Annotated in this window: 51 protein-coding genes and 2 pseudogenes; 36 read left to right on the top strand and 17 right to left on the bottom strand. The window is 67.6% G+C overall.

What is annotated here, in order from left to right; all coding sequences use genetic code 11:
* Positions 1 to 219: 219 nt before the first annotated feature.
* Positions 220 to 1,128 (bottom strand): DMT family transporter, encoded by a 909-nt coding sequence (locus AC3WVS_RS10850; protein WP_492318631.1) that lies wholly within the window; start codon positions 1,126 to 1,128, stop codon positions 220 to 222.
* A 182-nt stretch (positions 1,129 to 1,310) separates the two neighbouring features.
* Positions 1,311 to 2,630: an MFS transporter gene (locus AC3WVS_RS10845; protein ID WP_492318630.1), complete on the bottom strand. Its 1,320-nt coding sequence runs from the start codon at positions 2,628 to 2,630 to the stop codon at positions 1,311 to 1,313.
* 177 nt (positions 2,631 to 2,807) lie between these two features.
* On the opposite strand from AC3WVS_RS10845, the gene cyoA reads away from it, so the two are divergent.
* The 9 genes from cyoA to AC3WVS_RS10800 all read left to right on the top strand — a co-directional run bounded on the left by cyoA (position 2,808) and on the right by AC3WVS_RS10800 (position 12,884).
* Complete coding sequence (cyoA, locus tag AC3WVS_RS10840) at positions 2,808 to 3,857, top strand: ubiquinol oxidase subunit II (protein WP_492318629.1); 1,050 nt, start codon at positions 2,808 to 2,810, stop codon at positions 3,855 to 3,857.
* A gap of 81 nt (positions 3,858 to 3,938) precedes the next feature.
* Positions 3,939 to 5,942, top strand: a complete 2,004-nt coding sequence (gene cyoB / locus AC3WVS_RS10835; RefSeq protein WP_492318628.1) for a cytochrome o ubiquinol oxidase subunit I — start codon at positions 3,939 to 3,941, stop codon at positions 5,940 to 5,942.
* Positions 5,935 to 6,591 carry a cytochrome o ubiquinol oxidase subunit III gene (cyoC, locus tag AC3WVS_RS10830; RefSeq protein ID WP_492318627.1) on the top strand — a complete coding sequence of 219 codons (657 nt, stop codon included), beginning with the start codon at positions 5,935 to 5,937 and terminating at the stop codon, positions 6,589 to 6,591. The genes cyoB and cyoC overlap by 8 nt, the downstream gene beginning before the upstream one ends.
* On the top strand, positions 6,588 to 7,013 hold the full coding sequence (cyoD, locus tag AC3WVS_RS10825; RefSeq protein WP_013952667.1) for a cytochrome o ubiquinol oxidase subunit IV: 426 nt from the start codon (positions 6,588 to 6,590) through the stop codon (positions 7,011 to 7,013). The genes cyoC and cyoD overlap by 4 nt, the downstream gene beginning before the upstream one ends.
* A gap of 59 nt (positions 7,014 to 7,072) precedes the next feature.
* Positions 7,073 to 8,059 carry a hypothetical protein gene (locus AC3WVS_RS10820; RefSeq protein ID WP_492318626.1) on the top strand — a complete coding sequence of 329 codons (987 nt, stop codon included), beginning with the start codon at positions 7,073 to 7,075 and terminating at the stop codon, positions 8,057 to 8,059.
* A 174-nt stretch (positions 8,060 to 8,233) separates the two neighbouring features.
* Positions 8,234 to 9,226, top strand: coding sequence for a Bug family tripartite tricarboxylate transporter substrate binding protein (locus AC3WVS_RS10815; protein ID WP_492318625.1), 993 nt, complete (start codon positions 8,234 to 8,236; stop codon positions 9,224 to 9,226).
* A 289-nt stretch (positions 9,227 to 9,515) separates the two neighbouring features.
* Entirely contained in the window at positions 9,516 to 10,496 is a 981-nt protein-coding gene (locus tag AC3WVS_RS10810; RefSeq protein WP_492318624.1) for a quinone oxidoreductase family protein, read from the top strand.
* 71 nt (positions 10,497 to 10,567) lie between these two features.
* Positions 10,568 to 11,629, top strand: a complete 1,062-nt coding sequence (locus tag AC3WVS_RS10805; protein WP_010809758.1) for a beta-keto acid cleavage family enzyme — start codon at positions 10,568 to 10,570, stop codon at positions 11,627 to 11,629.
* Between the two features lie 259 nt (positions 11,630 to 11,888).
* Positions 11,889 to 12,884, top strand: coding sequence for a Bug family tripartite tricarboxylate transporter substrate binding protein (locus AC3WVS_RS10800; RefSeq protein ID WP_492318623.1), 996 nt, complete (start codon positions 11,889 to 11,891; stop codon positions 12,882 to 12,884).
* Positions 12,885 to 12,959: 75 nt separating this feature from the next.
* Here the strand turns inward: AC3WVS_RS10800 and AC3WVS_RS10795 are convergent, their stop codons facing one another.
* Positions 12,960 to 13,871 carry a TauD/TfdA dioxygenase family protein gene (locus tag AC3WVS_RS10795; RefSeq protein WP_492318622.1) on the bottom strand — a complete coding sequence of 304 codons (912 nt, stop codon included), beginning with the start codon at positions 13,869 to 13,871 and terminating at the stop codon, positions 12,960 to 12,962.
* A 128-nt stretch (positions 13,872 to 13,999) separates the two neighbouring features.
* Here AC3WVS_RS10795 and AC3WVS_RS10790 point away from each other — a divergent pair, with 128 nt between their 5' ends.
* On the top strand, positions 14,000 to 15,025 hold the full coding sequence (locus AC3WVS_RS10790; protein ID WP_492318621.1) for an AraC family transcriptional regulator: 1,026 nt from the start codon (positions 14,000 to 14,002) through the stop codon (positions 15,023 to 15,025).
* Positions 14,965 to 15,978 (top strand): GntR family transcriptional regulator, encoded by a 1,014-nt coding sequence (locus AC3WVS_RS10785; RefSeq protein WP_492318620.1) that lies wholly within the window; start codon positions 14,965 to 14,967, stop codon positions 15,976 to 15,978. Before AC3WVS_RS10790 ends, AC3WVS_RS10785 begins: the two co-directional genes overlap by 61 nt.
* Before the next feature lie 37 nt (positions 15,979 to 16,015).
* On the opposite strand, the gene AC3WVS_RS10780 is transcribed toward AC3WVS_RS10785, so the two are convergent.
* The 3 genes from AC3WVS_RS10780 to AC3WVS_RS10770 all read right to left on the bottom strand — a co-directional run bounded on the left by AC3WVS_RS10780 (position 16,016) and on the right by AC3WVS_RS10770 (position 20,675).
* Positions 16,016 to 16,348: a hypothetical protein gene (locus tag AC3WVS_RS10780; protein WP_492318619.1), complete on the bottom strand. Its 333-nt coding sequence runs from the start codon at positions 16,346 to 16,348 to the stop codon at positions 16,016 to 16,018.
* Between the two features lie 114 nt (positions 16,349 to 16,462).
* Positions 16,463 to 18,007, bottom strand: coding sequence for a methyl-accepting chemotaxis protein (locus tag AC3WVS_RS10775; RefSeq protein ID WP_492297108.1), 1,545 nt, complete (start codon positions 18,005 to 18,007; stop codon positions 16,463 to 16,465).
* 226 nt (positions 18,008 to 18,233) lie between these two features.
* The gene (locus AC3WVS_RS10770) at positions 18,234 to 20,675 is read right to left on the bottom strand and encodes a TonB-dependent receptor (protein ID WP_492318618.1); all 2,442 of its coding nucleotides are present in this window, start codon (positions 20,673 to 20,675) and stop codon (positions 18,234 to 18,236) included.
* A 376-nt stretch (positions 20,676 to 21,051) separates the two neighbouring features.
* Between AC3WVS_RS10770 and AC3WVS_RS10765 the strand changes: the two genes are divergently transcribed.
* The 9 genes from AC3WVS_RS10765 to AC3WVS_RS10725 all read left to right on the top strand — a co-directional run bounded on the left by AC3WVS_RS10765 (position 21,052) and on the right by AC3WVS_RS10725 (position 29,999).
* Positions 21,052 to 22,047, top strand: coding sequence for a tripartite tricarboxylate transporter substrate binding protein (locus AC3WVS_RS10765; protein WP_492318617.1), 996 nt, complete (start codon positions 21,052 to 21,054; stop codon positions 22,045 to 22,047).
* Positions 22,047 to 22,823: an ABC transporter ATP-binding protein gene (locus tag AC3WVS_RS10760; protein WP_492318616.1), complete on the top strand. Its 777-nt coding sequence runs from the start codon at positions 22,047 to 22,049 to the stop codon at positions 22,821 to 22,823. Before AC3WVS_RS10765 ends, AC3WVS_RS10760 begins: the two co-directional genes overlap by 1 nt.
* Positions 22,820 to 23,848, top strand: a complete 1,029-nt coding sequence (locus AC3WVS_RS10755) for a PQQ-dependent catabolism-associated beta-propeller protein (protein WP_492318615.1) — start codon at positions 22,820 to 22,822, stop codon at positions 23,846 to 23,848. Before AC3WVS_RS10760 ends, AC3WVS_RS10755 begins: the two co-directional genes overlap by 4 nt.
* Positions 23,841 to 25,046 (top strand): type 1 periplasmic-binding domain-containing protein, encoded by a 1,206-nt coding sequence (locus AC3WVS_RS10750; protein WP_492318614.1) that lies wholly within the window; start codon positions 23,841 to 23,843, stop codon positions 25,044 to 25,046. The genes AC3WVS_RS10755 and AC3WVS_RS10750 overlap by 8 nt, the downstream gene beginning before the upstream one ends.
* A 7-nt stretch (positions 25,047 to 25,053) precedes the next feature.
* The gene (locus AC3WVS_RS10745) at positions 25,054 to 25,866 is read left to right on the top strand and encodes an ABC transporter permease (protein ID WP_492318613.1); all 813 of its coding nucleotides are present in this window, start codon (positions 25,054 to 25,056) and stop codon (positions 25,864 to 25,866) included.
* A 17-nt stretch (positions 25,867 to 25,883) separates the two neighbouring features.
* Positions 25,884 to 26,663 carry a quinoprotein dehydrogenase-associated SoxYZ-like carrier gene (locus AC3WVS_RS10740; RefSeq protein ID WP_492318612.1) on the top strand — a complete coding sequence of 260 codons (780 nt, stop codon included), beginning with the start codon at positions 25,884 to 25,886 and terminating at the stop codon, positions 26,661 to 26,663.
* Complete coding sequence (locus tag AC3WVS_RS10735; protein ID WP_492318611.1) at positions 26,660 to 27,631, top strand: quinoprotein relay system zinc metallohydrolase 1; 972 nt, start codon at positions 26,660 to 26,662, stop codon at positions 27,629 to 27,631. Before AC3WVS_RS10740 ends, AC3WVS_RS10735 begins: the two co-directional genes overlap by 4 nt.
* Positions 27,632 to 27,832: 201 nt before the next feature.
* Complete coding sequence (locus tag AC3WVS_RS10730) at positions 27,833 to 29,575, top strand: PQQ-dependent methanol/ethanol family dehydrogenase (protein WP_492318610.1); 1,743 nt, start codon at positions 27,833 to 27,835, stop codon at positions 29,573 to 29,575.
* A 100-nt stretch (positions 29,576 to 29,675) separates the two neighbouring features.
* Positions 29,676 to 29,999: a c-type cytochrome gene (locus AC3WVS_RS10725; protein WP_010809773.1), complete on the top strand. Its 324-nt coding sequence runs from the start codon at positions 29,676 to 29,678 to the stop codon at positions 29,997 to 29,999.
* A gap of 80 nt (positions 30,000 to 30,079) precedes the next feature.
* Here AC3WVS_RS10725 and pqqE read toward each other — a convergent pair whose 3' ends face one another.
* The 5 genes from pqqE to pqqA all read right to left on the bottom strand — a co-directional run bounded on the left by pqqE (position 30,080) and on the right by pqqA (position 33,294).
* Positions 30,080 to 31,231, bottom strand: a complete 1,152-nt coding sequence (gene pqqE / locus AC3WVS_RS10720; RefSeq protein WP_492318690.1) for a pyrroloquinoline quinone biosynthesis protein PqqE — start codon at positions 31,229 to 31,231, stop codon at positions 30,080 to 30,082.
* Positions 31,203 to 31,475: a pyrroloquinoline quinone biosynthesis peptide chaperone PqqD gene (gene pqqD, locus AC3WVS_RS10715; RefSeq protein ID WP_010809775.1), complete on the bottom strand. Its 273-nt coding sequence runs from the start codon at positions 31,473 to 31,475 to the stop codon at positions 31,203 to 31,205. Before pqqD ends, pqqE begins: the two co-directional genes overlap by 29 nt.
* Positions 31,472 to 32,173 carry a pyrroloquinoline-quinone synthase PqqC gene (gene pqqC, locus AC3WVS_RS10710; protein WP_492318609.1) on the bottom strand — a complete coding sequence of 234 codons (702 nt, stop codon included), beginning with the start codon at positions 32,171 to 32,173 and terminating at the stop codon, positions 31,472 to 31,474. Before pqqC ends, pqqD begins: the two co-directional genes overlap by 4 nt.
* Positions 32,170 to 33,087 carry a pyrroloquinoline quinone biosynthesis protein PqqB gene (gene pqqB, locus AC3WVS_RS10705; RefSeq protein ID WP_492318608.1) on the bottom strand — a complete coding sequence of 306 codons (918 nt, stop codon included), beginning with the start codon at positions 33,085 to 33,087 and terminating at the stop codon, positions 32,170 to 32,172. Before pqqB ends, pqqC begins: the two co-directional genes overlap by 4 nt.
* Before the next feature lie 132 nt (positions 33,088 to 33,219).
* Positions 33,220 to 33,294, bottom strand: coding sequence for a pyrroloquinoline quinone precursor peptide PqqA (gene pqqA, locus AC3WVS_RS10700; RefSeq protein WP_010809778.1), 75 nt, complete (start codon positions 33,292 to 33,294; stop codon positions 33,220 to 33,222).
* 92 nt (positions 33,295 to 33,386) lie between these two features.
* On the opposite strand from pqqA, the gene AC3WVS_RS10695 reads away from it, so the two are divergent.
* Both AC3WVS_RS10695 and AC3WVS_RS10690 read left to right on the top strand, forming a co-directional pair.
* Entirely contained in the window at positions 33,387 to 34,346 is a 960-nt protein-coding gene (locus AC3WVS_RS10695; RefSeq protein ID WP_492318607.1) for an alpha/beta fold hydrolase, read from the top strand.
* Complete coding sequence (locus AC3WVS_RS10690; RefSeq protein ID WP_492318606.1) at positions 34,346 to 35,308, top strand: MBL fold metallo-hydrolase; 963 nt, start codon at positions 34,346 to 34,348, stop codon at positions 35,306 to 35,308. The genes AC3WVS_RS10695 and AC3WVS_RS10690 overlap by 1 nt, the downstream gene beginning before the upstream one ends.
* A gap of 30 nt (positions 35,309 to 35,338) precedes the next feature.
* Here AC3WVS_RS10690 and AC3WVS_RS10685 read toward each other — a convergent pair whose 3' ends face one another.
* Positions 35,339 to 37,327 carry a sigma-54-dependent Fis family transcriptional regulator gene (locus AC3WVS_RS10685; RefSeq protein ID WP_492318605.1) on the bottom strand — a complete coding sequence of 663 codons (1,989 nt, stop codon included), beginning with the start codon at positions 37,325 to 37,327 and terminating at the stop codon, positions 35,339 to 35,341.
* Between the two features lie 274 nt (positions 37,328 to 37,601).
* On the opposite strand from AC3WVS_RS10685, the gene pedF reads away from it, so the two are divergent.
* Both pedF and AC3WVS_RS10675 read left to right on the top strand, forming a co-directional pair.
* Positions 37,602 to 38,081, top strand: coding sequence for a cytochrome c-550 PedF (gene pedF / locus AC3WVS_RS10680; protein ID WP_492318604.1), 480 nt, complete (start codon positions 37,602 to 37,604; stop codon positions 38,079 to 38,081).
* Positions 38,082 to 38,163: 82 nt separating this feature from the next.
* Positions 38,164 to 39,075, top strand: coding sequence for a substrate-binding periplasmic protein (locus tag AC3WVS_RS10675; RefSeq protein ID WP_492318603.1), 912 nt, complete (start codon positions 38,164 to 38,166; stop codon positions 39,073 to 39,075).
* Positions 39,076 to 39,094: 19 nt separating this feature from the next.
* Here the strand turns inward: AC3WVS_RS10675 and AC3WVS_RS10670 are convergent, their stop codons facing one another.
* Positions 39,095 to 40,414, bottom strand: coding sequence for a type II toxin-antitoxin system HipA family toxin (locus AC3WVS_RS10670; protein ID WP_492318602.1), 1,320 nt, complete (start codon positions 40,412 to 40,414; stop codon positions 39,095 to 39,097).
* Entirely contained in the window at positions 40,411 to 40,671 is a 261-nt protein-coding gene (locus AC3WVS_RS10665; RefSeq protein WP_010809785.1) for a helix-turn-helix domain-containing protein, read from the bottom strand. The genes AC3WVS_RS10670 and AC3WVS_RS10665 overlap by 4 nt, the downstream gene beginning before the upstream one ends.
* Positions 40,672 to 41,043: 372 nt before the next feature.
* Between AC3WVS_RS10665 and imuA the strand changes: the two genes are divergently transcribed.
* The 9 genes and pseudogenes from imuA (at position 41,044) to AC3WVS_RS10620 (ending at position 51,047) form a co-directional block, all read left to right on the top strand.
* Positions 41,044 to 41,913 carry a translesion DNA synthesis-associated protein ImuA gene (gene imuA / locus AC3WVS_RS10660; RefSeq protein ID WP_492318601.1) on the top strand — a complete coding sequence of 290 codons (870 nt, stop codon included), beginning with the start codon at positions 41,044 to 41,046 and terminating at the stop codon, positions 41,911 to 41,913.
* Positions 41,846 to 43,417, top strand: coding sequence for a Y-family DNA polymerase (locus AC3WVS_RS10655; RefSeq protein WP_492318600.1), 1,572 nt, complete (start codon positions 41,846 to 41,848; stop codon positions 43,415 to 43,417). Before imuA ends, AC3WVS_RS10655 begins: the two co-directional genes overlap by 68 nt.
* A complete protein-coding gene (locus tag AC3WVS_RS10650; protein WP_492318599.1) occupies positions 43,414 to 46,824 on the top strand; it encodes an error-prone DNA polymerase in 3,411 nt (1,136 codons plus the stop codon). Before AC3WVS_RS10655 ends, AC3WVS_RS10650 begins: the two co-directional genes overlap by 4 nt.
* A 286-nt stretch (positions 46,825 to 47,110) precedes the next feature.
* Entirely contained in the window at positions 47,111 to 48,064 is a 954-nt protein-coding gene (locus AC3WVS_RS10645) for a 5'/3'-nucleotidase SurE (protein ID WP_492318598.1), read from the top strand.
* A gap of 11 nt (positions 48,065 to 48,075) precedes the next feature.
* Complete coding sequence (locus AC3WVS_RS10640; protein WP_492318597.1) at positions 48,076 to 48,729, top strand: hypothetical protein; 654 nt, start codon at positions 48,076 to 48,078, stop codon at positions 48,727 to 48,729.
* A 352-nt stretch (positions 48,730 to 49,081) separates the two neighbouring features.
* Positions 49,082 to 50,101, top strand: a complete 1,020-nt coding sequence (locus AC3WVS_RS10635; protein WP_492318596.1) for a tripartite tricarboxylate transporter substrate binding protein — start codon at positions 49,082 to 49,084, stop codon at positions 50,099 to 50,101.
* 22 nt (positions 50,102 to 50,123) lie between these two features.
* Positions 50,124 to 50,432 (top strand): annotated as a pseudogene (locus tag AC3WVS_RS10630) (3-oxoacid CoA-transferase subunit A); the annotation flags it as partial.
* Positions 50,433 to 50,435: 3 nt separating this feature from the next.
* Positions 50,436 to 50,895: pseudogene (locus tag AC3WVS_RS10625) on the top strand (CoA-transferase); the annotation flags it as partial.
* Positions 50,895 to 51,047, top strand: a complete 153-nt coding sequence (locus tag AC3WVS_RS10620) for a hypothetical protein (RefSeq protein ID WP_492318595.1) — start codon at positions 50,895 to 50,897, stop codon at positions 51,045 to 51,047. The pseudogene AC3WVS_RS10625 and the gene AC3WVS_RS10620, both read left to right, overlap by 1 nt.
* 18 nt (positions 51,048 to 51,065) lie before the next feature.
* Here AC3WVS_RS10620 and AC3WVS_RS10615 read toward each other — a convergent pair whose 3' ends face one another.
* Entirely contained in the window at positions 51,066 to 51,191 is a 126-nt protein-coding gene (locus AC3WVS_RS10615; protein WP_492318594.1) for a hypothetical protein, read from the bottom strand.
* A gap of 197 nt (positions 51,192 to 51,388) precedes the next feature.
* A complete protein-coding gene (locus AC3WVS_RS10610; RefSeq protein WP_492318593.1) occupies positions 51,389 to 51,619 on the bottom strand; it encodes a hypothetical protein in 231 nt (76 codons plus the stop codon).
* A 7-nt stretch (positions 51,620 to 51,626) separates the two neighbouring features.
* Here AC3WVS_RS10610 and AC3WVS_RS10605 point away from each other — a divergent pair, with 7 nt between their 5' ends.
* The 3 genes from AC3WVS_RS10605 to AC3WVS_RS10595 all read left to right on the top strand — a co-directional run bounded on the left by AC3WVS_RS10605 (position 51,627) and on the right by AC3WVS_RS10595 (position 55,080).
* Positions 51,627 to 52,439 (top strand): MurR/RpiR family transcriptional regulator, encoded by an 813-nt coding sequence (locus tag AC3WVS_RS10605; protein WP_492318592.1) that lies wholly within the window; start codon positions 51,627 to 51,629, stop codon positions 52,437 to 52,439.
* 225 nt (positions 52,440 to 52,664) lie between these two features.
* Entirely contained in the window at positions 52,665 to 52,850 is a 186-nt protein-coding gene (locus tag AC3WVS_RS10600; protein WP_492318591.1) for a hypothetical protein, read from the top strand.
* Positions 52,851 to 52,899: 49 nt separating this feature from the next.
* Entirely contained in the window at positions 52,900 to 55,080 is a 2,181-nt protein-coding gene (locus AC3WVS_RS10595) for a phosphocholine-specific phospholipase C (RefSeq protein ID WP_492318590.1), read from the top strand.
* 209 nt (positions 55,081 to 55,289) lie between these two features.
* Here AC3WVS_RS10595 and AC3WVS_RS10590 read toward each other — a convergent pair whose 3' ends face one another.
* A complete protein-coding gene (locus tag AC3WVS_RS10590) occupies positions 55,290 to 55,439 on the bottom strand; it encodes a DUF1484 family protein (protein ID WP_492318689.1) in 150 nt (49 codons plus the stop codon).
* Positions 55,440 to 55,837: the final 398 nt, after the last annotated feature.

Raw genomic sequence — 55,837 nt, 5'->3', positions numbered from 1 at the left:
GCCTCGCATAGTGCAAGGTCAGCCGACGCATGTCGCCCGCGCGGACTCTGTTCACCCATGATTCCCCCCGGTTTCAGTGGCGTGAGCTCTACTGCGAGGGTAGTGCACCACGGTGCGAGAGCCCATCCTGCAAACAGGCTAGTGCAGACGCGGCAAGACTGATTCAGGATTGAAACGCCCGGGGCGTGCCTGTTCGCTGGCGTGGACCGGCCGCCCCCCTCAACGCCGCTGCGCCAGCCAGATCCCCGCCGCGATCGCGGCCAGTCCCACGGCGTGGTACCAGCGGGGCCAGTCGCCCAGCAGCAGCGTGGACAGCAGGGCGGCGAACACCGGCGTCAGGGTGATAAAGAACACCGGCAACTGCGCGCCCGCGCGGGCGATGGCGCGGTCCCAGGCAAAGTAGGCGAGCAGCGAGGGAATGGTCGCTACATAGAGCAGGATGGCGGCGACCTTGCCGTTCCATTGCAGCGGCTGGTCCAGCGTCATCAGCTCCCATGCCGTCACGGGAGCGCTTGCCAGTACGCCGGTGACGATCTGCGCGAACAGCAGCGCCGGCAGCGGCATGGCGGGGCGCTGCTTGCGCAGCAGCCAGGTATAGCCGCTCCAGGCGATGGTGGCGGCCAGCATGAACAGGTCGCCGGCAACCAGGTCCAGCTGGGCGAGCCGGCCCAGCTCGCCGCGTACCAGGACGAAGGTCACGCCGACCATGCACAGCAGCGCCCCGGCGACATGCCATGGCTTCACCCGTTCGCCAAAACAGATCGCGCCGATCACGATCAGAAACAGCGGCGTGGATGCGCCGATCAGCGTCACGTTGATCGGGGTCGAGGTGGTCAGCGCCAGGTACTGCAGGGCGTTATAGCTGGCGATCGAAAGCACGCCCAGGGCGGTGATCACGCCGGCGTGCCGGCGCAGTGCCGCGCGGTGCTCGATCACGCCGCGCCAGGCAAAGGGTGCCAGCAGCAGCCCTGCCAGCACCCAGCGCACAGAGTTCAGGGTGATGGGCGGCACAGTGCCGGCGGCCAGGCGGCCGACGATGGCATTGCCGGCCCAGCTCAGTGGCGGGAAGGTAAGCAGGAACAGCGTTGTCCAGTCGATGCGTCCAGTGGTGTTGCTGCTTGCGGGCATGGGAGGGAGGTGCTTGCAAATAGCGCATTATCCGCCATATGCGGCGCCGGGGCGCCGGGCGCCAAGGGTCAGGCAGCCGGGCAGGGGCCAGCAAGCAAGGAAGCGCACGAGGAAATCGGGCGGCGAATCAGCCCGCCCGTCGCAGGGGAATCGTCATGGCCTTGCGCAGGCCATGACCGCTGTCACATGTCAGGCGTCCCGAGCGCCCGGCTGATGCGCAAGGCGGCCAGCGTGCCGATCACGCCAGACAGCAGGTAGAGGCTGACCGCCGCCAGGCCGAACAGCGAAGACAGGCCCAGCGCCACCAGCGGCGCAAAGGCGGCGCCGAACAGCCAGCCGAAGTCGGTGGTCAGCGCGGCGCCGGTGTAGCGGAAGCGGCGTTCGAAGTTCGACGTCACCACGCCCGCAGCCTGTCCGTACGACAGGCCCAGCAAGCCGAAGCCGACCAGGATGAAGATGTCCTGGCCGGTCGCGCCGCCACCGAGCAGCCACGGCGTTGCCAGGCTGAAGATGCCGATCAGCACGGCCATTGCCGACAGCGTGGTGCGCCGGCCGATGCGGTCCGCGATCCAGCCGGATAGCAGCGTGCCGATGAACGCGATGAAGCCGCCCACGATCTGCACGGCCAGCACGTCGGAGATGCTCTGGGTGCGGTGCAGGATTACCCAGGAGAGCGGGAACACCGTGACCAGGTGGAACAGCGCATAGCTGGCCAGCGCAGCAAAGGCCCCCAGGAAGATGTTGAAGCCTTGCGCGTTCACCATCTGCAAGGTGCTGATCGGCTCCAGCTCGTCTTCCTCGAGCAGCTGCGTGTACTCATGGGTCACCACCAGGCGCAGCCGTGCAAACAGTGCCACGACGTTGATGGCGAAGGCCACGTAGAACGGATAGCGCCAGCCCCACTCGATGAATTCAGGCGGGGTCAGGCTGGCATGCAGGAACAGGTACAGCGAACTGGCGACGATAAACCCGGTGGGTGCGCCGAGCTGGCCCACCATCGCATACCAGCCGCGCTTGTCCTCCGGCGTGTTGAGCGCCAGCAGCGACGGCAGCCCGTCCCACGACCCGCCGAACGCAATGCCCTGCAGGAAGCGGAACAGCGCCAGCAGGTAGATCGACGCGGCCCCGATCGAGGCGTAGGACGGCAGGAACGCAATCCCCACCGTGGCCGTGCCGAGCAGGAACAGCGACGCCGTCAGCTTGATGCCGCGGCCCCAGCGCCGCTGGATGCGCATGAACAGCGCGGTGCCGAACGGGCGTCCGATAAACGCAAACGAGAAGATCGTGAAACTGAAGAGCAACCCCGCCAGCTCGCTTGCAAACGGGAAGTAGACCGCCGGGAAGACAAGCACGGAGGCGATGCCGTACACGAAGAAGTCGAAGTACTCGGAGGCCCGACCGATCACCACCCCGGTGGCGATCTCGGCAGGCGCCACCTGGTGGTGGCCGGGTGCCGGAGGTGCAGTCGGCGATGCGCGATGCTGGTGGGTGAGGCTGGCCATCGTCAAGTCTCCTTCTGGCAGGAGTGCGTCGATACTGCACATGGAGCCGACCCCATTCCGATGAAATTGGCTCTTAAGTCTCGCACTGACAAGAATAGCGCCTAAACTGCCTTAGAAAAACGAAAGGCGAGTTCGCCGGCAGTTTGCCGATATTCCTCAGACGCCACTTCCGAGACTATGGGCCGCTTCGACTCTGTAGTGCCGCCAAGACGTGTGCAGGGAAGACTACTGCTGCGATGCGCCGCCGCAGTCATGCTGGCGTGCCTGGCCGGTTGTAACGCAGTGCTGCTTGCGCCATCCGGCGACATGGCCCTGCGCCAGCGCGACCTGATCATCATCGCCACCTGCCTGATGTTGCTGATCATCGTTCCGGTGATCATCCTCACGCTGCTGTTTGCGTGGCGCTATCGGGAAAGCGCGACCGACGCGCCCTACAACCCCGACTGGGATCATTCCACGGTGCTCGAGCTGGCGATCTGGGCCGCGCCGCTGCTGATCATCATCGCGCTGGGCGCCGTGACCTGGGTCAGCACCCACCAGCTCGATCCGTACCGGCCGCTGACGCGGATCGACGCAGGCCGGCCGGTTCCGGCGGACGTGAAGCCGCTGACGGTGGAGGTGGTGGCAATGGACTGGAAGTGGCTGTTCCTGTATCCCGAGCAGGGCATCGCCACCGTCAACGAGCTGGCGGCGCCGGTCGACCGGCCCATCGCTTTCCGCATCACCGCCACCTCGGTGATGAACGCATTCTTCGTCCCGTCGCTGGCGGGCATGGTCTACGCCATGCCCGGCATGGAAACCAAGCTGCATGCCGTGATCAACAAGTCCGGCGTGTATGAAGGCTTCTCCGCCAACTACAGCGGCGCGGGCTTCTCCCACATGCGTTTCAAGTTCCATGGGCTGTCCAACCAGGACTTCGAGCGCTGGATCCAGCAGGTCAAGTCATCGGGCCATGGCCTGTCCACGGATATGTACCTCAAGCTCGCGCAGCCCAGCGAGCGCGACGCGGTGCAACGCTATGCCAGCGTGGCGCCAGGCCTCTACGACCTGATCCTGAACCGCTGTGTGGGCGGCGGGCGGTGCATGGCAGACACCATGGCGCTTGACCGCAGCCGCGGCAAATTCGACCCGTTCGCCGGCATCTGCACGGCGCGCAACACCGCGGCCACAGCGCCCGTGTTCGCGTCGGAGTCCGCGCGCAATGACGGCCGGGTGCTGCTGCAGTAGGGTGCGGATCCGGATCTTCCCTCGCGGTACTGGCCAGCCCCATCGGCCATGGTTGGTTAATTCAGGCCCCAGGTGACAAACATGCCCGAGCGCTCGGAACTCGCCAATTTGATCTTCGGCCGGCTTTCGTGGGAGGCCCTCCCGCTGCACGATCCCATCCTGCTCGGCACCTTCATCGTGGTGGTGATCGGCGGGGGCGCAATCGTCGCGGCGCTCACCTACTATCGCCTCTGGGGCTACCTGTGGCGGGAATGGTTCACCAGCATCGACCACAAGAAGATCGGCATCATGTATGTGATCCTGGGCATCGTGATGCTGCTGCGGGGCTTTGCCGATGCGATCATGATGCGCATCCAGCAGGCCATCGCGTTCGGCGACAACCTTGGCTACCTGCCGCCGCACCACTACGACCAGATCTTTACCGCCCACGGCGTGATCATGATCTTCTTCGTTGCCATGCCGCTGGTCACGGGGTTGATGAACTTCGTCATGCCGCTGCAGATCGGCGCGCGCGACGTGGCCTTCCCGTTCCTGAACAACTTCAGCTTCTGGATGACCACGGGCGGTGCCATCCTGGTCATGATGTCGCTGTTCGTGGGCGAGTTCGCGCGCACCGGCTGGCTGGCCTATCCGCCGTTGTCCGGCATCATCCACAGCCCTGACGTCGGCGTCGACTACTACATCTGGGCGCTGCAGGTGGCCGGGGTAGGGACGCTGCTATCCGGGATCAACCTGCTGGTGACCATCGTCAAGATGCGGGCGCCCGGCATGACGCTGATGCGCATGCCGATCTTCACCTGGACCGCGCTGTGCACCAACGTGCTGATCATCGCCGCGTTCCCGGTGCTGACCGCGGCGCTGGCGCTGCTTGCGCTGGACCGCTACGTCGGCACCAACTTCTTCACCACCGAGCTGGGCGGCAGCGCCATGATGTACGTGAACCTGATCTGGATATGGGGCCATCCGGAGGTGTACATCCTTGTGCTGCCCGTGTTCGGGGTGTTCTCGGAAGTGGTCGCCACGTTCTGCCGCAAGCGCCTGTTCGGGTACGCGTCGATGGTCTACGCCACGGTGGTGATCACCGTGCTGTCGTACCTGGTCTGGTTGCACCATTTCTTCACGATGGGATCGGGTGCCAGCGTCAATTCGTTCTTCGGCATCACCACCATGATCATATCGATCCCCACCGGTGCCAAGATATTCAACTGGCTGTTCACGATGTACCACGGCAAGATCCGCTTCGAGCCCCCCATGCTCTGGACCATCGGCTTCATGGTCACGTTCGTGATCGGCGGCATGACCGGCGTGCTGCTGGCGGTGCCGCCGGCTGACTTCTCCTTGCACAACAGCCTGTTCCTGATCGCGCATTTCCACAACGTGATCATCGGCGGTGTGCTGTTCGGCCTGATGGCAGGCATTACTTACTGGTTCCCGAAGGCATTCGGCTATCGCCTGGTCTCGTCCTGGGGCAAGGCATCGTTCTGGTTCTGGCTGGTCGGCTTCTACTTCGCGTTCATGCCGCTGTACTGGCTGGGGCTGCATGGCGTGACCCGGCGCATGAGCCATTTCGAGGACGCAACCCACCAGGTCTGGTTCCAGCTGGCTGCGTTCGGCGCCTTGCTGATCGCCATCGGCATTGCCTGCTTCCTGGTCCAGCTGGTAGTCAGCTTCATCCACCGCGAGGCGCTGCGCGACCTGACCGGCGATCCGTGGAACGGCCGCACGCTCGAATGGTCTACGTCATCCCCGCCGCCGCAGTACAACTTCGCCTTTACGCCGGTGGTGCACGACACCGACGCCTGGTGGCACATGAAGCAGAACGGCTACGCGCGGCCGCAGCAGGGCTTTATTCCGATCCACATGCCGAAGAACACCGCGGCCGGGATCGTGCTCGCGGGACTGTCCACGCTCTGCGGTTTCGCGTTGATCTGGCACATCTGGTGGCTGGCGGCGGCATCGTTCGCGGCAACGATCATCGGCGCGATCATCCATACGTTCAACTACCAGCGCGACTATTACCTCCCGGCGGACCTGGTGGTCCAGACCGAAGCGGCGCGCACACAGCGGATGGCTGGCCATGGCTGACACGACCTTTCCCAACCATGTGAGCGGCACCGGCACCGCGGACGCGGCCCCGCCGGGGGGCTACCAGTTCTACCTGCCCGATGACCATCACCCGCAGAACGGGACGCTGCTGGGGTTCTGGCTTTACCTGATGAGCGACTGCCTGATATTCGCGTGCCTGTTCGCCGCGTATGGCGTGCTGGGCCGGGAGTATGCGGGGGGACCGAGCGGGGCAGAGCTGTTCGAGCTGCCGCTGGTGGCACTGAACACCTCGTTCCTGCTGTTGTCGTCGATTACCTACGGCTTTGCCATGCTGCAGATGCAGCAGAACCGCATCGCCGGAACCCAGATCTGGCTGGCCATCACGGGGGTCTTCGGCGCGGGGTTCCTGGCGGTCGAGCTTTATGAGTTCGCGCACCTGATCAATGAGGGCGCAGGGCCGCAGCGCAGCGCGTTCCTGACCTCGTTCTTCGCGCTGGTCGGCACCCACGGGCTGCACGTCACGTGCGGCATCATCTGGCTGGTCGTGCTGATGACCCAGGTGGCGCAGCACGGGCTGATCACGGCCAACAAGCGCAGGCTGATGTGCCTGTCGATGTTCTGGCACTTTCTCGACGTCGTCTGGATCGGCGTCTTTACCTTCGTCTACCTGATGGGAGCGTTGCCATGAGCGCGCACGACGAAACGCTGGACAGCCACGGACACAGCCACGGGCATGACGAGGAAGTGGGGCCGCACGCCACGCTGGGCGGCTACCTGACGGGCTTCGTGCTGTCCGTCTTCCTGACCGCGATCCCGTTCTGGCTGGTCATGGGAAAGGTGTTCGACAAGTCGTCCACCACCGCCATCGTCATCCTGCTGATCGGCGCCGTGCAGATCGTGGTGCACATGATCTACTTCCTGCACATGAACGCGCGGTCGGAGGGCGGCTGGAACATGCTGTCGCTGATGTTCACGCTGGTGCTGGTGGTGATCACGCTGACGGGTTCGCTCTGGGTCATGTTCCACCTGAACAGCAACATGATGCCGACCATGCAGCACGAGCGCACCACCGACGCCGGCACTGCGATCGTGCCGCCCAGGACCAAGTAGGAACAGGCTCACGGAGGCGGGAATCGGATCCCGCCTCATTCCCGTTCACGGAGCCTGGCATGCGCGCAACGCGCCTTGTCGCGGCCCTGTGCCTGGCGCTGCTTTCCGTGCCGGCTTGCGCGCAGCGGCTGGCCGTGGAGGTCGAGAATTTCAGCACGCCAGGCCCATGCGCGGAAGAAGACAATGTCTCGTTCGCCCTGTCCGCCGCCGCGGTTGGCAGCTTCCGCATCCAGGCGTTGCATCCCCCCTACGTCAACGCCATCCGCATTGACACCTCCGCGCCGGATTTCTCCGGGTGCAACTTCGGCAAGACGCCTCACCCGACTGATCCCCGCCATGTCTTCGTGCCGCGCACGGTCACCCTTTACGACGGCAGGAATATCGCCATTGTCGGCATCACGTTCGCCAGCTTCTGGCGGCCACATCGGGTGCCGGTCACGGTAGCGGGCAGGGCCGATGCCGGTTTCCACCTGATCCAGGTGTTCCGGAAATCCGGCCGGACCCGTGCCGAGGTCCTGGTGCTCTATCCCGCCGATGGCTACTGGCGGGCGAAACCGTTGCCGGCCCGTCATCTGGGTGTCAATGCCTATGGCTCTTCGTTCCTGCTGGGGCCGATAGAGCAGGAAGGGCGCCCGGTGGTCAACATCGCTCGGATAGAAATCGAGCCGCAGCCCTTGGCTTTCAGGCTGCATTTCACTGGCGGAGGCCAGGCAACGGTCACCATCACTGAAATCAGCGACATGCGTACGGCGCTCGATGTCCGGTTCCTGCCGGCCTATGACGCCAAGCGCCCGTTCGCGATGCTGCGCTCCATGTACGTTGCCGACGACAACGCAGACGCGAGCGAGGTCACCTGGACGACCGGGCCGGCTGGCGAGGCCATCAGGAAGCCGGTGATGGCAGTCACTTCAATGCAGGCGACCGCGGTGCGATTCGGCCGTACGGTCCGGTCGCGTCACAACACCAGCGCCCCCGATCTTTTGTTCGATGCCTTCGAGGCGCCCGCGACGGAGGGCACGGCGCCAACGGGCAAGAAGCCGGACTGAATCGATTCCCGGCAACCTCACGACCAGCCAAATATATTCATGTCGACAATAAAAATTTCGACTGCTATGATTTGCGCACGATAGCCTGAGCCGGTAGCAATTGCTTGCCGCACAGTGGTGGGGCTGGCAGCACTTTTCAGGCTGGGAAATAGTCGAGAGAACATGGGGACGACGATGTCATCACTGAACAAGCTGCTCGCCATCACATTGTGCGCGGAGGCAATCATTGCCCTGTGCGCGCCAGGGCCGCTGCAGGCACAGGAAGCCTGGCCCGCACGCCCGATTCAAATGATCGTTCCGTCGTCTCCCGGCTCGGGAACCGACGCGCTGGCGCGGGCCATGGCGCAGCGCCTTTCCGAATCGCTGAAGCAGGCCGTGGTCGTGGAGAACCGGCCGGGCGGCAGCGGGGTGATCGGGACCAATGCCGTTCTCAAGGCGGCGCCGGACGGCTACACGATTCTCTACACGACGGCATCCAACATGGTGGTTGCGCCTGCCGTCATGAAGTCCATATCCCAGGAGGCAAGAAAGAGCCTCATGCCGATCGCGCAGACAGCCGCGGGTGGGGTGTTGCTGCTGGTGAGCCCAGATCTGCCGGTGCACGACTTGCCAGGACTCATCGAGCTGGTGAAGGCGAATCCGGACAAGTACAGCTATGGCAGCTGGGCCACCGGCTCGTCCGCGCACTTGACCATGGAATGGCTGAAGAAGCAGACCGGCATGAAGACCGAGCACGTCGCATATCGGACAACAAGTCAACTGCTCACCGAGCTTTCCTCAGGGGTGCTGAATATCGGCTGGACCGATCCCAGCGTGGCGGTTCCGTTCCTGCGTTCCGGGAAGGTGCGTGGCATTGCCATCGTCGGCAACGTGCGCTCGCCACAGCTTGCCGACGTCAAGACCATGAGTGAACAGGGCTACAAGTTCAACACGGTGGGATGGTTCGGCATGTTCGCCCCGGCCGGAACCAGTCCGGCGATCGTGAAGCGGCTGTCCGATGAGGCCAACAAGGTGCAGGCATTGCCGGAGATCGCGGCGCTGATGAAGAAACTGAACTTCGAGCCGCCGCCGGTAAAGACCTCCGCGCAGCTGGGCGAGATCGTCCGGAGCGATCTGCAAGTCTGGTCGAGGATCGCCAACGACGCAGGGATCAGGGTCGACGAATAAGGCTGGCGCCCCGTCATTGCGGCCTGCCCAGCGGCCCATTGCCCGCCATGATGGCAGCCGGCCGTCAACGATCCAGTGCGCCTGCACCAGCGAATCCTTGTCATAAGAAGGAAAGTCCAAGGCGTGCCAGGTAAAGCGGAACGTTGCGCCCTGCCAGATGATTCGATCGTCGCGAAACACACTCGGACATCAACCCATCCACTGCATCACCAAACCGGTTTGTCCTTCGGCGAGCTCAAGCGGCGATCCGCAGGTGAACGGTCATATTCGATAGAGAACAGGAGACGGCATGGCGAAAATCGTTAAGTTCCATGAAACCGGCGGACCCGACGTCCTTCGTCTTGAGGACGGCAGCGTTGGCGAGCCCGGAGCGGGGGAGGTCCGCGTTCGCCACGTGGCGGCAGGCCTGAACTTTGCCGATACCTACTTCCGCAGCGGCACGTACAAGGTGCCGCTGCCCAGCGGCATCGGCAACGAGGCCGCTGGCGTGATCGAGGCCGTCGGCGCCGGCGTCACCCATCTGGCGGTCGGCGACCGTGTGACCTATACGGGCTTCACCAACACGCTGGGCGCCTACAGCACGGAGCGGCTGATCTGTGCCGATCCGCTGATCAGGCTGCCGCAGGCAATCAGTTGCGAAGTCGCGGCGGCCATGACCATGCGCGGCTTGTCGGCGGCCTACCTGATGCGCCGGATCTACCCCTTCAAGGCGGGCGACTCCATCCTGCTGCATGCCGCGGCAGGTGGTGTTGGCCTGATTGTTTCGCAGTGGGCCAAATTGTTGGGGCTGACGGTGATCGGCACGGTTTCCACCGATGCCAAGGCCGAAGTGGCGCGCGCCCACGGCTGTGACCACACCATCAACTACAGCCATGAGGACGTGGCCAGGCGCGTGCGGGAACTGACCGACGGCGTGGGCGTGAACGTGGTCTTCGATAGCGTGGGCAAGGACACCTTCATGTCCTCGCTGGACTCCCTCAAGCGCCGCGGCCTGCTGGTGTGCGTGGGTTTCGCCTCCGGCCCGGTCACCGGGTTCGATCCGGCAATCCTGGCCCGCAAAGGCTCGGCCTTCCTGACGCGCCCGGGCCTGGCCGACTATATCGCCGATCCTGCCGAAAAGGCGGAACTGGTCGGCGAGCTGTTCGGCCACGTGGCGGCTGGCCGCATCCGCATCGGGATCAATCAGCGCTATGCCCTGGAGGATGCCGTGCAGGCACACCGGGACCTGGAGTCGCGGAAGACCACCGGCTCGTCCATTTTCGTGATTTGACGGCACGAAGCAGCCGTCTCATCCAGTTCGACCTTCTCAAGATTCACATCTCAACCCGGAGATCCATCAACATGAACTTCCTTGACGGCCACCTGTATCCCGAGAACCAGCAGCCTCTGATCATCACCGCCGCTCCCTATGCGCCGGGCTGGATCCCGTCAGACTTCCCGGAAGATATCCCTGTCACCATGGCGGACCAGATCCAGAAGGCGGTGGATTGCTACGAAGCCGGTGCGAGAGTGCTGCATCTGCACGTGCGCGAAGAGGACGGCAAGGGCAGCAAGCGCCTGTCCAAGTTCAATGAGCTGATCGCCGGCGTGCGCAAGGCCTGTCCGGAAATGGTCATCCAGGTGGGCGGCTCTATCAGCTTCGCGCCTGAAGAGGGCCAAGGCGCCAAATGGCTTAGCGATGACACGCGGCATATGCTGGCCGAACTCGATCCTAAGCCCGACCAGGTGACGGTGACCGTCAACACCTCGCAGATGAATGTGACGGAGCATGCTGGTGTGGATGATTTCAAGGGACTGTCGCGAGGGTTCGCGCACCTCTACGATACCTACAAGGACATGGTCGTGCCCTCGAATCCCAGCTGGTTCGAGGAGCACGTTCGGCGCCTGACAGCCGCCGGGATCCAGAGTGAGTTTCAGTGCTACAACATCAACAGCTTTGAAACGATTGAGCGGATGATTCGCCGCGGCGTCTACAAGGGCCCGCTGGTGATGAACTGGGTGGCGATCAGCGGCGGCATGGATCAGGCGAACATCTACAACCTGGCAAACATCCTGCGCGCTGTGCCGGACGGAGCCGTGGTAACGGTGGAGAGTTCGGTGCTGAATGTGCTTCCCATCAACATGATCGGCATGGCCTTGGGCCTGCATGTGCGGTGTGGCATCGAGGACGTGCTCTGGAACCAGACCCGCACGGGAAAGATGAGCACCGTCGAGCAGATCAAGCAACTGGTGCGTATCGCCGGCGAATTTGGCCGCCCCATCGCGACGGCGCAGCAGACCCGCGAGATCTTGCAGCTTGGGGTCTTCTACGACACGGTGGAAGAGACGCTTCAGAAGAATGGCTTCGCACCCAATCGTAACGGTGGCCACCAGGGCTTCCTGCGCAAGGCCGAATGCATGTAAAGAGCCCTTGGGGGAACTGACGGCCGGGCATCCCGGACCCAACATGTGATGGCGAAGGCGGGACCCGCGACGGTATGCGGCCCGTTCTTTCGCCTTGCTGCCGTGGACCCTCGAGACCTCAATTGCCGTGTGGCCGATACCGCGAGCAGGGTTTTCCCTCTGTTTGCGCGAATCGACAACAACTTGGCGTGATCGGTCAAGCCGGTTGACGCAGGGCGATCCGAGAATGGAGAAAAGACGGCAATCAAGAGGTACAGACATGAGGAAGCGAACCAATAACCTATGGTGGCGCGGATACGCCTTGGCGATCGGAGTTGGTGTCGTCGGTGGGGTGCCCGTGGCCCAGGCCCAGGAGGATTGGCCAAGCAAGCCGATCCGCCTGGTGGTGGCGGGGCCTGCCGGCGGCAGCGCCGACGCCTTGGCGCGGCTGCTGGCGGAAGGCCTGCAGAAGGCATGGAGCAAGCCGGTTATCGTGGAAAACAAGCCTGGTGCCGCCGGCGCGCTGGCGATCACCGATTTGCAGGCCACCGGCAAGGACGGTCATACCCTTCTGGTCATCCAGGGCGGCGTCGTCAGCGAAGCGCCGTTGGCCTACAAGGTCCATTACAAGCCCTTTGCCGACCTGAAGCCCCTGGCCCAGGTCAGCCGCACGGGGTTGGTGCTGGTTGCCAACAAGGATGTGCCGGTCTCTAACCTGAAGCAGTTGGTGGACTACGGCAAATCGCAGAAGGACGGTCTGGTTTTCGCTTCCTACGCTGCGGGATTGAGGGGCCACACCTCGGGCATACTGCTCGGCCAGCTTACCCAGGTGCAAATGCGGCATGTTGGCTACAAGGGCTCTCCTCCGGCATTGAACGACCTGATGGGCGGCCATGTGCCGCTGATGTTCGATGGGGTGACTACCTCAATGCCGCTGATCAAGGCGGGGAAGATCAGAGCGATTGCCGTGGCCTATCCGAGCCGGATTGCCGGATTGGCGGATGTGCCGACGTTCAAGGAGCTCGGTTACCCGCAGCTGGCGCAAGCAGGCTGGTTCGCCGTGTGGTCGCGCCCGGATGTCGCTCCGGCGGTCCAGCAAAAAATCCGCGAGGCGACGCTGGCGTATTTCAAGCAGCCCGCAGTGCAGAACCGCGTCAGGGATATGGGCATGGAGCAGGGGAATGCCGCCACCTCGGAAGAGATGATGGCGGACCTGAAGCAGGCATACCAGCAACAGGCCGCGCTGCTGAAGTCCATCAACTACCAGCCGGAATAATACGGCAGTCACCCGGCCGCGCAACTGGGCTGGGTGACTACCGTTGCGGCATGCCCGACCGGTCATGTCGATCTTTCAGTAAGGCGCGTCACCGATAATGGCGGTGCGCTCCATCTTCCGGTGGCACGGGGGGTAATCCATCACTGCGTAGTGCTGGGTCGAACGGTTGTCCCAGAACGCAACACTGTTTTTCTTCCAGCGAAAACGCACCTGGTACTCGGGGATGGTGGCCTGGCTGACCAGGTAGCTAAGCAGATTTGCGGCACCCGGGGCCTTGTCGATGCCGAAGCGCACGTTGGCCGGCACGTTGTAGTTGGTGAAGTGCGTGGTAAAGCTTCCATTGACGAACAGCAGTTTCTCTCCGGTTTCGGGATGGGTGCGCACCACCGGGTGCTCGGCGTCCGGGTACTGGGCCTTCAGCGCAAGACGCTTTTCGATCGGCATGGCGGCACCGAAGCTCGCCTCGATGCCGTGGCGCGCGCGCAATGTGGCGATCTTCGTCTTGATATCCTCGGGCAACTGGTTGTACGCCTCGACCATGTTGACCCACATCGTGTCTCCGCCCACGGGCGGGCACTCGATACAGCGCAGCACGCAGCCTAGCGGTGGCTTCTCGCGCCAGGTGGCATCGGTATGCCAGGAATTTTCGTTGCGGTCGGGAGGACTGTCCGGGGTTTTGTAGATCTGGACCAGCCCCGGGTAATCGGGATGGCTGCCTACCACCGGATGGTCCTCCAGCTCGCCGAAGCGGCGCGCAAAAGCCACGTGCTGCGCGCGCGTGATGTCCTGGTCGCGGAAGAACAGCACGCGATGTCTGAGGAGCAGGGCGCGGATTTCCGCCATCAGCTGGTCGTCTTCGGCAGCCGCGCCGAGGTTGACGTTGCTGAGCTCAGCACCGATCGTGCAGGTGACTGGCTCGACCTGGATCGAATTGCCCAGAGAGGTTGCGCGGACCACGGCGGGTGCCGCTTTGAGGCGTTGGATCATGAACGTTGTCTCCGATTTTTCGAACAGGCCGATCGATTCCTGCGAGTCTGGATCCAGCGGGTTTCTCCCGCTTGACACTACATGACCGGGATTTATCATTTCATGTCAATGTTCTACTCTGCTCGCCAATGTCGTCACTTGTCCGCGCTGCGGCCCTCACCAACTACAGCGAGGTCGCCCGAGCCGCCGGACTGGACCCGGTGCGGATGCTCCTTGATGCGGGGTTGAGTCCGGGCGTGCTGCGCGAGCCGGACCTCATGATTCCGGTTGAGCGTGTCGGGCGACTGCTGCAGGCGTCGGCAACCATGTCAGGCAACGAGAGTTTCGGACTGTGCATGGCCGAGTCGCGCCTGTTGTCCAATCTTGGGGCCGTAGGATTGCTGATCCGCGACCAGGCGACGCTGCGCGACTCGCTTCGCATGCTGATGCGCTATCAGGCGTTGCTCAACGGTGCGCTGTCGCTGGCGGTAGAGGAGTGCGGCGAACTGGTCATTATTCGCGAGGCGGTCATCGCTGGCAGCGCGCATCAGCCCACGCGCCAAAGGGTTGAACTGGCGCTGGGGGTAATGGTGCGGCTGATACGCCAGCTTCTCAAGCCCGACTGGGAGCCGCGGCGCGTATGCTTCGAGCACCCGGCGCCGCGCGACCTTGGTACGCACCAACGGTTTTTTGGCCCTTGCGTCGAGTTCGACTATGACTTCAACTGCATCATCTGCGCGAAGGCCGATCTCGATGCACGCAACCCGTCCGCCGATCCGGCCATGGCGCGCTACGCGCAGCAGCTGATCGACGCGTCTGTCATGTCGCAGCACGCGACCATGCTTGAGGACGTGCGGCGCATTGTCCTGCTGCTGTTGCCCAGCGGACGTTGCAGCATCGAGCAAGTGGCGGATCATCTGGGCGTGGTGTGCCGCACGGTCCAGCGCAGGCTGGCGGACGAGGGACAAAGCTTCTCGTCGATCGTCAACGACATCCGCACGGAGCTTGCCGCGCGTCATGTCATCGAGAGCGATCGTCCGTTGACCGAGGTGGCGACCCTGCTCGGCTTTTCCGCGCCGAGCGGATTCTCGCGCTGGTATCACGCGCAATTTGGTTGCAGCCCCAAGGAGAGCCGGTCCACGCGCGGCGCAGTGCGCCGAAAGACGACTGCCTAGCCTGCACCGACCGCGATGCCACCCTCGGCCATCCGCCCGATACGCCACGTAAGGTAAGATCTTGGGCGCTGCGAGCGGTGCAGCGCCGATCGAGGGCAACACCCGACCGGTTCCCCAATAATCGGAAGGACTTACCCCTCATGGGCAGACTCAAGACTACCAACACGCCAGAACTGCAGTCGCTGCTTGCGCCGCAAACACCGCAGAATCCGGTCACGCTGGCGGTCGAGCAGGCGCTTATGCATGGACGCGACTGGTCGGCATCCGTCGCCGACCAGATTGCGGTGCGGCTGGCGGGACTGATTACGATCGACGTGATCCACGCAGGCCAACGGCTGCTTGAGAAAGACATCAGCGAGGTCCTGGAGGTCAGCCGCGCTCCTGTGCGCGAGGCCTTGCGCATCCTGGAGCGGGAGCGGCTGGTCGAGTTCCGCGCGCGGCGCGGCGCCATTGTCACCGAGCCCAATGCCCAGGACCTGCGGGATATCTACGTGGTGCGGGACGCACTGTTTGCGATTCTGCTCAGGCAGCTGATGGAAGAGCGCGCGGACGCGCTTGATGCGTTATTCGAGCAATTCATGCCGCGGCTCGGCAAGGCCGTCGAGGAATCGGTGGACGCCTATATCAGCGTGACCTTCCTGGCGAACATGGCCATGGCAGACCTGTCGAGCAACCGGCTGGTCGGGGAGCTGCTGAATTCCATCTCGCTGCGGGTCCTGCGCTATGTGCGGCTGGGGCTCGCATCCCGTCCCGGGTCGCTGGAGAATTCCTTCAAGACCTGGCGTGCCCTGCAGCGCGCCGTGACCAGGCGGGACATCGATGCGGTGCTGGAGACCGCGCACAAGCGCATCGGAAACTCCCGCGAAGCCGCCATCCGTGCCCTGGCATCCGGCGTCCGGAAAGGCAAGGCCGGCGCTGCCGGCAACGACGCTGTGCCAGCCGGCGCTTTCTGAGTCCGCGCGGGCGGGACTGCCCGCTTTGGCTCTCCGGTCAAGGGACCCGCGCCCGGCTGGCGAATGCATTCCATTCCCGGAAGACCGTGTCCAGGCACGATGCCGAATCGCAGCGGTCCCGCTTCTTGCGGAATGCTGCAATGTCGGCGTCGGTGATTGCCCGCGCCTTGAGCAGGCGCTGCTGGTCGGCATGGATGCGCTGGTAGCCCATGGAAAACAGCGCGGATTCGCAGATCAGGCGCTGCGCCTGCGTAGCGCTGGCGGCGGTGGCGGACGGATCGCAGTCGATGTCGGTGGCATGCGCGGTGCTCAGGAACATGAGGCTTGCGGATGCCAGGGTGTGGAGGGCGATGCGGACAATGCGGGTCATGACAGGTCGGGGGCAGGGCTGACGCTCGACGCAAAGGCGCCGCGTCAGGCGAATAGTAGCGCGCCCCGGTAGCGGGCCGGCAGGTTCACTGCATGCCGGCCCGCTTCGCCGCGCTTAGCGGAACACGCTGACCGCCTCCACCAGCCGTGTTGCCTGCTGCTTCAGGCTTTCCGCCGCGGCCGCGCTCTGCTCGACCAGCGCGGCGTTCTGCTGGGTGATGTTGTCAAGGTCGCTGACCGCGCCCCCTACCTGGGATATGCCGCTGCTTTGCTCGGTGGTGGCGGCGCTGATCTCGGCGATCAGGTCGGATACGCGCTTGACCTGCGAGACGATGTCGTCCATGGTCTTGCCGGCTTCGTCGACCAGCTTGGCGCCGGACGCGACGTTGTGGACGCTGACATCGATCAGTCCCTTGATTTCCTTGGCGGCGTTGGCGCTGCGCTGCGCCAGGCTGCGCACCTCGCCGGCCACCACGGCAAAGCCGCGGCCCTGTTCGCCGGCGCGGGCGGCTTCCACCGCCGCATTGAGCGCCAGGATATTGGTCTGGAAGGCAATGCCATCGATCACGCCGATGATATCGGCGATGCGCCTGGAGCTCTCGGTGATCTCGTTCATGGTGTTGACGACCTCCGACACCGCCTGCCCGCCGCGCTCCGCGGCGACGCTGGCGGAGCCGGACAGCTTGTTGGCTTGCGCCGCGGTTTCCGCGTTGCTCTGCACCGTGGACGTCATCTGCGCCATCGACGCGGATGTTTCCTGCACGCTGGACGCCGCCTGTTCGGTGCGCGCGCTCAGGTCGATATTGCCGCGCGCGATTTCATTGCTGGCGGTCTGGACATTGACGACCTGGCCGCTGACGTCGTCGATCAGCCAGCGGAACATCAGGCCGAGCTGGCTGATCGTGCGCAGCGTCATGCCGATCTCGTCGACCCGGTTCATGTGCACGGCCTTCTGGCTTTCGCCGGACGCCACGCGCAGCGCCTGCTGCAGGACCTGTTCCAGCGGGGTGGTGATCTGCCGTTGCAGCCACCAGGATGCCAGCAACGTGGCAAGCGCCATGACCCCTGCAAAACCTGGCAGTGCCATGCCGGAAAGGCCCATGCCCCAGGCGCCGATGATACTGACGGGGAGCAGGGCGGCCAGCGCCAGCCGCACGCGCCAGCGTACCGGCATGGTCTGGAACAGCGAGGTAAAGGCCATCAGGCCCGTGCGCACGATCAGTCCCTTGTGGAATTTCCGGCTGCCGGCCTGGCCCTCGCGGAAATCGCGATACAGCTTTTCCGCGGCCGCTATCTCCTCGCGTGTTGCCTTGGTGCGCACCGACATGTAGCCGGCGGGCCGGCCGTTGCGCACCACGGGCGTGGCATTGGCGCGGACCCAGTAATGGTCGCCGTTCTTGCGGCGGTTCTTGACCAGCGCGGTCCATGGCTCTCCGCCCTTGAGGGTGGCCCACATGTCGGCAAAGGCTTCAGCGGGCATGTCGGGATGGCGCACCAGGTTGTGCGGCTGCCCCTGGATTTCTTCCCGCGTGAATCCGCTGACCTCGACAAACGCGGCGTTGGCGTAGGTGATGTAGCTCTGCGTGTCGGTGGTCGACATCAGCGTGGCGTTGTCCGGGAAATCAAACTCGCGCTGGGTGACGGGCTGGTTGTCGCGCACGGCATTCCTCCTCATTCTCGATGGGCAGGGGGCGCACGCCTTGTTTGCTTTGCATGGATTCCGGCGCGCCACGGCTGCCGGTCCGCGCCCCCTTCTCCCCGCCATGTCGGCCGCAGTTCCCTGGCGCTGATCCCCTCTTCCGTAGGGGAGGGGTTGAATACACTCAAACGAGTGAGGGCGACACCGTGGCGCAGGGCGTGGGTGTGGATCCGGCGTGCCTGGCTTGCTACATCCGGAATACCACCCCCAGCCAGAAGCTGCGCGGCGCGCCCGGTGCCACGAACAGCGCGCTGGCGGCATCCCCCGGTGCCACATGCGGGCGCACCAGGCTGCCGCCGGGGAACACATCGTTCGCGATCTGTCCGTAGGTCTCGTAGCGCCGGTCAAAGACATTGGCCACGCGCGCATAGATCTCAAACCGCTGGTTCACCTTGTACGCCGCGCGCAGGTTCAGGGTGGCGTAGCCGGGCACATGCCAGTCGGCGGTCTTCGGCGGCGCGCCCGGCTGCGGGTCGCTGCGCAGGCCGTCTTCGTTGCCGCTGGAGACGGTGCCTGACACCGCCACCAGGTCGGCGCCAAGCGTCAGGCCGGCCAGTGCCTGCCAGTCGAGGCCCAGCTTGAGCGTATGGCGGGGCAGGCCCGCCATGCGCATGCCGGGCCGGATGTCGATGGTGCGTTCGCCGGCGGCAAGCTGGCCGGCGGCCTGGTAGGTGGCGTGCAGATAGCTGTAGGCAAGCCGCAGCGTGACATCGCCCACGCGCTGGCGGCCGCTGAGGTCCAGGCCCTGGTTGCGGGTGCGGTCGAAGTTGGCGAAGTAGCCGAGCTGGGTGTTCGGCGCGCGCAGGAAGAGGATGTCGTCGTGATTGTCGACGCGGTAGAGCGACGCGGTGACTTCGGTGTCCTTGCCGCGGTGCCAGCGCACGCCTGCTTCATAGGAGTGTGAGACCACCTGCTTCAGGTAGGGGTCGGCCTGCAGGCCGGCCGGCAGGCGGCAGGGCCGCGTCGGGTCGGCGCAGCCGAGTTCGAGGACGGTCGGCACACGGTTGTTCTGGGCGTAGCCTCCGAACACGGTGACGCCGCCGCCCAGCTTCTGCGAGAGCCCCAGCGCCGGGTTGAGGCGGCGGTAGGTAAAGCTCTCGCGCGGCTGTTCGCTGCCGTCGCTGTTGCGCAGGGTGTTGCTTACCGCGACGTGGTTCCACCTGGCCGAGGCGGTCAGGAAGGTGCTGGGGGTCAGCGACCAGGTGTCGGACAGGTACAGGCCGAGCATGCGCGAGCTGCCGCCGACGCCGGAGAACAGGGCGTTGGGCGCGTCCGGGGCGGCCACGGCGCCGCGGTCGTCGGTGAAGGTGCCGGGCTGCGCGTACTGCGAATAGGTCAGGCGGCTGCGGTCCAGGGTCAGGCCGGCGTTGAGCAGGTGGCGGTCGGTCTCCCTGGCCATGCTCAGCGCCATGCCGACGGTCTGCTGCCACATATGGGTGGTGTTGATCACGGCGGGATGCAGCGCGGCGCCTTCGGCCCGGGTCATGCCGCAGTCGGCGCCGAGCGGGCTGCCGTCGGGCGCAAAGCCGTCCTCGCAGTCTTCGGCATAGGCCTCGTAGGCGGGGTTGACATCGCCGTTGGTGGTGTCGCGGCGGCTGGTGCGCACGTAGGCCAGCGCGGCGGCGCTGGTCTTGTCGTCGAACCAGTGGCGACCGTTGACGGCGACCTGGGTCACCTGGTTGCGGGTCTGGTCGGGGTAGGTGTACACGGCGTGGCGATTGCCCTGGTAGAGGTCTGGCAGCGTGCCGTTGCCGCTGGCGTGGAAGCTGGGCACCAGCCCGTTGCCGGTCAGCGTGCTGCGGCCATGCAGCACTGACACGTCCAAGCTGTCAGTGTCGCCCGCATAGCCAGCCTTGGCGAAGACGTTGCCAAGCCGGCCGCCCGACTGGTCGCGCCAGCCATGCTCCTGGAACAGGGTGCCGGCCGCGAATGTGTGCCAGCCGCTGTCGCTGCGCACGCCGCCGGACAGGTCGGCGCGCTTGCGGGCGCCGCTGCCGTAGGACAGGTCGGCCGTGAAGCCGGGTGCGTCCAGCCCGGAGCGAGTGGTCATGGCCAGCGCCCCGCCCAGGGTATTGAGGCCGTAGGCCGGGTTGGCGCTGGACACCAGCGACACGCTCGCCAGCGCGGCTTCCGGGATCATGTCCCAGCTGACCACGTCGCCGAAGGGCTCGTTGACGCGGATGCCGTCCAGGTAGACCGACAGGCCCTGCGGCACGCCCGCAATGGACGAGGCGCGGAAGCCGCGGTAGGTGATGTCGGTCTGGAACGGGCTGCCCTGGATGTCGTTGACGTTGACGCCGGCCAGGTTGCGGGACAGGTACTCGGCCAGGTTGCCGGCGCGCGACCGGTCCAGGTCGTCGCCGCGCACGGTCTGCACGGTGTAGGGCACCAGGTCGCTGTCGACGCCGATGCCTGGCAGCGGCGCGGCGGCCACCACCAGGACTTCCGGCAGCATGGCGCTGTCCTGGTTTGGGACAGCGGTGTCCTGCTGCGCAACAGCGGGCCGCTGGGCCATCAGGGCGACCGCCATGGCAATCGCGGTGGCGGCGCCGCGGCTGCTCCTGCGGCGGCAAGCCACGGTGTCGCGCGGCACGTGCCCTGGCGGTGCGGGGCGCGGGTTGGCTGGCATGGTTCCGTCTCCTCCGGATAAGCGGCGCGATACCTGCATTGGGTAGCGCCTGCCCGGAGCTGAGCAGGTTTCGTACCGTGCATCGGGAGTCCGGCACTTGCGCGGTGAGCGGCCCGGGAACGCGCTGGCCGAACCCTCCTTGCGCCGACGCCTGTCACAAAACAGGACAGCTGCGGACACAGGCAGCGGACCGGTGCTCAACCATGGGACAGTCGTTCGCGGCGCACCGCACAAGGCACGGCCTGGCCGCAGCGTCCGGCAGAGCGTCCGGCGCGGCCAGGCAACGGCTGGCATGGAGCGCGGCCCGATGCTGCGCTGCACATGGTATCGGCCTTGCTCTGTTCACCTGCATCAACACTCTGCCTGGTGCTTAGCCATGTTCCGCCGCCTTGGTCGCTGCCTTGCCTGCCTGCTGTTGCCGTGCCTCGGCCTGGTCCATGCGGGCGACGCGCTGGCCGAGGGCGCGCACGGGTATCCGTCGCGGCCGATCACGCTGGTGGTGCCATGGCCAGCGGGCGGCGCCACCGATATCTCCATGCGCATCCTGGCGGAGCTGGCCGGGCGCGAGCTGGGGCAGCCGGTCGTGGTGGAGAACCGGCCGGGCGCCGGCGGCACGCTGGTGGGCGGCTTGCTTGCCGCGGCGCGCCCGGACGGCTACACCATCGGCCAGCTGCCGCTGACGGTGTATCGCTTCCCGCATCAGCAGAAGACCGCCTGGCAGCCGCTGCGCGACATCCAGCCGGTGCTGATGATCTCGGGCTATACCTTCGGCATCGTGGTGCCCGCAGACAGCCCGTTGCGCTCGCTGCGCGACCTGGTCGCCTGGGGCCGCGCGCATCCGGGCGAGCTGACCGTGGGTTCCACCGGCATCGGCACCACCGCCCATCTGGCGATGGAGGACGTGCTCGGGCGCAGCGGCGTGCGCTATATCCACGTGCCGTATCACGGCACCGCTGACCAGATGCTGGCGGTGGCCAACGGTTCGCTGATGGCGGGGGTCAATTCCACCGGCTTCGCGCCCTTCGTCGAGACCGGCAAGCTGCGCCTGCTGGCCGTGTTCAGCGCGCAGCGCTCACCGCGCTGGCCCGAGGTGCCGACGGTAAGCGAGCTGGGCTTTGCCGATGCGGTCCATAACTCGCCCTACGGCATCGGCGTGCCGCGCGGCACCGATCCGGCCATCGTCCGCCGCCTGCATGACGCATTCCGCGCCGCGATGCAGCAGCCGCGCCACCTTGCGGAACTGGCCAGGTACGACCAGGAGCTGACCTACCTGGATACCGCGCAATACGATGCCTTCCTGCGCCATGCGTGGGAGACCGAGCGGACCTTTGCCGAGCGCGTGGGCACCGCGCGGCCCAGGGGGCAGCTGTGATGGCCATGCAAGCGCCGCTGGCGCTGTGCTGCGACGCCGTGCGCAAGGCCTTCGGCAGCCGCGCGGCCCTGGACGGGGTCTCGCTCAGCGTGCGGCGCGGCGAGTTCGTGGCACTGCTCGGGCCCAACGGGGCGGGCAAGACCACGCTGTTCCAGATCCTCAGCGGCCTGTTCGTGGCCGATGCCGGGCAGGTCACGGTCATGGGCAGCGACATGCGGCGCGATCCGGTGCGCGCGCTGGCGCGGCTGGGCATCGTGTTCCAGCAGCCGGCCATCGACCTGGACCTGCCGGTGCTGGCCAACCTGCGCTTTCACGCGGACCTGCACGGGCTGCCGCGCGGCGTGGCGGCGCAGCGCATCGCCCGGCTGCTCGATGACTTCGGGCTGGCGGCGCGTGCGCGCGCACCGGTGCGCGAGCTTTCGGGCGGCAACCGGCGCAAGGTGGAACTGGCGCGCGCGCTGCTGCATGAACCGGCCATGCTGCTGCTGGACGAGCCCACGGTGGGGCTGGACCCGGCCGCGCGCGCGCAACTGGTGGCCGATGCCCGGCGCCTGACGGCGCGGGCGCAGGCCGGCGTGCTGTGGGCCACCCACCTGGTGCAGGAGGTGGAGCGCGCCGACCGCGTGATTGTGCTGGACCGCGGCATGGTGCGTTTCGACGGCACCCCGGCCGCACTGCGCGGCGCCGCGGCGTGCGACACCCTGGAGGGCGCTTTCCTGGCCATGACGCCGCAGGCCCCTGTCACTGACCCGGCCGTGAGGCGCGTACCCGCATGAACAAGATGCCATCTCCCCGCTGGTTTGCCGGCGCCTTGCTGCTGGCCACGACGCTGCTGGTTGCCGCCGGCCTGGCCGAAGGCGCGCAGGGCGGGGCCGCGCGACCCGTCGGCCAGGCTAGCAACCAGGTCTTTGTCTCGAGCGAGAAGGACGATGCCCTCGCCGTCTTCGATGCCCGCAGCCGGCAGCTGGTCGCGGTATGGCGGCAGTGCAAGCGGCCGCGCCACCTGCAGCTGTCGCCCGACCGCACGCGCCTGTACGTGGCCTGCAGCGACGACAACCGGGTGGATGTGGTCGATGTGGCCAGCCGCAAGACCGTGGCATCGCTGCCGGTGGGGGACGATCCGGAGTTGTTCGATCTCAGCCAGGACGGCCGCACGCTCTATGTCTCGAATGAAGAAGACGGGCTGCTGTCGGCCTACGACACGGCGTCGGGCAAGCGCGTGTTCGCGGTCAGGGTGGGCGAGGAGCCGGAGGGCGTCAAGGTCAGCGCCGACGGCAGGCATGTGTACGTGACCTCGGAGGTGGCCAACCTGGTCCATGTCATCGACGTCGCCGCGCGCAAGGTGATCCGCAATATCCAGGTCGGCAACCGGCCGCGGCGGCTGCTGCTGGTTCGCGACGGCAAGGAGCTGTGGGTGTCCAACGAGCTCTCCGCCAGCGTCAGCGTGATCCGTACCGATACCTTCGAGGTGGCCCAGACCATCGCCTTCGCGCCGCGGGGCTTTCGCGCCGAGGACGTGACCCCAGTGGGCATGGCGGCCAGCGGCGACGGCACGCGCGCCTATATCGGGCTGGGCCGCGCCAACCATGTCGCGGTGGTCGAGGTGGCGTCGCGCCGGGTGCAGGACTATGTGCTGGTCGGCCGCCGCGCCTGGGGGCTGGCGCTGAGCCGCGACAACGCACGGCTTTATGTCGCCAACGGCCTGTCCGACGATGTCAGCGTGGTGGACACCGCCAGCCGCAAGGCGGTGGCCACGCTCAAGGCGGGCCGGGTGCCGCATTCGGTGGCGATCGATGACTGAGCGCTCGCGTGCGTGGTGGCAGTGGTGGCGTGCCGGGCTGGGCGCCATGGCGCTGGCGTGGCTGCCTGCCGCGGTGCACGCTGCCGAGGTGCGCGTGGCGGTCGTGTCGCAGGCCGACGACGCGCGCTATGCGCCCCGGCGCCTGGCGCAGCGCTATCCCGGCCAGCCGCAGGGCCGTGCGCTCGACGGCGCCCAGGTGGCGGCCGCCGAAGCGCGCGTGGCGCTCGAGGCCGCGGGCCAGTCGCTCAGGCTGGAAGCACAGGAAGCCCGCACTGAAGCCGAGGTGGCCCCGCTGGTCGCTGCGCTGGCGCGGCAGGGCACGCGCTATATCCTGCTGGACCTGCCGTCGGCATCGGTCAGGGCAGCCACGGGTGCGGTCAAGCCGGGCGAGGCCTTGTTGTTCAACGTGTCGGCCGATGACGACGCGTTGCGCGGCGCCGGCTGCGCGCCGGTGCTGCTGCACACGCTGCCCAGCCTGCGCATGCGCGCGGATGCGCTGATGCAGTACCTGGTATTGCGCAAATGGCGCCGTGCCCTGCTGCTGAGCGGCCCGTCCGCGGCCGATGCGGCGCAGCGCGACGCGCTGGTGACGTCGGCGCGGCGCTTTGGCATTGCCTGGTCGGCGCAGCGCGCCTTCAGGCTGTCCAACGACCCGCGTGAGCGCGACCAGGCCAACCTCGGCCTGCTGACCGGCGGCGTGGACTATGACGTGGTGGTGGTGGCCGATGCCGACGGCGAGTTCGCGCGCGGCGTGCCCTACGCCACGCTGCTGCCGCGCCCGGTGGTGGGCGCCAGCGGGCTGGGCGCGCAGGCGTGGCACTGGGCCTGGGAGCGCAATGGCGGGCCGCAGCTCAACCGGCGCTTCATGCGCGCGGCGGGCCGTCCGATGACCGGCTACGACTGGGCTGCCTGGGTGGCGGTCAAGGCCATCGCCGAGAGCGTGGCGCGCCTGCCCGGGGCCGGGTTTGCCGGACAGGCGCAAGCGCTTGCCGCCGGGCAGGTGGTGGTGGACGGCTTCAAGGGGCCGCCACTGTCGTTCCGCCGCTGGGACCGCCAGCTGCGCCAGCCGGTGTTGCTGGCCCACCCTGACGGCGTGGCCGGCATGGCCCCGGTGGACGGCGTGCTGCATCCGAAGAACAACCTCGACACCCTGGGCGCCGATGAAGCCGACACGGCGTGCCGGGCCCCATCCGCGTAGCGCACCCATGGCCTCCATCCTGATCCATCGCTGGCGCGCGCTGCGCGCGGTTTGCGGGCGCGAGCTGCGCAAGTACCTGCGCCAGCCCGGGCGCCTGCTGTCGTCGCTGGTGCGCCCGCTGCTGTGGCTGCTGGTGTTTGCCGCGGGCTTCCAGAACGCGCTGGGCGTCGCCATTGCGCCGCCCTACGACACCTACATCGAATACAAGGTCTACGTGGCGCCCGGGCTGCTGGGCATGATCGCGCTGTTCAACGGCATGCAGTCGTCGCTGGCCATGGTGTACGACCGCGAGATGGGCGTGATGCGGCTGCTGCTGACCGCGCCGCTGCCGCGGGGCTGGCTGCTGGCTTGCAAGCTGGCGGCGGGCACGGTGCTGTCGCTGCTGCAGATGGCCGCGTTCCTGCTGGTGGCGATGGCCTTCGGCATCCGCTTCGAGCCCCTGGACCTGCTGGCGGCGACGGGCGCCATGGCGCTGGCCGCGCTGATGCTGGGCGCGCTGGGCCTGCTGCTGTCGGTCCATGTGCGCCAGCTCGAGAACTTTGCCGGCACCATGAACTTCGTGATCTTCCCGATGTTCTTCATCAGCTCGGCGCTGTACCCGCTGTGGAAGCTGCAGGAGTCGGGCGCGGAGGTGGTGTACCAGCTGGCCCGCTTCAATCCCTTCACCCACGCGGTCGAGGCGATCCGCTTTGCGCTGTACGGGCAGGTGGCGCCGCTGAGCCTGGCGGTGGTGGCGGGCAGCGCGGCGGTGTTCTTCGCGCTGGCGCTGCAGGGCTACGACCCGCAGCGCGGCATGGCGCGCCGGGGGCAGCAGGCATGAGGCGGCGGACGCGGGGCATGGTCCTGCTGATGGCGGCCGCTCTGGGCATGGCCAGTCCGGCGGTAGCGGCTGCCGCGGCAGACGGCGCCGTCATCGCGCACGGCGATCCGCTGCAGTCGCCGCAATGGGCCTGGATCCACAAGGAGCTACTGCAGGCTGGCCCGGTGGTGTTCGACAGCCGCGTCAGGGTGACCGGGCCGGCGTTTGCGGAAGACCCCATGCGCGTGCCGATCGCCTTCGATGCCTCGGCGCTGGGCGAAGTGGATCGCATCGTGGTGGCGGTGGACCGCAACCCGATCCGCGAGGTGCTGGCGTTCGAACCGCTGCGGGTGCGCCCGTCGCTGTCGTTCCGCTTCAAGCTGGAACAGGCTTCGCCGGTGCGGGTGGCGGCGCGCACGCGCGATGGCACCTGGCATGTCGGCAGCGTGCTGGTCGATGCCGGCGGCGGGGGCTGCACGGTGCCTGGCGCCACGCGCCGCGACGGCAGCTGGAGCCGCACGCTCAACCGCGTGGACGCGCGCGTGTTCCCGGGCTTCGGCGGGGCCGCGGCGCGCGTGCGGCTGCGCGTGATGCATCCGATGGATACCGGCCTGGCGGCGGGCATCCCGGCGTTCCATATCGAGACCCTGGTGCTGGCCGACGCGGCCCGGCAGCCGCTGCTGCGCCTGACGCTGCATGAGCCGGTTGCCGAGAACCCGATCTTCTCCTTCGACCTGCGCGATGCCGTGCAGCCGGGCATGACGGTGGCCGGCCACGACAACAACGGCAACCGCATCGCCGCGCGGGTGTGGCAATGAAGCGACGCGTACTACTGTGGTTGCTGCTATGCCTGGCGGGCCAGCCCGTGCCGCCGGCATTCGCCCAGCAGGCCGTGCTGCAGCCTCCCGACTACCGCCTGGCCCCGCGCGAGATCGCCGCGGGCGTGTGGCTGCTGGAAGGCGCCAATGCCGACTTCGCGCCCGGCAACGGCTGCAACATCATCAATACCGCGTTTATCGACACCGGCGACGGCGTGGTGGTGATCAACACCGGCCCGTCGCGGTTGTATGGCGAGCAGCAGCGCAAGGCGATTGCATCGGTCACGGCCGCCCCGGTGCGGCTGGTGCTGAACCTGAACCTGCATCCCGACTATTTCTTCGGCAACCAGGCCTATGCCGATGTGGGCGGCAGCGCCCTGGCCGGCACCATCGACGGGGCGCGGCGCGAGGGCGCCGCTTATGCCGACAACCTCTACCGCCTGTGCGGCGACTGGATGCGCGGCACCGAGCCCGCGCCGGCTGCCCACGCGCTGGCGCCGGGCCGGCGCACGATCGGGCGCCATACGCTGGAGCTGGTGCGCCTGGACGGCCATACCGGCGACGACCTGGTGGTGCTGGACCACAGCGCGGGCGTGGTCTTTGCCGGCGGGCTGGTGTTCCGGCAACGCATTCCGACCACGCCGCACGCGGATATCGGCCGCTGGCTGGCCAGCCTGGACCGGCTGCAGGCGCTGCTGGCCGACAGCGGGGCGCGCGTGCTGGTCCCCAGCCACGGGCCAGTGCCTGCGGCCGGCGGCGGCGCAGAGGCCATCGCGCAGACGCGCGGCTACCTGCAATGGCTGGATACGCGCCTGCGCGAGGCCGCGGCGCAGGGGCGGGACCTGGCCGAGGTCATGGCGATGCCGGTGCCGCAGCCCTATGCGCACTGGGCCGCGATGCCCGCGGAGTACCTGCGCAACGTCGGACATCTCTACCCGGCGCGCGAGGAAAGCGCGCTTGGCCACTGACGCCGGCCAGCCGTGGCGGGCTGTTCAATTCTGGAGCAGCTGCAACGCAGTGTTGCGCGCTGGCACGGCTGGCATCACGCAACCGGGCCGCAACCGGCGTGCTGGTGCGGGGATGCGACTGGCATGGGACTTGCCAAAGGCATGTCTGGTGTGTGGCGCAGTGGCGCACCAGGGAAACCCAAAACAAGAGAGGAGATGGCAATGAGGACGTTACGAGTAGTGATGGCGGTTGCGGCTGCCGCGGCCAGTCTGGCCGCGCAGGCGGCAGTGACCGATGCCATGATCGAGAACGACGCAAAGAGCCCCGGCGATGTGTTGTCGTGGGGCATGGGCCCGCAAGGCCAGCGCTATTCCACGCTGTCGCGCATCAATACGAAGAACGTCGGGCAGCTGGTGCCGGCGTGGTCGTTCTCGTTTGGCGGCGAGAAGCAGCGCGGGCAGGAATCGCAGCCGCTGATCCATGACGGCAAGATGTTCGTGACGGCCTCGTATTCGCGCATCTATGCGCTGGACGTGAAGACCGGGCGCAAGCTCTGGAAGTATGAGCACCGGCTGCCCGAAGGCATCATGCCGTGCTGCGACGTGGTGAACCGCGGTGCGGCACTCTACGACAACCTGGTGATCTTCGGCACGCTCGATGCGCAACTGGTGGCGCTGGACCAGAAGACCGGCAAGGTGGTGTGGAAGGAGAAGCTGGAGGACTACGCCGCCGGCTATTCGTACACGGCGGCGCCCATGATCGTCAAGGGCATGGTGCTGACCGGCATCTCGGGCGGCGAGTTCGGCGTGGTGGGCCGGGTCGACGCACGCGATGCCAAGACCGGGCAGCTGGTGTGGTCGCGGCCGGTGGTGGAAGGCCATATGGGCTACAAGTACGACAAGGACGGCAACAAGACCGAGAACGGCGTGACCGGCACCGCCAACGCAAGCTGGCCGGGCGAGACCTGGAAGACCGGCGGCGCCGCCACCTGGCTGGGCGGCACCTATGATCCGGCCACCGGGCTGGTGTATTTCGGTACCGGCAATCCGGGCCCGTGGAACAGCCATATCCGCAAGGGCGACAACCTCTACTCGGCCTCGACGGTGGCGCTGGATCCCGCCACCGGCAAGATCGCCTGGCACTACCAGAACACCCCGAACGACGGCTGGGATTTCGATGGCGTCAATGAGTTCGTGACCTTCGACCTGGACGGCAAGCGCATGGGCGGCAAGGCCGACCGCAACGGCTTCTTCTACGTCAACGACGCGGCCAGCGGCAAGCTGGTCAACGCCTTCCCCTTCGTCAAGAAGATCACCTGGGCCACCGGCATCGACCTGAAGAGCGGCCGCCCCAACTACATCGCCGAAGGCCGCCCCGGCGACCCCGCCGCCGGCAGCGACGAGAAGAAGGGCAAGTCCGTGTTTGCCGCGCCGGGCTTCCTTGGCGGCAAGAACCAGCAGCCGATGGCCTACAGCCCGCAGACCGGCCTGTTCTACGTGCCCGCCAACGAGTGGGGCATGGATATCTGGAACGAGCCCATCAGCTACAAGAAGGGCGCTGCCTTCCTGGGCGCGGGCTTCACCATCCAGCCGCTGAACGAGGACTACATCGGCACGCTGCGGGCCATCAACCCCAAGAGCGGCAAGATCATGTGGGAGGTCAAGAACAGCGCGCCGCTGTGGGGCGGGGTGATGACCACTGCCGGCGGGCTGGTGTTCTGGGGCACGCCGGAAGGCTACCTGAAGGCGGCCGACGCCAGGACCGGCAAGGAGCTGTGGCAGTTCCAGACTGGCAGCGGCGTGGTGGCGCCCCCGGTCACCTGGGAAGAGAACGGCGAGCAGTACGTGGCCGTGGTGTCCGGCTGGGGCGGCGCGGTGCCGCTGTGGGGCGGCGAGGTGGCCAAGCGCGTGAATTTCCTGGAGCAGGGCGGCTCGGTGTGGGTGTTCAAGCTGCACAAGAGCTGAGCTGGCGGGAGATGACACTGCCCGGCGCACGCGCGCATCGCATCATGGGTGCGATGCGCGCGCCGGGCGCGGGTGCAACAGGATGAAACGGGACTCAGGTATGAAGAAGGAATGGATGGCGCTGGCGGTGGCTTCGGCGCTGCTGCCGGGCGCGGCACTGGCCGGCACGGCCGCCGACATGCAGGCCCTGGCCGACAAGAGCGGCTGCTTTTCCTGCCATGGCATGCAGTCAAAGCTGGTGGGGCCGGGGTTTGCCGAGGTGGCCGCCAAGTACAAGGGCGACAGCCAGGCGGCGGAGCGGCTGGCGAAGAAGATCCGCGAAGGCGGCAAGGGCGCGTGGGGGCGGATTCCGATGCCGCCGCATGGCAGCCTTGCTGAGGACGATGCGAAGAAGCTGGCGGAGTGGGTGTTGAGTGCCAGCTGAGGCCGGCGACTGTCTGGACGATGCCGGCATGCCGGCAAGGAACCCCGGCTGGCGCCTGCCATGCCGGGGTTTTCCCTTTCTTAGCGCTGGCCGCTGCTCAGCCGCAGCGAGTTGCCATCGCTGCGAAATACCATCGCTTGCTCGCGCGCCTGCGCCACGGCCAGCCGGCCCTGCAGCACGATCTCGCTGACCTTGTCGTGCGCGCCGGAGCGCTCGCACACCGGGTCCGTGGCGGCGGCGTCGCCGGTGACCAGGAACGCCTGGCAGCGGCAGCCGCCGTAGTCCTGCTCGCGCTGGTCGCAGGAACGGCAGGGTTCCTGCATCCACTGCGTGCCGCGGAAACGGCGGAAGGCATCGCTTTCGGTCCAGATCTCGCGCAGCCCCTGCGTGGCGACGTTGGGCAGCGCCAGGCCCGGCAGCATGCGCGCCGCGTGGCAGGGCAGCGCGGTGCCGTCCGGCGCCACGCCAAGGAAGGTCGTGCCCCAGCCGTTCATGCACTTCTTGGGCCGCGCCTCGAAGTAGTCAGGCACCACGAACAGGATCTGGCATTGCCTGCCGATACGCGCGCGGTACTGCCGGACCACGGCCTCGGCCTCGCGCAGCTGCTCATGGGTGGGCAGGAGCGCCAGCCGGTTCTCCCAGGCCCAGCCGTAGTACTGCGTGTTGGCCAGTTCCAGGTATTCGGCGCCCATCTGCAGGGCCATCTCGATGATGGTGCCGACATGCGGCAGGTTATGCCGGTGCAGCACGCAGTTCATCACCATCGGGTAGCCGTGCGCCTTGATCATGCGCGCCACGCGCTGCTTCAGGTCGAAGGTGCGCGTGCTGGACAGGAAGTCGTTGAGCTCGCGGGTGGAGTCCTGGAACGACAGCTGGATATGGTCCAGGCCGGCATCGCGCAGGGCGGCAAGGCGGGCATCGGTCAGGCCCACGCCCGAGGTGATGAGGTTGGTGTAGAAGCCCAGGCCATGCGCATGCCTGACCAGTACTTCAAGGTCCTTGCGCAGCAGCGGCTCGCCGCCGGACAGCCCGAGCTGCACCGCGCCCAGCGCCCGCGCCTGGCTGAACACGTCGCACCATTGCGCGGTGCTCAGCTCGGCCGTATGCCGGGCATAGTCCACCGGGTTGGAGCAGAAGGCGCAATGCAGCGGGCAGCGGTAGGTCAGCTCGGCCAGCAGCCACAGCGGCGGGCCGTGCGCGGCCTCAGACCAGCCAGCCGCGTTCGATCGCATGTTTGACAAAGGCATGTACCTCCGGGGCGATGCCCTGCACGCCAAACGCGGCCTGCAGGTCGTCGATCAGCATGTCCAGCGTGTGGCTGCCGTCGCAGCGCTGCAGGATCGCGGCGGCGCTGTCGTTGAGGGTGACCATGCCTTCCGGGTACAGCAGCACCCAGCTTTGCTGGGAGGCTTCCCATTGCAGGCGAAAGGTCCGGTGCAGGGTCGGTCTGGCGAGGTCTTGCGTGCTGGCTGTCATGGGTTGGCTTGCTGGATGGCGTCGAGCATCGACCAGAGCACGTCGAGCTTGAACTGCAGGATGTCGAGGGCACGCTGCTGTTGCGCCGCGCTACGGAAGTGGCCCAGCGTCACGCGCAGGCCATGGTCCACGTCGCGCTGCGCGAGCGGAATGCGAGAGCGGAAGTAGTCCAGCCCGGCGGCCTCGATCCACGGGTAATGCGTGGGCCAGCCGGCCAGGCGCTCCTGGTGGATTGCAGGCGCGAACATCTCCGTCAGCGACGAGCACACGGCTTCCTGCCACGGCGCCCGGCGCGCAAAGTTGACGTAGGCATCGACGGCAAAGCGCACCCCGGGCAGCACGTGCCGGTGGCTCAGCAGCGCTTCGCGCTCCAGGCCCACCGCCTGGCCCAGGCGCAGCCAGGCCTCGATGCCGCCGGGCTGGGTGTCGGTGCCGTCGTGGTCAAGGATGCGCACCACCCACTCGCGGCGGGTGTCGCGCTCGGGGCAGTTGGACAGGATGGCGGCGTCCTTCAGCGGGATGTTGTCCTGGTAGTAGAAGCGGTTGGCCACCCATGCGCGGATCTGCGCGGGCGAACACTGGCCCGCCGCCATGCGCTGGTTGAAGGGATGGTGGATGTGGTAGCCGCTTTCCATGGCGCGCAGGCGGGCCTCGAACTCGGCCTCGGTCCAGGCGATGGGGAGGATGGCAGATGTCATAGTGCGATTTCCATGCCGTCGTACGCGACCTCGATGCCGTGCCGCGCCAGCTCCGCGCGCTCCGGCGAGTCTTCCACCAGCACCGGGTTGGTATTGTTGATATGGATAAGGATCTTGCGGCTGGCGGGCAGCCGCTCCAGGACCTCGATCATGCCGCCGGGTCCGGACAGGGCCAGGTGGCCCATGTCGGCGGCGCTCTTGCCGGAAAAGCCCGGCGCCTGCATCTCGTCGTCGCGCCAGAAAGTGCCGTCGACCAGCACGATGTCGGCGCTGTGCAGCTCGGCAAAGACGTGGTCGTCGATGCGGCCCAGGCCGGGCGCATAGAAGGCGCTGCGGCCGCTGCGGCGGTCTTCGATGCGCAGGCCGATGTTGTCGCCCGCGCGCGGCGCGTGGCGGTTGGGCGAGTAGGGCGGGGCCTTGCTCTCCAGCGGTATCGCCGTCAGTGTCACGCCGTCCAGCGGCGGGACTGAAAACGCGGTGCCGTCGCAGGGCAGGGCATGCGTCTGCAGCCCGCAGTAGTGCGACAGGATGCGCGTCAGCGGGAAGGCAGCGCCCAGGTCGTCGAGCACGGCGGCGGTGGCATAGAGCGGCAGCGCCTGGCGGTGTTCGCGCAGCATCAGCAGGCCGGTGACGTGGTCGATCTGCGCATCCATCAGCACGACCGCCGCGATCGCGGTGTCGCGCGGCGCGCGCGCCGGCTGCAGCGCGGGTGCCTGGCGCAGCTGCTGCAGGATATCGGGCGAGGCATTGACCAGGATGGCATCAGGCCCGTCGCCCGTCAGCGCGATCGAGGATTGTGTGCGCGGCGTGGCGCGCACCGTGCCGCGGCGCACGCCGTCGCAGTTGTGGCAGTTGCAGTTCCACTGCGGAAAGCCGCCGCCGGCGGCCGACCCCAGTACCCGGATGCTTGTCATGGCGTGAGCGCTTGGTGTTGGGTCATGGCTTCACGGGGCAGGCGCCAGCCCTGGCGCCTGCCTGCGTTGGTTGTGCTTGCGGTCCGCGGCTTGCCTGTCGGCGCAGCGCCGGTCGCAGGCACCGTGGCACGTTCAGCGGTTGGCGATGTACATCGTGATTTCAAAGCCAAGCCGCAGCTCGGTGTAGGCGGGGGTGGTCCAGCGCATGTCTCTCTCCTTGGGTGGCATGGTTAGTGAATATCGTTGTGCAGCGGCGCCTGGCTGCCGCCCGACTGCCGCATCCCCTCAAGGCAACATCCATGCCCGACGCATCAACGATTTCTGCCGGCTTTTCCGACGCGGCCACCACCTTCCACTTGCGTACGCCCGACGCCCAGCGCGTGCATGTGCGGCTGGCCGGCGCCGCGGACGGCCAGCCGTGGCTGGTGCTGCATGGCGGGCCGGGCAGCGGCTGCTCTGCCGCCATGGCGCAGTGGTTCGACCCGCGGCGGCACCGCGTGGTGATGCCGGACCAGCGCGGCGCCGGCCGCTCCAGGCCGGCCGGCTGCCTGCGCCGCAATACCGTGGGCGCGCTGCTGGCCGACCTGGAGCAGCTGCGCCGCGCGCTGGGCATCGAGCGCTGGGGCGTGGTGGGCGGATCATGGGGTGCGGCACTTGCCCTGGCGTACGCGGCGCAATGCCCGCACGCCGTGGCGGCGCTGGTCCTGCGCGGCACCTTCCTGACTGGCCGCGACGATGTGCTCGCGCTGTTTTCACCGCGCCATGGGGGCCGCCGCATGCTGCATTGCGTCAAGGCATGGGGCGAGCGCTTGCCCGATGCGCGCGCGCGGCTGCTCACTGTGTCACGGCTGTTGCAAAGTGGTACGCCTGTTCAAAAACGGGACACTGCCGCGGCGTGGCAGGCGAGCGAACAGGCGTTGCTGGGTCTTTCCCCTGCGTCGCATTCGCGCCGGCAGCCGCAGCCTGAGCGCATGGCCGCGGTGAACAAATACCGGATCCAGGCGCACTACCTGCGCAACCGGGCCGGACTGGGCAAGCCGGCCCTGCTCAGCGCGGCGCGGGTCATCGGCGCGCATGGCCTGCCGGTGACGCTGCTGCATGGCCGCGCCGACAAGGTCTGCCGTCCCGCCAACGCGCTGCGCCTGCAGGCCGCCATGCCGGGCGCACGGCTGGCATGGGTGGACGGCGGACACCTGGCGGCCGGGGCCATGCGCGACGCCCTGGTGGCCGCGATCCGCGCCGCGGGCTGGCAGCGGTGATGCCCACGACGCGGCGCGGCTTTCTTGGCGCCACGCTTGCGCTGGCCATGAACGGCTGGCGCCCGGCGGCCGCTGCCGGCACGCGGGTCACGCTGGAGCGGCTGCAGCCAGGCGTGTACGTGGCCCGCGCCGGCAATGCCGAAGCGGCGCGCGCCAACGCCGCCGAAGTGGTGCCGACCCTGGTCCATCTGAGCGGTGCGGGCGTGCTGGTGGTGGACCCCGGGCCGCAGGCGGCGTGGGGCGGTGCGCTGCTCGGCGCCATCCGGGCGCTGACGCCGCAGCCCGTGCGTTGGGTGGTCAACACGCACGCCCACCCGGAGAACGTGCTGGCCAATGCCGCGTTCGCACGGCTGCGGCCCCGGCCCGTGTTCCTGGCTTCCGCCGCCACGGCTGCGCTGATGCGGCAACGCTGCGCGGCCTGCCTGGCCCGCATGGCCACGCTGCTCGGCAACGGTGCCATGCGCGGCGCCGCGATCGTGCTGCCGCAGCCCGCGCTGCAGCACGATGGCTGGCTGCACACCGGCGCTACCACCTGGCAGGTGCAGGTTTATGCGAACGCGCACAGTGCCTCGGATACGGTGCTGTACGCGCCGCAGCTGCAGCTGCTGTGTGCGGGTGGCCTGGCTTACCGCGAGCGCGTGCCGGAGATGCACGAGGCCTCGCTGCAGGGGTGGCGCCGTGCGCTGCGGCGGCTGCAGGAGCTGCCGGCGCGCACGGTGGTGGGCACGGCGGTGGGCACGCCCGCCCAGACGCTGGCGCCGACGCTGGCCTACCTGGATGCGCTGGCGCACGGAATCGGCGCCGCGCTGGCCGCGGGCAGCGATGCCTCGCGCGCCAGCGACGCCGTGGCGGCGGAGCCGTTCCGGCATTGGCGCCATTTCCAGTCGGGCCACCCGCTGAACCTGCAGCGCGCCTGGCGCGAGCTCGAAGACCTGTGGATGCAGGGCGAGCCGCTGGCCTGAGCGCGCGGCTGCCCTGGTGCGTGGCCGGGATCAGCCGGCCTGGTGGGGCAGCCCGCGGGCCTCTTCCATTTTCCGGTAGACCGTATTGCGCGAGATCCCCAGCGCCTTGGCCGCCGCAGAGATATTCCCGTTGTGCGCCTTGACCGTGGCGACAATGGCCATGGCCTCGACATCGGCCAGCCGCGTGGGCTGCGCGCGCGGCAGCATATGGCCCGCGGGCGCCGCCGCATGCCCCTGGCGCTCGCGCAAGTCATCGAGGAAGTCGTCGGGCAGGTGGTCCTCGGTGATCTCGGCTTCGCCTTCCGCCATCAGCCGCGCGGTGCGCAGCAGGTTGCCCAGCTGGCGGATATTGCCCGGCCAGTGGTAGCGGCGGAACATCTCCATCACCGACTCGCGGATGCGGGGCGGCTCGCCGGGTTGCACGCCGGCCTGCTCCTGGCGCAGCAGCCTGGCGGCCACCACGTCGAGGTCGCCGCGCTCGCGCAGGGCCGGCAGCCGCACCACCAGCCCGTTGAGGCGGTAGTAGAGGTCTTCGCGGAACTGGCCGTTGGCGACCAGATCACGCAGGTTGCGGTTGGTGGCGCACACCACCGAGACATCGATATGGATGACCTTGCTGCTGCCCAGCGGCGACACCGCGCGTTCCTGCAGCGCGCGCAGCAGCCGCCCTTGCAGATGCAGCGGCATGTCGCCGATCTCGTCCAGGAACAGCGTGCCGCCGTTGGCCAGCAGCATCTTGCCGATGCCGCCCTTCTTGCGGGCGCCGGTGAAGGCCCCTTCTTCATAGCCGAACAGCTCGGATTCGATCAGGTTTTCCGGGATGGAGGCGCAGTTCACCGCAATGAACGGCCCGGCATGGCGCGGGCTGTCGGCGTGGATGGCGCGCGCCATCAGTTCCTTGCCGGTGCCGGTCTCGCCCAGCACCATCACCGGAATATCCTTGCCGATGACCTTGCGCAGCTTGCCGATGACCGCGCGGATGTGCGCGTCGCCCGTGTCCAGGTCGTCCAGCCCGGGGGAGGGGGCCGGGCCTGCGGCCAGGCTGCGCGGTGCGGCGGCCGTGCCAGGCTGGACTGCGTCGCCGGCATCGGTGTTGCCCGGCAACGATGCGGCGGGTGACTTCCATTCGACCCGGGCGCTGACCTTGACGCCGCTGGGCAGGTGCAGCTGGACGATGCCCGCATGAGCCGCGCGCACCGCGTCGAACAGCTGCGACATCGACAGCCCGAACAGCGAGGAGAAGGTGTGCGCATGCAGGGCGCCATTGGACAGGCCAAGCTGGAACTGCCCGCTGCGGTTGGCTGACAGGAAGCGCCCGCCGGGCGTGAAGGAGACGATGCCCTCGACCAGCGTGCCCAGGAACTCCGCGCGCGAATGGAAGCGGATGCACACCATGTCACGGAAGGCGTTGCCGAACAGCTGGTTCTCGATCATCTGCGCCGACATCCGCACCAGCGCCATGGTGTGCTTGTGGAAACCGCGCTGGTCGCCGGTCACATCCAGCGCCCCCACGGTCTTGCCGTAAGGGTCGAGGATGGTCATGCACGAGCAGGTCAGGAACTGGTTGGCCTCCAGGAAGTGGTCGGCGCCGTGTACCAGCGTGGCCCGGTTCTCGGCCAGGGCCGTGCCGATGGCGTTGGTGCCGCGGCGCGCTTCCGACCACTCCGCGCCCGGGCGCAGCGCGACCTGGTTGGCCCGGGCCAGAAAGTCGTCATCGCCCATCGAGTGCAGGATCAGGCCATCGGCGTCGGTCAGGATGACCATGCTCTGCGTATTCACGATCTGGTCGTAGAGCGTTTCCATCACCGGCAGCGCATAGGCGAACAGCGACTGGCTACGCTCGATCCGCGTTTTCAGCTCGCTCTGCAGCACCGGGCAGAAGTCGGGCGATTCATAGGGACGCAGGCCATAGGACTCGGAACGCTGGTGGGCCTGGGCAATCAGTTGGTCGCGCTCGGGCTGCCCCGTGTCACCCGGGGCGCCCGCCGCGGGGCGGGCCGGTTCCGGCTGGAAGGTCATTTCTCTGTCTCCTGTGGAAAGTCCGCCCGCGATCTTTGCGCGGGTCGCTGTCGGCGTCGCCGGGGCGCATGGTCGACAGTGTTGCGTCATGAAGCAAAACACTTGCCAGGGTGTGGCAATCCGGGACACCCGTGCCGCGATGCTGCGTTGCACTGAACCATGGCGGCGCGGTGAAGCCTGCCTGCAGGCGCCTCCGGGCCTGGTCCGGCTGGCTGGTATGGCTCTTGCGGAAACAGGGCAAACAACCAAGACCCGTCCACTGTAGGAGACATCCATGAAAACGCAGCGCCGCCTGCTTGCCTTGCTCGCGCTTTGCGCGTCCCTGACCGCCGTCCCGGCCGGCTCCGTGCTGGCCCATGGCGACGTCACGCCCCAGGCCGTCGATACCAAAGCGTTACCACAGCTGGGCGACGAATGGCGCCCGGACAATCCCTACCGCAGCGGCGATGCGCACAAGGAGGCGCTGCGCATCGGCAGCTCGGCCTATAACCAGAACTGCGCGCGCTGCCATGGCCTGGAAGCGGTGTCAGGGGGCATCGCGCCGGACCTGCGCAAGCTTGACGGCGACTGCGTCTCACTGGCGGATGCAAAGAAGAAGCAGGCGTGCATGAGCGAGATTTCGCAGTTCTACACCACCACCGTGCGCAAGGGCCGCACGCGCGACGGCCGCGTCTACATGCCGCCGTTCGACGGCGTGCTGAGCCAGGAGGCGGTGTGGGCCATCAAGACCTACCTGGAGTCGCGCCACGAGTAAGAGGCGGCTGCGCCGGCAGTCCTTCACGTTGTCCAGCCCCGGCCCGCAGTGCCGGGTCAACGCATCTTCCAGGAGCCATCCCATGCCCGCCAGCCCTGTCCGCGGCCTCAGGCATTCCGTGTCCCCCATGCCGGCGGCGCCGGCAGGCGCCGTGCGCTGGCTGTGCGGCGCCATGCTGGCTGCCGGCGCGCTCCTCTTCTGCGCGCAACCGGCCCAGGCCGACCTGGCCAGGATCCGCCAGACCGGCACCCTCAAGGTGGCGGTCTACAAAGGCTTGCCGCCGTTCTCCGCGATCGCGGGCAGTCAGGCCGCGGGCATCGACGTGGCCCTGGCCAGGGCACTGGGCAAGGAGCTGGGCCTGTCGGTGGCGCTGATGCCGTTCGATGCCGATGAAAGCATGGCTGACGACTTGCGTGCCATGGTCTGGCGCGGCCATTACCTTGGTTACGGACCGGCCGACGTAATGCTGCACGTGCCGGTCGACCGCGCCTTCATGCGCGAGAACGACAAGGCGCTGATCTTCGCGCCGTATTACCGCGAGACCTTCGTGCTGGTGCAGGACCGCGAGCGCGTGCCGGCGGTGCGCGGCCTGGAAGACCTGGCCGGGCAGCCGACCGGCGCCGCAGCCGGTTCGGCCGGGGCCAATGCGCTGCTGTCCGGCGCGGGCGGCACCTTGCGCGACAAGGTCAGGATCTACCCCGAAGCCGACGCGGCATTGCGCGCGCTGTTCTCCGGCGAGATCGCGGCGGCGATGGTGACGCGCGCCCAATACGAGAGCGGGCTCAAGGCCGCGGGGCAATCCGGGGCGCGCTTTGCCGCGACGGAACCCAGCGCGCCGCTGCTGCCGCGGCGCGGGTGGGCCGTCGGCATGGCGGTCAAGGCAGACGAGCGGGAACTGGCCGAAGCGCTGGAAAAGGCGCTGAGCGCGCTGCGCAGCAATGGCGAGCTGGCGCGCATCTTTGCCGGGTACGGGGTGTCGATGCAGGCGCCGTGAGGGGTGGGTGGCGAGCGCCTCACCGGGCCGGCCTGCCGGCCCGTGCAAGCGGCAGCGTCTGCAGGCGCTCGGCAACGACATTGCGGATCGCCTGCGGCGCGTCCAGTTCGTCCAGCATGCGCGGCCAGTTGGCATGTGCCAGCGCGACGGCTTCCCTGACGGCGGCGGTCGCAATGCGCCGCGGGACGCCGGCCTTCTCCGCGATGGTCTCGTACGTTGCCAGGGTTTCTTCACGCTGCCGCTTGTCGATGGCAACGTTCTGGCCATAGGTCGCAAAGCCGGGAAGCGCGGCCACGCAGACGATGTCGTACGCCGGTGACAGTTCCGGCAGGACCCCGTTGTGATAGGTCACCGAGAAGTTCTTCAGGTGCGCATCGCTGTTGCCGATCAGCGTGTTGACCGCCTGGCGCAGGAAGAACTGCCGCGCATGCTCGACCCCGCTCGGGCTCAGGCGATACAGGGCGGCAACGAGCTGAATGTAGCTCTCGATGCCGGCGTACTTCTTCGCTGGCATCCTGCCCAGCATCTGGCAGCCGTCTTCGGCGTGCACACGCCCGGCCGGGGTGCGGTCAAACCTGTCCACCGCAAGGTAGTGCAGGTTTTCGCCCAGAGATTCAACCAGTCCCTCGGCCTCGATGGTCGAGACTGGCAGCACTCTGGTCGGCGCGACATGGACGCCGGCGGCGGCCGCAAGCTGCATCGAGATCGATTCGTTGAACACCTGCGAATCATCGTTCCTGGCAGGAAGCTTGGCGATGATGTCGGACAGCCTGCCCTTGGCTGGCAGGGTGTAGCGCTTGTCCTGCAGCACCGTCGACAGGGCCAGCTTGTTCTGCACGCCGGACACCGAGGCCGCGCCCTGGGTGGCGCCCTCCACCACGGCAATTTCCAGGTTGTCCGCGCCGCCGGTCACGCCATACGTCCGCGCATACTCCGGCAAGGCGCCGATGTCCGCCGGCACGATGACGACGGCCCCGGGGAGATCATTGCCGGCCGATGCCAGGATGCCGAAATCGTCCTTGTCATCGGGATTGCTCCGCGTTGCCTCGAGCCGCTTGCGCAGTTCGCCCTCGGGCAGCAGGCCGGCAAAGTAGGGCGGCAGTTCATGGCCCGTGCTGTAGACGGCAGGATGAAAGGGGTTGTCCAGCACCTCGGCGGTGGCCTTGCGGCCGGCCTCGGTCGGGACGCTGATCGACAGGCTCAGCGTGGGGCGGCGCGTGTCGCCCCGAAAGGCTTCGGATGGCACGAACCGGACATTGCCGCTGGCCTCGCACAGGTAGCCGCATAGCTGGTCGTAGAGCCGGACCTCAAGAAAGCGCGGATGCAGTTCGTAGCTCATTCCTGGTCCAGGAAGATGTCGACTGCGCTGCGGGCACTGCGGTCGGGCCCGCTGCCTTTGCCTTCCAGGACTTGCCTGACTTCCTGTGCCCGCTCGTTGGGCACCAGGACCCATTCCGCGTCCAGGGCGGCCGCCAGGGCTTCGAGGGTGGATGCGCGGCTGTCCTTCTTCCCCAGCAGGATCGCCGACAGGTTCTGGCTTGCCATGCCCAGCACCCGCCCGATCTCGGTCAGGGTCTTGCCTCTGGCTTCCCGCATGTCGCGGCACTGAGAAACTAATGACATAGCATTATTTCACTGATGTATGCATGTTCTAGTATGATACATCGGCGCGCCGATATCCAGGTGTGTATCATTCGATAGTAGCTATATCTCTAGAAAATAATACTATCGAATTATTTTCTATTGCGAACCGCCGCCCGGCATGAAACCGGGTGGAGCAAATGAAGACGGCCGCCGCCCGCCCGTCTCACTTCCCCGGGGTCCCCCAAGCCACCCCTTGCCGCTACCCCTTGCGCTGGCACCAGATACTGTATAAATATACAGTTATCGTAAACCTACTAGTTCCTCGCCCTCCCCGGCGAGCGACACCAACTCCACATGACTGCGCAATCGCACGCAGCCCCGCCCATGACGGCGGAGGGCCTTCTTTTCCCAGCGCCGGCGCCCCCGGAGCCTGCCCCGTCTGCCCCGGCCTCGCGCCAGCAGGCGCTGTCGGCGCTCGAGCAGCGCTATCCCGGGCTGTGGCGGGCCGGCCAGCTGGGCCGTGCCGGCGGTGCGGCGGTATGCCCGACCGGATATGACGCGCTGTCGGCCGAGCTGCCCGGCGGCGGCTGGCCGGCGGGCGGGCTGACGGAGCTGCTGACGGCGCAGGGTGGAGCGGGCGAGCTGCGCCTGCTGCTGCCGGCGCTGCGCGCGCTGGCCGGGGCCGGGCGCCGTATTGCGCTGGTGGCGCCGCCTTACCTGCCCAATGCGATGGGGCTGGCCGCGGCCGGCCTGCCGGCGCGCCAGCTCTACTGGATGCGCCCCCCGGCCGGCGCCGGCAAGGCCGCGCAACAGGCCGACATGCTGTGGGCGGCCGAGCAGGTGCTGCGCAGCCAGGCCTTTGGCGGCGTGCTGGTCTGGCTGCCCGCGGCCCGCCCCGAGGCGCTGCGCCGTCTGCAGGTGCTGGCGCAGGCCGGCGACGCGGTGGCATGGGCGCTGCGTCCGGCCACGGCGCTGCGCGAGTCGTCGCCGGCGGTGCTGCGGCTGCTGCTGGCGCCGCTGCCCGGCAATGTGCTGTCGATCACCTTCCACAAGCGGCGCGGGCCGGTGCGGGACACGCCGCTGCTGCTGCGCCTGGACGGGATGGCGGCGGCCACGCGCGCAGCCGCCTGGCCTGTCCCGGCAGGTGCGCCTGCCTTGTCTGAATCGTCTTCTCCATCTTCTTCCGATGCCGTACTGGATCGCGGTGCACCTGCCGCGCCTGCCCCTGGACGCCCTGCAGCCCAACTGGCCTGAGCTGGCGCCCGCCGTGAGCGCGTCTGCCGCCACCGCCACGCTGCACCATGCGCTGCCGGTGGCGGTGATGGCGCGCGAGCAGGTGGTGCTGGCCAACGGCCCGGCGATGCAGCTCGGCGTGCGCTACGGCATGCGCCGCGGCGGCGTGCAGGCGCGGTCGGCCGACATCGTGCAACTGGAGCGCGACCTCGCCGCGGAAGCATCGTTGATGGAGGCGGTGGCGCTGGCGCTGCTGCATTTCACGCCGGGCGTGTCCGTCGACGAGGAACCGGAGTCGGCCACGGTGATGCTGGACGTCACCGCCAGCCTGCGCCTGTTTGGCGGCCACCGCGCGCTGTGCCGCGCGGTGCGTGCCTGCGTGCGCCAGCTTGGCACCTTTGCCCAGGTGGGCTCAGGCCCGACCGCGCACGGCGCCGCGTGGCTGGCGCGCCAGCCACTGCGGCGCACGCGGCGCGGCGTGGTGCGGCCCGGGCGCCGCGCGGTGGGCATGGCGCGCCTGCACCGGCTGCTGGACCGCCTGCCGGTGGAGGCGCTGCACACGCTGGCCGATCCGGCCTGGCTGGACGGCATCGGCTGCCGCACCCTGGGCGAGGTGCGGCGCCTGCCGCGCGCGGGCCTGACGCGCCGGCTGGGCCCGGCGCTGCTGGCGCGGCTGGACCAGGCCTATGGCGAGGCGCCGGCGCGCTTCGTCTGGTTTGTGGCGCCGCCCGCGTTTGCGCAGCGCATGGACCTGCCGGGCCGCATCGAATCCGCCGAGGGCGTGCTGGCCGGCGCGCAGCGCCTGCTGCTGGCGCTGGCCGGCTGGCTGGCAGTGCAGCAGGCCGGCGTCACGCGCTGCGTGCTGGTGCTGGAGCATGAGCGCTACCGGCGCGGCGTGGACACCGACGGCACCGAGGTGCCGGTGGGCCTGGCCCAGCCCAGCCGCGATCCCGCGCACCTGTCGCGGCTGCTGCGCGAGAAGCTCGACAAGCTCAACTTCCACGCCCCCGTGACCGGCCTGGCGCTGCGCGTTGAGGCGATGGCCGCATGCGTGCCGCAAAGCGATGCGCTGTTCCCCGAGCCCGGCGGCACGCCGGAAGACCTGGGCCGCCTGCTCGATACGCTGATGGCGCGGCTGGGCCGCGACAACGTGCTGCAGCCGCGGCCGCTGGCCGACCACCGGCCCGAGCGCGCCAACCGCTGGTGCCCGGTCGACGAACCCGGCGGCAACAAGGCCGCCAGCCTGCCGGGCCCGCAGCCGGAGCGCCCGCTGTGGCTGCTGCCGCAACCGCTGCCGCTGCCGGTGCAGCGCCACCGGCCCTGCCACGGCGGCCCGCTGGCGCTGCTGAGCCGCCCTGAGCGCATCGAGGCCGGCTGGTGGGACGGCGCGCTGGCCACGCGCGACTACTTTATCGCCGAGCGCGCCGACGGCCTGCGCTGCTGGATCTTTCGCGAACGTCCGGGCCATGCGGCGCAGGACGAGGGCGGCGAGTACCGCTGGTTCCTGCATGGGTTGTTCGCATGAGCGCGCTGTCCTTGCCTGCCTCGCTGCCGGGTTTGCTGCCGGCGCTGCCGGATTACGTGGAGCTGCACTGCATCTCCAACTTCACCTTCCTGACCGGCGCCTCGCACCCGGGCGAGCTGATCGAGCGCGCCTTCGGCCTGGGCTACAGCGGGCTGGCGCTGACCGATGAATGCTCGGTGGCCGGCACCGCGCGCGCGCACGATGCCATCGAGACCCTGCGCAAGCGCCTGCACGACGCGGTGGCGCGCAGCGCCGCACGCGGCGAAGAGAGCGTGGATGAGCCGCTGCTGGACCATGACGAAGAGCCTGACGCCGGCGCTGACGATCCCCATGCCCACGCCAGCCGCCACCAGCGGCTGCAGGCGCTGGCCCGCGCCGCCGATGCCTTCTCGCTGCTGATCGGCAGCCGCTTCAGCCTGACCCCGGCCGATGGCTCGGAGCGCGCGCCGCTGCGGCTGGTGCTGATCGCCCAGCACCGCGAGGGCTTTGGCAACCTGAGCGAGCTGATCACGCTGGGCCGGCGGCGCGCGCAGAAGGGCACCTACCGGCTGCATCCCGAGGACCTGGCCGCGCCCGCCGCCGACGAAGCGCACCTGCGCGGCATGCCCGGCTGCGTGGCGCTGCTGCTGCCCGACTATTGCGCCGATCCTGAACTGCTGCGCGAGCAGGCCGAGTGGTGCCGCGCGGTCTTCGGCGAACGTGCCTGGATTGCGCTGGAGCAGCTGCAGGGCCATGCCGACGCGCTGCACCGCGCGCGCCTGGAAGCGGTATCGGCCCAGACCGGCGTGCCGCTGGCGGCGGCCGGCGCGGTCACCATGCACGTGCGTTCGCGCAAGCCGCTGTCCGATGTGCTGGCCGCGATCCGGCTGGGCCAGCCGCTGGCCGAATGCGGCATGGCGCTGGCGCCCAATGCCGAGCAGCACCTGCGCATGCGCCAGGTGCTGTCGCGCCTGTACCCGCGCGAGGCGCTGGCGCAGACGCTGAAGATTGCCGAGTCCTGCGATTTCTCGCTGGGGATGCTGCGCTATGAATATCCCGAGGAACTGGTGCCGGCCGGCGAGACGCCGATCTCCTACCTGCGCAAGGAGGTCACGCGCGGCAAGCATGAGCGCTTTCCCAACGGCCTGAAGCCGGAGTGGGAGAAACAGCTCGAAGAAGAACTGCAGCTGATCGAAGAAAAACATTACGAACCCTTCTTCCTGACCGTGCACGACATCGTGCGCTTTGCGCGCGGGGAGGGCATCCTGTGCCAGGGCCGCGGCTCGGCCGCCAATTCACTGGTGTGCTTCTGCCTGTATGTGACCGAGGTCAGCCCCGAGCAGGCCAACCTGCTGTTCGGCCGCTTCCTGTCGCGCGAGCGCGATGAGCCGCCCGATATCGACGTGGACTTCGAGCACCAGCGGCGCGAAGAGGTGATCCAGTACATCTACAGGAAATACGGCCGCCACCGCGCCGCGCTGGCGGCGTCGCTGATCACCTACCGCTCGCGCAGCGCATTGCGCGACGTGGGCCGCGCGCTGGGCATCGACGCCAGCGTGGTGGAGCAGGTGGTCAAGGGCCAGGCCTGGTGGGACGGCGGCCGCGGCTTTGTCGAGAAGATCGCCCGCTACGGGCTCGATCCCGAATCGCCGGCGGTGCAGCAGTGGGCCAGCCTGACCGCGCAGCTGCGCGGCTTTCCGCGCCACCTGTCGCAGCATGTGGGCGGTTTCGTGATCGCGCAGCACAAGCTGTCGCGGCTGGTGCCGATCGAGAACGCGGCCATGGCCGACCGCAGCGTGATCCAGTGGGACAAGGACGACCTGGAGTCGCTGGGCCTGCTCAAGGTCGATGTGCTGGCGCTGGGCATGCTGTCGGCGATCCGGCGCGCGCTGGAGATGATCCCCAACCCGGACCTGGCGCGCGCTGCATTGCCGACGCGGATGGAAGACATCCCCAAGGAAGACCCGGACACCTACGACATGATCTGCAAGGCCGAGACCATCGGCGTATTCCAGATCGAATCGCGCGCGCAGCAATCGATGCTGCCGCGGCTGCAGCCGCGCCAGTACTACGACCTGGTGGTGGAGGTCGCCATCGTGCGGCCCGGCCCGATCCAGGGCGGCATGGTGCATCCCTACCTGAAACGGCGCGAGGCCTTCCGCCGCACGCAGCAGCCGCCGGCCTATTTCAACAAGGTGATCGAGAATGTCCTGGGCCGCACGCTGGGTGTGCCCATCTTCCAGGAGCAGGTGATGCAGCTGGCCATCGACGCGGCTGGCTTTTCACCGGGGCAGGCCGACCAGCTGCGCCGGTCGATGGCGGCGTGGCGGCGGCGCGGCGACCTGCGCCAGCACCAGGATGCGCTGGTGCGCGCGCTGACCGGCAACGGCTACCCGGAATCCTTCGCGCTGGCGATCTGCAAGCAGATCGAGGGGTTTGGCGAGTATGGCTTCCCCGAGAGCCACGCCGCCAGCTTCGCCAAGCTGGTCTATATCAGCGCCTGGCTCAAGTGCCATCATCCGGCCGCCTTCCTGTGCGCGCTGCTGAACAGCCAGCCGATGGGGTTCTATTCACCGTCGCAACTGGTGCAGGACGCCAGCCGCAATGGCGTGCAGGTGCTGCCGGTGGATGTCACCATCAGCCGCTGGGACAGCACGCTGGAGCCGGTGGAGGCCGATGTCGCCGACGCGCAGGCCCGCACCAGGCCGCAGCATCCGCGCGTGCGCCTGGGCCTGGGCCGCGTCAAGGGCATGCGCGAAGCGGCCGCGCTGCGCATCGAGGCCGCGCGCGCCCAGCGTCCGTTCGACAGCGTCGAAGACCTGGCACTGCGCGCCAGCCTGGACCGGCACGACATCGACGTGCTGGCCGCCGCCGACGCACTGGCGCCGCTGGCCGGCAACCGCCGCCAGGCCCGCTGGCAGGCCCGCGCCGCCGCCGCGCATGCCGCGCACCGCGACCTGCTGTACGAAGCGCCGCCCGCCGAAGCCGCGCTGGCGCTGCCCGCGCCCCGGCTCGGCGAAGACGTGACGGCGGACTATGCCAGCCTGGGCCTGTCGCTCAAGTCGCACCCGCTGGCGCTGCTGCGGCACAAGCTGGCGGCGATGCGCTTTGCCACCGCCAGCCAGCTCGCGCGCTGCGCCAACGGCCGCCGCGTGCGCGCCTGCGGCATCGTCACCGTGCGCCAGCGCCCATCCACCGCCAGCGGCACCATCTTCGCCACCATCGAGGACGAGACCGGCTCCGTCAACCTGATCCTGTGGCCCGACCTGGTCGAGCGCCAGCGCAAGGAGGTGCTGGGCGCCACGCTGCTGGGCGTGGTCGGCACCTGGCAGCGCCAGGGCGACGTGCGCCACCTGGTGGCCAAGGAGCTGGTGGATTTAAGTCCGATGCTGGGGCGGTTGATGGTGGGGAGCCGGGATTTTCATTGAGACGCACGGCCAGAAGCCAGGTCATGCCTGTGCGTAGAGCGGTTTACTTGCACGCCTGATTCATCGCCAGGCACCGCTTTGTTGTTCACGCAACTGTAACGAAGCGCAGGTAACGTAGCGTCCGTCCACTACCGGACACCACAGGGCGCTGCGCCCGGCCCGCGCCCCCCACACCTGGCGCTGCCGGCGCGTGCGCCAGCCAGCCTGATCGGGCTGCCCGGAATTGCCTTGTCTGCACCGTGGGCGCGCCTTGCCCGCACTCCTGAACCGCCTCGACACCACCGCCATGAAAACCCGACTGATCGCCGCGGCCTTGCTGGCCGCCACGGCGAGCCCTGCCTTCGCCCTGAACATCCTGCTGACCAACGACGATGGCCTGACCAGCAACCTGAAGGCGCTGTACGACGCCCTCAAGGGCGCCGGCCACAACGTCATCGTCAGCGTGCCCTGCACCGGCCAGAGTGGCCGCGGCGCCGGCATCGTGATGTACAGCACCACGGTCATCGTGCCCGACAACGACAAGACCCAGGTCGAGGCCGAAGGCGGCTGCCACAACGGCGCGGCGGCCACCGGCGAGCCGGCGGTGGGGCCTTTCACCAAGCCGGGCTATGCCAACGGCGATTACCACTACGCTCACGGCACGCCGGTGATGGCGACCATGTACGGGCTCGACGTGCTGGCCCCCGCGCGCTGGGGCAAGGCGCCGGACCTGGTGCTGTCCGGGCCCAACGAAGGGCAGAACGTGGGCCGCATCGTCAACAGCTCGGGCACCGTCAGCAACGCGCAGTTCGGCGCGGCGCGCGGCATTCCGTCGATCGCGCTGAGCGCCGGCACCGACTCGGTCGACAACGCCGGCCTGGCGAGCCCGGTGTCGGGCGTGGTGGCGCAACTGACCATCAAGCTCATCAACACGCTGCGTGCCAAGACCAACGGTGGTCCGCTGCTGCCGGCGGGGCTGGCGCTGAATGTCAACTTCCCGAACGCGCCGACGGCCGCCACGCCGTTCGCGTTCTCGCGGCATGGCACCTTCGACGCCTATGCGCTGAAGTTCAACGGCACCGCGCCGTACGGGCTCGGCATCGGCGCCGGCAGCGGCACGCCGACCACCGCGCAGGCCGAGGACGAGTCCGTCGTCTACAAGACCAGGACGGCCGTCACCGCCATGCAGATCGGCTTCGACCAGCGCCCCGCCGGCCAGCAATGGCTGCGCCTGCGCCTGGGTGAACTGTTCGGCCAGTGAGGCAGGTCCCGATGAAACGCCTCATTTCCCTGTTCCCCCTGGCAGCCGTGCTGGGGCTCGCCGGTTGCGGCGGCAACGACGCGTCCGACAACACCACGCCGCCCGCCACCGCGAGCGTGTCCGTCACGGACCTCGATCCGGGCGCCTACGTTGTCAGCGTGGGCGACGCCGACAACCCGACCGTCGGCAAGTACTACGCCGGCACGGACGGCAGCCGCTACCTGGCCCTGGCCGATGCCGAAGACAAGGCCACCACCATCTACCGCCGCGACAAGAACGGCAGCTGGGTCGCCGCACCGGGCGCGGACGCCGCGGCCAGCGTCAAGCTGCTGAGCCAGGCTGCCGTGCCCTCGGCGAAGGTAGAGCCCGGCAACGTGGCTGGCGCTTACACCGCGGTGCTGCCCTCGGGTGCCAGCGCAAGCTTCACCGTCACGGCAGAAGGCAAGATCGCGCCCGGCGCGTCTGCATGCCAGCTATCGGGAACGCTCGCCACGCATGCCATGCCGAATTCGCTGAGCCTCAAGCTGTCCACGTCGGCCTGCGGCACGCTGCCGGCCAGCGCCACCGGCGTGCTGGCCATCGACACCGACTATCAGCCCGCCGCGTTCCGCCTGATGGCGGACGACGGTGGCCGCGTGGTCGACTTGTGGGCGTATCGCGACTGAGCGGCGCAGCCTGGCGCGTGAAACAGGGACGACACGATGCTTGTGAAGCGCATTGCCGCCTGCAATCGGGTGCGAATGCGCTCGCCTGGAAAAATCCGTGAGCTGCTGCGGAAACCGCGGTATTGATGCCGGAAACCGGCGTCAAAACTCGGAGAAAAGTTAATGCACAGCCCGGATTTTTCTCGAAAAGGTCGATAGCCGCCGATAGCGGTGCCACAGCGTACGCATGGGTTCCGTCAGGCAGAAGCCTTCTTTTGCGAATTGTGAATTCACGTGCCCTGACGGGCGATTTATCGTCATTGACGCAGCGCTGGAACCACATCCCAGGAACATGGCGCGACCGTAAAAGGAGATGACGATGAAGCAGGCTTTCGATGGGCGGTGGCTGGCGCGCGCCAGGCTGGCACTAGCGGCGACCGGGATGGCGGGGGTGGTTGGCGTTGCCGTCGTGGTGGCCCCAGGCACAGCGCTGGCGGCATATCCCGACAAGCCGATCCGGCTGATCGTGCCGGCGGCCGCGGGTGGTACAACGGATATCGCGTCGCGCCTGGTCGGCAAGCGCATGGGCGAGTTGCTTGGCCAGCCGGTGGTGGTGGAAAACCGCGCCGGCGGAGGCGGCATCATTGGCGCCCAGGCGCTCAGGCAGTCTGCCGCCGATGGCTACACCCTGATGATGGGCAATATCGGGCCCAATGCCATCAACTACAGCCTGTACCGGCAACTGCCCTACCGCGCCGAGGACTTTGCGCCAATTACCATGGTGGTGTCGGTACCCAATGTCCTGGTCGTCAATGCCAGCGTGCCGGCCCGAACCGTGGCCGAACTGGTCGCGCTGGCCAAGGCGCAGCCCGGCAAGTATTCCTTTGCCTCCTCGGGCACCGGCCAGTCGGTCCACCTTTCCGGCGAGCTGTTCCGCAAGCGCACCGGCACTGATCTCATCCACGTTCCTTACAAGGGTGCGGCACCGGCCGTGGCCGACCTGGTCGCGGGACAGGTCACCATGATGGTGGACAATCTCCCCAGCTCGCTGCCGCATATCCGGTCGGGCAAGCTGCGCGCGCTGGCGGTGACCAGCGCCAGCCGGGTGCCCGAGCTGCCTGATGTGCCTACCATGAAGGAAGCTGGCGTGAACGACTTCCAGGTGACGGCATGGTTCGGCCTGGTGGCGCCGGCCGGCACGCCACGGGAGGTGATTGACCGGCTGCAGAAGACCGTCGCCGGCATCCTGGACGAGCCCGACATCAAGGCAAGGCTGGCGGAGCTAGGGGGTATCCCAGGCGGCGATACGCCCGCTCACTTCGGCACCTTCATCAACAGCGAGCGCGAGCGCTGGGCGCGCGTGGTCAAGGACACCGGCATTCCGCAGCAATGAACCAAGACCGGCCGGCCGGGGCATGCACGCCGCCGGCGCCGGACTGGGGCCGTTCTTTACGCCGACCGCGTATGGCACGGCCCTGGCTGAGGGCAAGGAAACGCGCGAGATCGATGGCAGGGGTTATGTGCTGGAGCAACCCTTGCGCGGCGATTTCGCGCTGGTCAAGGCGCATCGGGCGGATCGCTGGGGCAACCTCGACTACCGCTATGCGGGCCGCAACTTCGGGCCGGTGATGTGCACTGCAGCCCGACACACCATCGTCCAGGTCGATGAGATCGTGCCGCTGGGCACGCTGGCGCCAGAGCAGGTGATGACGCCAGGCATCTTCGATAATGCCAGCAAGGAGCCGGTCGCGTTGCTGGCGGGCGCTTCCATCTCCGACCATGCAATGTCCTTCGCGATGATGCGCGGCGGGCATCTCGACATCACCGTGCTGGGTGGCTTCCAGGTCTCCGCCACGGGCGACCTGGGCCAACTGGTCGACCGGCGGGCCCGACGCGATTCCCGCCGTGGGTGGCGCCATGGACCTGGTGGCGGGAGCGGCCAGGCTGTTCGTGATGATGGAGCATGTCACCCGCGACGGCCAACCCAAGCTCGTGGAGCGCTGCAGCTATTCCGTTACCGGCCTTGGCGTGGTGGACCGCATCTACACGGACCTGGCGGTGATCGACGTGCAGCCTGGCGGCGGGCTGCTGGTCACCGGCCTGGCCGAAGGCGTGTCATTCGAAACGGCGGCGGCACTGAGCGCGGCGCCGCTCATGCTGAAGCCGCAATGCCGGGTGTTGCGCTAGTGTCATACGCATGGATCCGGACGACCTGCGGCACGCTGCTTGCCTGCGTCACAGGGTTGCTGGCCATCGATGCCGACTACCAGCCTGCCGCGTTCCGCCTGATTGCGGACGATGCTGGCTGCATGGTCGACTTGCGGGCGTATCGCGACTGAGCGGCGCAGCCTGGCGCGCTAGTTCATCGCCAGGCTGCCCGCCAGCATTGACTGCCCGGAAGAGAGCTCGCGGATGGCCTGGTTCCGCGTCGCGGTAGTGGTGGTGATGGCAGCGCCCAGGCTGGCGATTTCCTGTTGCGGCACCGCAATGCGGACGTGCTTCCGGTTGGGGCGGCCTTCGAATGACCCATGAAGGGCTCAGGATTCAATCGGTCGATGCAATCCTCTGGAGGCCGGGCGCTCGCGACCAGTTCCGTGGCAGGGGCAACGGAAAACGGTATTGTCAACGCAAACAGTTATCATCGTGCCGTGCCTTGCCGGTTTCATCCGGAACACTGAATTCACCATACACTTTGCAGGTCGATTGATGCCGATTCCGTCTTGCCACCCTGGCTTCGCGCCGTATCGTCAGTCCCTGAGCGGGCGGGGCCCATGGTAAAGGGCCGCCGCGGCGCGGGCGCGGCGCCGGCCCGGAAATCGTCGTCGCAGGCGTCATCGGCCAGAACGGAGACCGCGCAGACCGCCGAGCCAGCGCCGCCGTCGCCCACCACGTCGGCGATGCTCGCGCGCATTCACAGCATGCGGGACTCGCTGGGGCCGGCCGGGCAGCGCATTGCCGATTTCGTGACCCGGTATCCGCAGACCGTGATCCATATGTCGGTCAGCGAAGTGGCCGAGCGCACCAATGCGAGCGAGGGCAGCGTGGTCGGCTTCTGCAAGAGCCTGGGCGCGACGGGCTTCCAGCAACTGAAGATCCTGCTGGCGCAGGAACTGGTGCAGGGGGTCCAGATCATCCACGAAGACCTCGAGCCCGGCGACACCTGCCCGGCGGTCATGCGCAAGATCTTCCAGAGCAACGTCCAGACGCTGCATGACACCAGCGCCGTACTCGACGTGGCCGCGATCGAGCGCGCGGTCGCCATGCTCAGGGCGGCCGAACGCATCGAGATCTATGGCATCGGCAGCGCGGCGCCGATCGCCGAGGATGCGCAGTACCGCATGCTGCGCATCGGGCTCAACGTGAAGGCGGTGGTGGATTCGCATATCCAGGCCATCAGCGCATCGCTCGCGGGCCCCAGGGTTGCCACGCTGACCATCTCGCATTCGGGCAGCACGCACGAAACCGTGACGGCCACGCGGCTGGCGCGGGAGAGCGGTGCCAGCACCATCTGCATCACCAATTTCGGCAAGTCGCCGATCCAGGCCTTCGCCGACGTCGTGCTGTTCACGATGGCGCGCGAGACCCGCTTCCGGACCGAGGCGATGACCAGCCGCCTGGCGCAACTGGCGATCATCGATGTGCTGATCGCCTGCCTCGCGCTGACGGACTACGACCACTCCGTCGAAACGCTGCGGCGTACGTTCGACGTCCTGTCGCTCAAGCGATATTGAGCCCCAGCCGACCCGCGCCGGCATCCTGACATTTTCCTGCTGCAGTTGTCGTCCAGCCTTGCTCCCGTCAGTGACGGGGGGTGCCGTTCCACGGCCAGAAAATGAGGATAATTCAAATGTAAAAACAATTGTATTGAGCAATATTCATTTGGATGTCACATCGGCCCCCTACGCTTCGAGTCGCGTCAGTCCCTTCCCCCTGGCCCTCGAACATAAGGAGTCCTCATGAACAACCCATTGTGGTCTGGCCGCGCCGCGCTGCTCGCGGCGCTTTTGTCCCTGGCCCTCACCGCATGCGGTGGCGGCGAAGATAGCAGCAGCATCACTCCCCAGGCCGTCAAGACAACCATGCAGGCGGCAGCAGCCGAAGACGCGGCAGCGTCGAAGCAGGGCATGCACTGCGCACCCTGACACATCCGCGACCCTTCCCCCATCGTCCGCTCCTACCATTCCCCCGATCATGACCAAAATCGATCGACGCACCTTCCTCTCCGGCGCCGTCAAAAGCGCTGCCGCTGCTTCGGTTCTGTCGATGCTGCCGCCCAGCATCGCCCGCGCACTCGCCGTTCCGGCTGCGGTCAATACCGGCACGATCCAGGACGTGCAGCACGTAGTGATCCTGATGCAGGAAAACCGCGCGCTGGACCATTACTTCGGCGCCATGCGCGGCGTGCGCGGCTTTGGCGACCGCTTCCCGGTGCCGGTGCCGTCAGGCAAGCCGGTGTGGTTCGAGTCGAACGGCACGCGCGAGATCACGCCGTTCCATCTCGACAGCGCGACCGTCAACGCGCTGCGCGTCTCCGGCACGCCGCACAGCTTCATGGATGCGCAGAATGCGTGGAACCAGGGCCGTTTCGGCTTCTGGGCCAAGTACAAGAACGACCATTCGATGGGCTACTACCGTCGTGAAGACATTCCGTTCCAGTACGCGCTGGCCGAGGCCTTCACGCTTTGCGACGCCTACCACTGCAGCCACGCCGGCGGCACCGACCCGAACCGCATCACCTTCATGTCGGGCTCCAACTACAACCCCGCGATGCGCGAGGCGGGGCGCAACTGCACGCTTGACGATGCGGAGGTCAACAACCTGCGCTGCAGCGTGAGCGGCAAGCTGCCCACGCCGGGCTACACCTACAAGGGTTCCGCCTTCCGGTGGTCCACGCTGCCGGAACTGCTGCAGGCAAAGGGCGTCAGCTGGCGCATCTACCAGAACCCCAATGCCAACTGGGGCGGCCTGCTGCATGGCGGGCTCGCCTTCAAGAGCTTCCGTGAAGCGCAGCCAGGCAATCCGCTCTACGACAACGGCATGAGCAGCTGGACCATCGAGCAGCTGGCCGCGCATGTGCGGGACGACACGCTGCCGGCCGTAAGCTGGATCCTGCCGACGCCGGCGCAGTCCGAACATCCGGGCGGCCCGTCGAGCGCAACCGAAGGCGCGGACTTCATCAACACGGTGCTGACGGCGCTGACCGCCAACCCGGAGGTCTGGAGCAAGACCGTGTTCTTCATCACCTTCGATGAGAATGACGGCTTCTTCGACCATATGCCGCCGGCCGCGGTGCCGTCCTACGACGCCAATGGCGTCCTGCACGGCAAGTCGACCGTCGACGTCACCGGCGAATACTTCGACACCGCCGGCAATACGGCGCTCGACGGCACCACCACCAGCGGCGAGACCATCCGCCTGCGCCCGTACGGGTTCGGCCCGCGCGTGCCGATGTATGTGATCTCGCCGTGGACGCGCGGCGGGTGGATCAACTCGCAGGTGTTCGACCACACCTCGATGGGGCGTTTCCTGGAACAGCGCTTCGGCATCACGGTGCCCGCGATCAGCCCGTGGCACCGCGCAGTGGCCGGCGACCTGACTTCCGTCTTCGATTTCAGGACGCCGAATGACCAGGTGTTCCCGACGCTGCCGGATACCAGCAACTACAAGCAGGTGATCGCCGAGCAGCTGGCGAAACCCAAGGCGGCGGCACCGGTCGTGCCGGCGTCGCTGTTCCAGGAGACTGGCACCAAGTATTCGCGCGCGCTGCCCTATGTCCTCCATGCGAGTGCGCTGGCCGAGCCCACCATCGGCAAGCTGAAGCTGATCTTCAGCAATACGGGGGAGCAGGGCGCGGTCTTCCATGTCTACGACCGGCTCCATCTGGACCAGATTCCGCGCCGCTACACGGTCGAGCCCGGCAAGATGCTGGACGATGAATGGGATGCGCGCACCACGGACAACGGGCGCTATGACCTGGCGGTCTACGGGCCTAACGGCTTCGTGCGCATGTTCAAGGGCCAGCTGCCCGCGGACGCCATGGCCGATGCCCCTGAGGTCCGCGTCTGCTACGACCTGGACAAGGGCAGTGTCTACCTGTCTGCGCGCAACGACGGCAAGGGCGCGGTCAACGGTGGCGGCAAGCCGCTGACGCTGGTGGTGACGCCCAACGCTTATCGTAGCGACGGTCCGTGGCAACTCCATATCACGGCCGGCGCCGAGGTGGAGCACCACTGGCCGCTGCAGGAGAGCGGCAACTGGTACGACTTCACGGTCACGGAAGCCGAAAGCGGATTCGAACGGCGCTTCGCAGGTCGCCTGGAGACTGGCCAGCATGGCGTGACGGACCCGGCGATGGCAACCGGGCTGGGCTAGCGTCCGGTCGCCGCGGTCTGGCCGGAATGCGTGCCGGACCGCAGCTTTGCGAGGTGATGGCATATCGCCTCGAAGCTCCGGATCTCGATGCGGATCTGCGGCTTGCACCGCTCGACCATCGGGAAGATGCAAACGGCGCGAGACCAACTGGCTCACGCCGTTTGCTTTTCAGCGCTGCTCATCCGTTGCGCGGTCAGCAGCGCTCTTCGTCAGACCAGCGCCTGCAGGCGGTTGGCGCTCTCGTCCAGTTGCTGCTTGAGCGGCAAGAGCAGGGCGTGGAGGCCGATGCCCTGGGGGATGGTGTCGCTCTGCAGGTCCAGCAAGGTCAGGAAGGACTGAAGACCGACGCTGACACGCAGGATGTCGTCGGTGACTTCAAGGATGTGGTCCTCCAGGGGGACGGCCTTGCTGGGCGGGGGTGGGGCGGCTTTGCGTGGCGACGAGCCTGGGCGCGGTCGATTTTGGCCAGGTTCTCGGCTAGTTGGGCTTGCTTTTGGGCGAGGGTGGGCTCTTGGGGAGCCGGGGTGTTGCTTTGCATGATTACCTCCAAGTGAGTGATGGAGGCTCGCAGTCCGCTGCTAACCGGGGGGGCGAGCACAGGGCCGGGTTAGTCAGTATGACTCCCCTGGAGCAAGGAGGGCTGGCCCGCCGCGAGGAATCAAACGCTCGCACATGACCGGTCAACGAAGCTGGCCGATTGGAAACGAATTTTGACATACTGGCCAGGTATGCAGGTCAGAGGGCGACTGCAAGTTTG

The sequence above is a fragment of the Cupriavidus sp. CPT47-8839-RL05A genome (assembly GCF_058792255.1).
This window is presented reverse-complemented; position numbering and strand designations above follow the sequence as displayed.

Coding starts and splice junctions, on each gene's coding strand:
- AC3WVS_RS10850 (WP_492318631.1), bottom strand. CDS start 1,128: ATGCCCGCAAGCAGCAACACCACTGGACGCATCGACTGGACAACGCTG.
- AC3WVS_RS10845 (WP_492318630.1), bottom strand. CDS start 2,630: ATGGCCAGCCTCACCCACCAGCATCGCGCATCGCCGACTGCACCTCCG.
- cyoA (WP_492318629.1), top strand. CDS start 2,808: ATGGGCCGCTTCGACTCTGTAGTGCCGCCAAGACGTGTGCAGGGAAGA.
- cyoB (WP_492318628.1), top strand. CDS start 3,939: ATGCCCGAGCGCTCGGAACTCGCCAATTTGATCTTCGGCCGGCTTTCG.
- cyoC (WP_492318627.1), top strand. CDS start 5,935: ATGGCTGACACGACCTTTCCCAACCATGTGAGCGGCACCGGCACCGCG.
- cyoD (WP_013952667.1), top strand. CDS start 6,588: ATGAGCGCGCACGACGAAACGCTGGACAGCCACGGACACAGCCACGGG.
- AC3WVS_RS10820 (WP_492318626.1), top strand. CDS start 7,073: ATGCGCGCAACGCGCCTTGTCGCGGCCCTGTGCCTGGCGCTGCTTTCC.
- AC3WVS_RS10815 (WP_492318625.1), top strand. CDS start 8,234: ATGTCATCACTGAACAAGCTGCTCGCCATCACATTGTGCGCGGAGGCA.
- AC3WVS_RS10810 (WP_492318624.1), top strand. CDS start 9,516: ATGGCGAAAATCGTTAAGTTCCATGAAACCGGCGGACCCGACGTCCTT.
- AC3WVS_RS10805 (WP_010809758.1), top strand. CDS start 10,568: ATGAACTTCCTTGACGGCCACCTGTATCCCGAGAACCAGCAGCCTCTG.
- AC3WVS_RS10800 (WP_492318623.1), top strand. CDS start 11,889: ATGAGGAAGCGAACCAATAACCTATGGTGGCGCGGATACGCCTTGGCG.
- AC3WVS_RS10795 (WP_492318622.1), bottom strand. CDS start 13,871: ATGATCCAACGCCTCAAAGCGGCACCCGCCGTGGTCCGCGCAACCTCT.
- AC3WVS_RS10790 (WP_492318621.1), top strand. CDS start 14,000: ATGTCGTCACTTGTCCGCGCTGCGGCCCTCACCAACTACAGCGAGGTC.
- AC3WVS_RS10780 (WP_492318619.1), bottom strand. CDS start 16,348: ATGACCCGCATTGTCCGCATCGCCCTCCACACCCTGGCATCCGCAAGC.
- AC3WVS_RS10770 (WP_492318618.1), bottom strand. CDS start 20,675: ATGCCAGCCAACCCGCGCCCCGCACCGCCAGGGCACGTGCCGCGCGAC.
- AC3WVS_RS10765 (WP_492318617.1), top strand. CDS start 21,052: ATGTTCCGCCGCCTTGGTCGCTGCCTTGCCTGCCTGCTGTTGCCGTGC.
- AC3WVS_RS10760 (WP_492318616.1), top strand. CDS start 22,047: ATGGCCATGCAAGCGCCGCTGGCGCTGTGCTGCGACGCCGTGCGCAAG.
- AC3WVS_RS10755 (WP_492318615.1), top strand. CDS start 22,820: ATGAACAAGATGCCATCTCCCCGCTGGTTTGCCGGCGCCTTGCTGCTG.
- AC3WVS_RS10750 (WP_492318614.1), top strand. CDS start 23,841: ATGACTGAGCGCTCGCGTGCGTGGTGGCAGTGGTGGCGTGCCGGGCTG.
- AC3WVS_RS10745 (WP_492318613.1), top strand. CDS start 25,054: ATGGCCTCCATCCTGATCCATCGCTGGCGCGCGCTGCGCGCGGTTTGC.
- AC3WVS_RS10740 (WP_492318612.1), top strand. CDS start 25,884: ATGGTCCTGCTGATGGCGGCCGCTCTGGGCATGGCCAGTCCGGCGGTA.
- AC3WVS_RS10735 (WP_492318611.1), top strand. CDS start 26,660: ATGAAGCGACGCGTACTACTGTGGTTGCTGCTATGCCTGGCGGGCCAG.
- AC3WVS_RS10730 (WP_492318610.1), top strand. CDS start 27,833: ATGAGGACGTTACGAGTAGTGATGGCGGTTGCGGCTGCCGCGGCCAGT.
- AC3WVS_RS10725 (WP_010809773.1), top strand. CDS start 29,676: ATGAAGAAGGAATGGATGGCGCTGGCGGTGGCTTCGGCGCTGCTGCCG.
- pqqE (WP_492318690.1), bottom strand. CDS start 31,231: ATGCGATCGAACGCGGCTGGCTGGTCTGAGGCCGCGCACGGCCCGCCG.
- pqqD (WP_010809775.1), bottom strand. CDS start 31,475: ATGACAGCCAGCACGCAAGACCTCGCCAGACCGACCCTGCACCGGACC.
- pqqC (WP_492318609.1), bottom strand. CDS start 32,173: ATGACATCTGCCATCCTCCCCATCGCCTGGACCGAGGCCGAGTTCGAG.
- pqqB (WP_492318608.1), bottom strand. CDS start 33,087: ATGACAAGCATCCGGGTACTGGGGTCGGCCGCCGGCGGCGGCTTTCCG.
- AC3WVS_RS10695 (WP_492318607.1), top strand. CDS start 33,387: ATGCCCGACGCATCAACGATTTCTGCCGGCTTTTCCGACGCGGCCACC.
- AC3WVS_RS10690 (WP_492318606.1), top strand. CDS start 34,346: ATGCCCACGACGCGGCGCGGCTTTCTTGGCGCCACGCTTGCGCTGGCC.
- AC3WVS_RS10685 (WP_492318605.1), bottom strand. CDS start 37,327: ATGACCTTCCAGCCGGAACCGGCCCGCCCCGCGGCGGGCGCCCCGGGT.
- pedF (WP_492318604.1), top strand. CDS start 37,602: ATGAAAACGCAGCGCCGCCTGCTTGCCTTGCTCGCGCTTTGCGCGTCC.
- AC3WVS_RS10675 (WP_492318603.1), top strand. CDS start 38,164: ATGCCCGCCAGCCCTGTCCGCGGCCTCAGGCATTCCGTGTCCCCCATG.
- AC3WVS_RS10670 (WP_492318602.1), bottom strand. CDS start 40,414: ATGAGCTACGAACTGCATCCGCGCTTTCTTGAGGTCCGGCTCTACGAC.
- AC3WVS_RS10665 (WP_010809785.1), bottom strand. CDS start 40,671: ATGCGGGAAGCCAGAGGCAAGACCCTGACCGAGATCGGGCGGGTGCTG.
- imuA (WP_492318601.1), top strand. CDS start 41,044: ATGACGGCGGAGGGCCTTCTTTTCCCAGCGCCGGCGCCCCCGGAGCCT.
- AC3WVS_RS10655 (WP_492318600.1), top strand. CDS start 41,846: ATGCCGTACTGGATCGCGGTGCACCTGCCGCGCCTGCCCCTGGACGCC.
- AC3WVS_RS10650 (WP_492318599.1), top strand. CDS start 43,414: ATGAGCGCGCTGTCCTTGCCTGCCTCGCTGCCGGGTTTGCTGCCGGCG.
- AC3WVS_RS10645 (WP_492318598.1), top strand. CDS start 47,111: ATGAAAACCCGACTGATCGCCGCGGCCTTGCTGGCCGCCACGGCGAGC.
- AC3WVS_RS10640 (WP_492318597.1), top strand. CDS start 48,076: ATGAAACGCCTCATTTCCCTGTTCCCCCTGGCAGCCGTGCTGGGGCTC.
- AC3WVS_RS10635 (WP_492318596.1), top strand. CDS start 49,082: ATGACGATGAAGCAGGCTTTCGATGGGCGGTGGCTGGCGCGCGCCAGG.
- AC3WVS_RS10610 (WP_492318593.1), bottom strand. CDS start 51,619: ATGCGCGCGAGCATCGCCGACGTGGTGGGCGACGGCGGCGCTGGCTCG.
- AC3WVS_RS10605 (WP_492318592.1), top strand. CDS start 51,627: ATGCGGGACTCGCTGGGGCCGGCCGGGCAGCGCATTGCCGATTTCGTG.
- AC3WVS_RS10600 (WP_492318591.1), top strand. CDS start 52,665: ATGAACAACCCATTGTGGTCTGGCCGCGCCGCGCTGCTCGCGGCGCTT.
- AC3WVS_RS10595 (WP_492318590.1), top strand. CDS start 52,900: ATGACCAAAATCGATCGACGCACCTTCCTCTCCGGCGCCGTCAAAAGC.